Annotated in this window: 55 protein-coding genes and 1 pseudogene (1 of these 56 running past the window's edge); 35 read left to right on the forward strand and 21 right to left on the reverse strand. The window is 51.0% G+C overall.

Features of this window, described 5'->3' with window-relative positions; genetic code table 11:
• A pseudogene (glyA, locus tag MWU63_RS18280) lies at positions 1–158 on the forward strand (serine hydroxymethyltransferase); the annotation flags it as partial.
• A gap of 162 nt (positions 159–320) precedes the next feature.
• On the opposite strand, the gene MWU63_RS18285 reads toward glyA, so the two are convergent.
• The 3 genes from MWU63_RS18285 to MWU63_RS18295 are packed head-to-tail and all read right to left on the reverse strand — an operon-like array spanning position 321 to position 3882.
• Positions 321–2573, reverse strand: coding sequence for a type IV secretory system conjugative DNA transfer family protein (locus tag MWU63_RS18285; protein ID WP_247079261.1), 2253 nt, complete (start codon positions 2571–2573; stop codon positions 321–323).
• Between the two features lie 2 nt (positions 2574–2575).
• A complete protein-coding gene (locus MWU63_RS18290) occupies positions 2576–2959 on the reverse strand; it encodes a hypothetical protein (RefSeq protein WP_247079263.1) in 384 nt (127 codons plus the stop codon).
• A 20-nt stretch (positions 2960–2979) separates the two neighbouring features.
• On the reverse strand, positions 2980–3882 hold the full coding sequence (locus MWU63_RS18295; protein ID WP_247079265.1) for a replication-relaxation family protein: 903 nt from the start codon (positions 3880–3882) through the stop codon (positions 2980–2982).
• A gap of 834 nt (positions 3883–4716) precedes the next feature.
• Between MWU63_RS18295 and MWU63_RS18300 the strand changes: the two genes are divergently transcribed.
• A complete protein-coding gene (locus MWU63_RS18300; RefSeq protein WP_247079267.1) occupies positions 4717–5010 on the forward strand; it encodes a type II toxin-antitoxin system Phd/YefM family antitoxin in 294 nt (97 codons plus the stop codon).
• Between the two features lie 11 nt (positions 5011–5021).
• Complete coding sequence (locus MWU63_RS18305; protein WP_247079269.1) at positions 5022–5342, forward strand: type II toxin-antitoxin system RelE/ParE family toxin; 321 nt, start codon at positions 5022–5024, stop codon at positions 5340–5342.
• A 48-nt stretch (positions 5343–5390) separates the two neighbouring features.
• On the opposite strand, the gene MWU63_RS18310 is transcribed toward MWU63_RS18305, so the two are convergent.
• Positions 5391–6578: a type IV secretion system DNA-binding domain-containing protein gene (locus MWU63_RS18310; protein WP_247079271.1), complete on the reverse strand. Its 1188-nt coding sequence runs from the start codon at positions 6576–6578 to the stop codon at positions 5391–5393.
• Positions 6579–6679: 101 nt separating this feature from the next.
• On the opposite strand from MWU63_RS18310, the gene MWU63_RS18315 reads away from it, so the two are divergent.
• Both MWU63_RS18315 and MWU63_RS18320 read left to right on the forward strand, forming a co-directional pair.
• Positions 6680–7318 (forward strand): DUF3768 domain-containing protein, encoded by a 639-nt coding sequence (locus MWU63_RS18315; RefSeq protein WP_247079273.1) that lies wholly within the window; start codon positions 6680–6682, stop codon positions 7316–7318.
• A 103-nt stretch (positions 7319–7421) separates the two neighbouring features.
• Positions 7422–7661 (forward strand): hypothetical protein, encoded by a 240-nt coding sequence (locus MWU63_RS18320; protein WP_247079275.1) that lies wholly within the window; start codon positions 7422–7424, stop codon positions 7659–7661.
• Between the two features lie 163 nt (positions 7662–7824).
• Here MWU63_RS18320 and MWU63_RS18325 read toward each other — a convergent pair whose 3' ends face one another.
• Positions 7825–9336, reverse strand: coding sequence for a recombinase family protein (locus MWU63_RS18325; protein WP_247079277.1), 1512 nt, complete (start codon positions 9334–9336; stop codon positions 7825–7827).
• Between the two features lie 610 nt (positions 9337–9946).
• On the opposite strand from MWU63_RS18325, the gene MWU63_RS18330 reads away from it, so the two are divergent.
• The 3 genes from MWU63_RS18330 to MWU63_RS18340 all read left to right on the forward strand — a co-directional run bounded on the left by MWU63_RS18330 (position 9947) and on the right by MWU63_RS18340 (position 11771).
• On the forward strand, positions 9947–10306 hold the full coding sequence (locus MWU63_RS18330; protein ID WP_247079279.1) for a helix-turn-helix transcriptional regulator: 360 nt from the start codon (positions 9947–9949) through the stop codon (positions 10304–10306).
• Positions 10296–10754, forward strand: a complete 459-nt coding sequence (locus tag MWU63_RS18335; protein ID WP_247079281.1) for a hypothetical protein — start codon at positions 10296–10298, stop codon at positions 10752–10754. Before MWU63_RS18330 ends, MWU63_RS18335 begins: the two co-directional genes overlap by 11 nt.
• Positions 10755–10964: 210 nt before the next feature.
• Positions 10965–11771 (forward strand): metallophosphoesterase, encoded by an 807-nt coding sequence (locus tag MWU63_RS18340; RefSeq protein ID WP_247079283.1) that lies wholly within the window; start codon positions 10965–10967, stop codon positions 11769–11771.
• A 6-nt stretch (positions 11772–11777) separates the two neighbouring features.
• Here MWU63_RS18340 and MWU63_RS18345 read toward each other — a convergent pair whose 3' ends face one another.
• The 9 genes from MWU63_RS18345 to MWU63_RS18380 all read right to left on the reverse strand — a co-directional run bounded on the left by MWU63_RS18345 (position 11778) and on the right by MWU63_RS18380 (position 19877).
• Positions 11778–12335 (reverse strand): sugar transferase, encoded by a 558-nt coding sequence (locus tag MWU63_RS18345; RefSeq protein WP_348646253.1) that lies wholly within the window; start codon positions 12333–12335, stop codon positions 11778–11780.
• Between the two features lie 270 nt (positions 12336–12605).
• Entirely contained in the window at positions 12606–12734 is a 129-nt protein-coding gene (locus tag MWU63_RS20415; RefSeq protein ID WP_281496601.1) for a hypothetical protein, read from the reverse strand.
• Between the two features lie 23 nt (positions 12735–12757).
• Positions 12758–13972 (reverse strand): formate dehydrogenase subunit gamma, encoded by a 1215-nt coding sequence (locus MWU63_RS18350; RefSeq protein ID WP_247079287.1) that lies wholly within the window; start codon positions 13970–13972, stop codon positions 12758–12760.
• Positions 13973–14062: 90 nt separating this feature from the next.
• Entirely contained in the window at positions 14063–14680 is a 618-nt protein-coding gene (gene fdh3B, locus MWU63_RS18355) for a formate dehydrogenase FDH3 subunit beta (protein WP_247079289.1), read from the reverse strand.
• A gap of 14 nt (positions 14681–14694) precedes the next feature.
• Positions 14695–17583, reverse strand: coding sequence for a formate dehydrogenase subunit alpha (locus tag MWU63_RS18360; protein ID WP_247079291.1), 2889 nt, complete (start codon positions 17581–17583; stop codon positions 14695–14697).
• Between the two features lie 110 nt (positions 17584–17693).
• Positions 17694–17879 (reverse strand): twin-arginine translocation signal domain-containing protein, encoded by a 186-nt coding sequence (locus MWU63_RS18365; protein WP_247079299.1) that lies wholly within the window; start codon positions 17877–17879, stop codon positions 17694–17696.
• 37 nt (positions 17880–17916) lie between these two features.
• On the reverse strand, positions 17917–18552 hold the full coding sequence (locus MWU63_RS18370) for a molecular chaperone TorD family protein (protein WP_247079301.1): 636 nt from the start codon (positions 18550–18552) through the stop codon (positions 17917–17919).
• Positions 18553–18639: 87 nt separating this feature from the next.
• Complete coding sequence (locus tag MWU63_RS18375; protein ID WP_247079303.1) at positions 18640–19299, reverse strand: DUF3306 domain-containing protein; 660 nt, start codon at positions 19297–19299, stop codon at positions 18640–18642.
• Positions 19299–19877, reverse strand: a complete 579-nt coding sequence (locus MWU63_RS18380; RefSeq protein ID WP_247079305.1) for a DUF3305 domain-containing protein — start codon at positions 19875–19877, stop codon at positions 19299–19301. The genes MWU63_RS18375 and MWU63_RS18380 overlap by 1 nt, the downstream gene beginning before the upstream one ends.
• Before the next feature lie 177 nt (positions 19878–20054).
• Here MWU63_RS18380 and MWU63_RS18385 point away from each other — a divergent pair, with 177 nt between their 5' ends.
• The gene (locus tag MWU63_RS18385) at positions 20055–22019 is read left to right on the forward strand and encodes a 4Fe-4S dicluster domain-containing protein (RefSeq protein ID WP_247079401.1); all 1965 of its coding nucleotides are present in this window, start codon (positions 20055–20057) and stop codon (positions 22017–22019) included.
• Between the two features lie 36 nt (positions 22020–22055).
• On the opposite strand, the gene MWU63_RS18390 is transcribed toward MWU63_RS18385, so the two are convergent.
• Together MWU63_RS18390 and MWU63_RS18395 are read right to left on the reverse strand one after the other, a co-directional pair.
• The gene (locus MWU63_RS18390; RefSeq protein WP_247079307.1) at positions 22056–22685 is read right to left on the reverse strand and encodes a hypothetical protein; all 630 of its coding nucleotides are present in this window, start codon (positions 22683–22685) and stop codon (positions 22056–22058) included.
• A gap of 219 nt (positions 22686–22904) precedes the next feature.
• The gene (locus MWU63_RS18395; protein ID WP_247079309.1) at positions 22905–23201 is read right to left on the reverse strand and encodes a hypothetical protein; all 297 of its coding nucleotides are present in this window, start codon (positions 23199–23201) and stop codon (positions 22905–22907) included.
• A 228-nt stretch (positions 23202–23429) separates the two neighbouring features.
• Between MWU63_RS18395 and MWU63_RS18400 the strand changes: the two genes are divergently transcribed.
• The 6 genes from MWU63_RS18400 (at position 23430) to MWU63_RS18425 (ending at position 27365) form a co-directional block, all read left to right on the forward strand.
• Positions 23430–24182, forward strand: coding sequence for an SDR family oxidoreductase (locus tag MWU63_RS18400; RefSeq protein ID WP_247079311.1), 753 nt, complete (start codon positions 23430–23432; stop codon positions 24180–24182).
• Between the two features lie 198 nt (positions 24183–24380).
• The gene (locus MWU63_RS18405) at positions 24381–24593 is read left to right on the forward strand and encodes a DUF6494 family protein (RefSeq protein ID WP_247079313.1); all 213 of its coding nucleotides are present in this window, start codon (positions 24381–24383) and stop codon (positions 24591–24593) included.
• Positions 24590–25705: an Mrp/NBP35 family ATP-binding protein gene (locus MWU63_RS18410; RefSeq protein ID WP_247079314.1), complete on the forward strand. Its 1116-nt coding sequence runs from the start codon at positions 24590–24592 to the stop codon at positions 25703–25705. Before MWU63_RS18405 ends, MWU63_RS18410 begins: the two co-directional genes overlap by 4 nt.
• Positions 25702–26418, forward strand: a complete 717-nt coding sequence (locus tag MWU63_RS18415; protein ID WP_247079317.1) for a biotin/lipoate--protein ligase family protein — start codon at positions 25702–25704, stop codon at positions 26416–26418. Before MWU63_RS18410 ends, MWU63_RS18415 begins: the two co-directional genes overlap by 4 nt.
• Positions 26418–26894, forward strand: a complete 477-nt coding sequence (locus MWU63_RS18420) for a DUF6505 family protein (RefSeq protein ID WP_247079319.1) — start codon at positions 26418–26420, stop codon at positions 26892–26894. The genes MWU63_RS18415 and MWU63_RS18420 overlap by 1 nt, the downstream gene beginning before the upstream one ends.
• A gap of 117 nt (positions 26895–27011) precedes the next feature.
• A complete protein-coding gene (locus MWU63_RS18425; RefSeq protein ID WP_247079321.1) occupies positions 27012–27365 on the forward strand; it encodes a phasin family protein in 354 nt (117 codons plus the stop codon).
• A gap of 131 nt (positions 27366–27496) precedes the next feature.
• Here the strand turns inward: MWU63_RS18425 and MWU63_RS18430 are convergent, their stop codons facing one another.
• Positions 27497–27979 carry a MarR family winged helix-turn-helix transcriptional regulator gene (locus MWU63_RS18430; RefSeq protein WP_247079323.1) on the reverse strand — a complete coding sequence of 161 codons (483 nt, stop codon included), beginning with the start codon at positions 27977–27979 and terminating at the stop codon, positions 27497–27499.
• Between the two features lie 56 nt (positions 27980–28035).
• Here MWU63_RS18430 and MWU63_RS18435 point away from each other — a divergent pair, with 56 nt between their 5' ends.
• Together MWU63_RS18435 and MWU63_RS18440 are read left to right on the forward strand one after the other, a co-directional pair.
• Positions 28036–28437: a hypothetical protein gene (locus MWU63_RS18435; RefSeq protein ID WP_247079325.1), complete on the forward strand. Its 402-nt coding sequence runs from the start codon at positions 28036–28038 to the stop codon at positions 28435–28437.
• A 12-nt stretch (positions 28438–28449) separates the two neighbouring features.
• On the forward strand, positions 28450–29622 hold the full coding sequence (locus tag MWU63_RS18440; RefSeq protein ID WP_348646252.1) for an alcohol dehydrogenase family protein: 1173 nt from the start codon (positions 28450–28452) through the stop codon (positions 29620–29622).
• 73 nt (positions 29623–29695) lie between these two features.
• On the opposite strand, the gene MWU63_RS18445 is transcribed toward MWU63_RS18440, so the two are convergent.
• A complete protein-coding gene (locus MWU63_RS18445; RefSeq protein WP_247079327.1) occupies positions 29696–31534 on the reverse strand; it encodes a BCCT family transporter in 1839 nt (612 codons plus the stop codon).
• Positions 31535–32168: 634 nt separating this feature from the next.
• Between MWU63_RS18445 and ftsH the strand changes: the two genes are divergently transcribed.
• Positions 32169–34061, forward strand: coding sequence for an ATP-dependent zinc metalloprotease FtsH (gene ftsH, locus MWU63_RS18450; protein WP_247079336.1), 1893 nt, complete (start codon positions 32169–32171; stop codon positions 34059–34061).
• Positions 34062–34068: 7 nt separating this feature from the next.
• On the opposite strand, the gene MWU63_RS18455 is transcribed toward ftsH, so the two are convergent.
• The gene (locus MWU63_RS18455) at positions 34069–35094 is read right to left on the reverse strand and encodes a C-terminal binding protein (RefSeq protein ID WP_247079337.1); all 1026 of its coding nucleotides are present in this window, start codon (positions 35092–35094) and stop codon (positions 34069–34071) included.
• A gap of 216 nt (positions 35095–35310) precedes the next feature.
• On the opposite strand from MWU63_RS18455, the gene MWU63_RS18460 reads away from it, so the two are divergent.
• Positions 35311–36018 (forward strand): SDR family oxidoreductase, encoded by a 708-nt coding sequence (locus MWU63_RS18460; RefSeq protein ID WP_247079339.1) that lies wholly within the window; start codon positions 35311–35313, stop codon positions 36016–36018.
• A gap of 79 nt (positions 36019–36097) precedes the next feature.
• Here MWU63_RS18460 and MWU63_RS18465 read toward each other — a convergent pair whose 3' ends face one another.
• Positions 36098–37036 carry a UDP-glucuronic acid decarboxylase family protein gene (locus MWU63_RS18465; RefSeq protein ID WP_247079341.1) on the reverse strand — a complete coding sequence of 313 codons (939 nt, stop codon included), beginning with the start codon at positions 37034–37036 and terminating at the stop codon, positions 36098–36100.
• A gap of 310 nt (positions 37037–37346) precedes the next feature.
• On the opposite strand from MWU63_RS18465, the gene MWU63_RS18470 reads away from it, so the two are divergent.
• From MWU63_RS18470 to MWU63_RS18495, 6 genes are all read left to right on the forward strand, one after another.
• Complete coding sequence (locus MWU63_RS18470) at positions 37347–38819, forward strand: NAD(P)/FAD-dependent oxidoreductase (RefSeq protein WP_247079343.1); 1473 nt, start codon at positions 37347–37349, stop codon at positions 38817–38819.
• A gap of 56 nt (positions 38820–38875) precedes the next feature.
• Entirely contained in the window at positions 38876–40477 is a 1602-nt protein-coding gene (locus MWU63_RS18475; RefSeq protein WP_247079344.1) for an oligosaccharide flippase family protein, read from the forward strand.
• Positions 40478–40525: 48 nt separating this feature from the next.
• On the forward strand, positions 40526–41236 hold the full coding sequence (locus MWU63_RS18480) for a methyltransferase domain-containing protein (protein ID WP_247079346.1): 711 nt from the start codon (positions 40526–40528) through the stop codon (positions 41234–41236).
• A gap of 28 nt (positions 41237–41264) precedes the next feature.
• Entirely contained in the window at positions 41265–42473 is a 1209-nt protein-coding gene (locus MWU63_RS18485) for a PepSY-associated TM helix domain-containing protein (protein WP_247079348.1), read from the forward strand.
• A gap of 94 nt (positions 42474–42567) precedes the next feature.
• Positions 42568–44058, forward strand: a complete 1491-nt coding sequence (locus tag MWU63_RS18490; protein WP_247079350.1) for a hypothetical protein — start codon at positions 42568–42570, stop codon at positions 44056–44058.
• A complete protein-coding gene (locus MWU63_RS18495) occupies positions 44055–45077 on the forward strand; it encodes a glycosyltransferase family 2 protein (protein WP_247079352.1) in 1023 nt (340 codons plus the stop codon). The genes MWU63_RS18490 and MWU63_RS18495 overlap by 4 nt, the downstream gene beginning before the upstream one ends.
• 22 nt (positions 45078–45099) lie before the next feature.
• Here MWU63_RS18495 and MWU63_RS18500 read toward each other — a convergent pair whose 3' ends face one another.
• Positions 45100–46377 carry a carboxypeptidase-like regulatory domain-containing protein gene (locus MWU63_RS18500; protein WP_247079355.1) on the reverse strand — a complete coding sequence of 426 codons (1278 nt, stop codon included), beginning with the start codon at positions 46375–46377 and terminating at the stop codon, positions 45100–45102.
• A gap of 259 nt (positions 46378–46636) precedes the next feature.
• Here MWU63_RS18500 and MWU63_RS18505 point away from each other — a divergent pair, with 259 nt between their 5' ends.
• From MWU63_RS18505 to MWU63_RS18550, 10 genes are all read left to right on the forward strand, one after another.
• A complete protein-coding gene (locus MWU63_RS18505) occupies positions 46637–47602 on the forward strand; it encodes an NAD-dependent epimerase/dehydratase family protein (RefSeq protein ID WP_247079357.1) in 966 nt (321 codons plus the stop codon).
• A 29-nt stretch (positions 47603–47631) separates the two neighbouring features.
• Positions 47632–48543: a glycosyltransferase family 2 protein gene (locus MWU63_RS18510; RefSeq protein ID WP_247079359.1), complete on the forward strand. Its 912-nt coding sequence runs from the start codon at positions 47632–47634 to the stop codon at positions 48541–48543.
• A 1-nt stretch (position 48544) separates the two neighbouring features.
• Entirely contained in the window at positions 48545–49522 is a 978-nt protein-coding gene (locus tag MWU63_RS18515) for a lysylphosphatidylglycerol synthase transmembrane domain-containing protein (protein ID WP_247079361.1), read from the forward strand.
• Positions 49519–50982: an FAD-dependent oxidoreductase gene (locus MWU63_RS18520; RefSeq protein ID WP_247079363.1), complete on the forward strand. Its 1464-nt coding sequence runs from the start codon at positions 49519–49521 to the stop codon at positions 50980–50982. The genes MWU63_RS18515 and MWU63_RS18520 overlap by 4 nt, the downstream gene beginning before the upstream one ends.
• A 5-nt stretch (positions 50983–50987) precedes the next feature.
• Complete coding sequence (locus tag MWU63_RS18525; RefSeq protein WP_247079365.1) at positions 50988–51755, forward strand: polysaccharide deacetylase family protein; 768 nt, start codon at positions 50988–50990, stop codon at positions 51753–51755.
• Positions 51752–53353, forward strand: a complete 1602-nt coding sequence (locus MWU63_RS18530) for a GMC family oxidoreductase (RefSeq protein ID WP_247079367.1) — start codon at positions 51752–51754, stop codon at positions 53351–53353. The genes MWU63_RS18525 and MWU63_RS18530 overlap by 4 nt, the downstream gene beginning before the upstream one ends.
• 3 nt (positions 53354–53356) lie before the next feature.
• Positions 53357–54115: a methyltransferase domain-containing protein gene (locus MWU63_RS18535; protein WP_247079369.1), complete on the forward strand. Its 759-nt coding sequence runs from the start codon at positions 53357–53359 to the stop codon at positions 54113–54115.
• Complete coding sequence (locus tag MWU63_RS18540) at positions 54112–55065, forward strand: polysaccharide pyruvyl transferase family protein (protein ID WP_247079371.1); 954 nt, start codon at positions 54112–54114, stop codon at positions 55063–55065. Before MWU63_RS18535 ends, MWU63_RS18540 begins: the two co-directional genes overlap by 4 nt.
• A complete protein-coding gene (locus tag MWU63_RS18545) occupies positions 55062–56531 on the forward strand; it encodes a glycosyltransferase family 39 protein (protein ID WP_247079373.1) in 1470 nt (489 codons plus the stop codon). Before MWU63_RS18540 ends, MWU63_RS18545 begins: the two co-directional genes overlap by 4 nt.
• Positions 56532–56700: 169 nt before the next feature.
• Positions 56701–57671 carry the 5' portion of a Rieske 2Fe-2S domain-containing protein gene (locus MWU63_RS18550; RefSeq protein ID WP_247079383.1) on the forward strand. 439 nt of this gene lie beyond the right edge of the window, so the window shows 971 of its 1410 coding nt (coding positions 1–971); the start codon lies at positions 56701–56703; the stop codon falls past the right edge of the window.

Consider the following 57671-nt stretch of genomic DNA (forward strand, 5'->3'; position numbering starts at 1 on the left):
TTGGCGAGGCCGAGTTCCGCCTGATCGCTGACTGGATTGTCGAGGTGGTCGACGGCCTTGCCGCCAACGGCGAAGACAACAACACAGCCGTTGAGGACGCCGTTAAAACAAAAGTCGTAGAACTTTGTGCGAAGTTTCCGATTTATCCTACGCTCTAGGGCCAAACAACGAGCAAGGATAAGAGAAAGGCGCCAGCTCCGGGCGCCTTTCTTCTTTTGAAGGTAGGGCGAGTTTCCCGCGGTTGCTAGTTTGGCAAATCGATCAGCTCGCTTTTGAAACAAAGCATTCCAAAAGGTCAACAAATAGTGTGCCGTTTCATCCTAAATATCTTCATAGTCACCAAGCTCAAACATCCCGGAACTGTTTTCACTCTGCGATGGTGTTTGTGCTTGCTTCGGAGAATCATTGCAACGCGATCGGCAATAGCGCTCTCGGACGCGATCTTTCAGGTCTTCGAATTGAGATCTGCCCATCTCATCCATCCGTTCAAGTGCGCCAAAACCCACATTTAAAGTTAGGGCTTCATCCAGATGGTTCCTCACGTAAGTGACAAACTCTGTGCCACCTTTATATTTTTTTGCAGCAAGAATTGTTGCGGCATCAGAACGAAGCTCGCCTGCATACCCACGAGCGTCGTCTTCGCTCACGCCACCCACCATTTTGATAGCGGTTGATGAAGCCAGTGTCGCGCGTGCCGCTGGAGACAGTTGTTGCCGGTTTTGGTGCGCCAGAGTTAACCCAATCCGATATTTTCGGGCCTGATTCAGGATTTCTTCAACTTTGTCGTCAATCACTTCGTGGGCTTCATCAATGTAAACATGGGTGTCGACGCGCTCTCGCGGCGAGAGTGCTGCCCGTCTTAACGCTGCTTGTGCCAGCATTGCCACCCAAAACCGGCCAAAGATCCGAGACCCGTCCGTCTTAAGATAATCTTTGGCTGTGTTGATCAGTATTACAGATCCGCGCTGCATCTCTTCAAAAAGATCGATCTTGTTAACAGGCGAGTTAAACATATTTGCAAGCGTTGTATTTGACAGCACACCCCAGAGGCGGCGTAGAAGTTGTTTCTTGGTGTCCTCAAATTCTTTGCTGAAATATTGCGTTCGATAGAACTCTTTCGCTGAGTAGTCGAGTTGATCAATGTAAGGCTGATACATTTCGCCATTCTCGATAACATTCCGCAGGGTCTCCAGCGTCGCTTCAGGAATTGCCAGCATGAGCCTCGCAATATAGCGAAACAGAACATCTTGTTTTTGTGTGAGCTCAGCATCAAGCAGCGCGCCGAAGAGATAGACATAAAGTTCGATCGTGCCGTTATAGACCATTTCCCGATCCGCTGGTCGCATACGGTTAAGTTCATCTGCCTTGAGATCAAACATATTGAGGGCGAGTGGGAAATCTATATCGGTTGGATCGATCAGGATGACACGATCCCGAAGCGGCCCGTCCGGAGCGCAAAACGCCCGACGCGCCACATTTCGGATTAGGTCCCCCTGCCCGTCCATCACGACAAGTGATTTAGGTATCGGTCCTTGTTTCGACCCAGCGGCCTGGTATTTTGCACCGAAGTAAATGTCACTCAGATCTTCCCGAATAAATCGCTGCAGAAGTTGAGTTTTACCATGTCCGGTGCCTCCCAGAACATGCATATGCTCAAATCGAACTTCCGCAGGTATACGATATGCAACACGACGCTGCAGGAGTTGCATAAACGGCCAACCTGCTAAATAAGCCTTGATTACATCTCTGCCGCTTCGCTTATCGTCAATCGGTTTTGGTGCTTTTTGTGGATTCGCAAGAATTTCATCAACGCGCTTTCCACTGACACGCGACAAACTGCTGAGCGATCTGTCTTGAAGCTTGGCAAGTGTTGGTGTCTCTTCATCCCTGAAGGGAAGGTAAAGTACGAGATCAACCAGCGCCTTTGGATCTTTGACGATATTTATGAGCTCTACAGTAAAATCATAGTCATTGGGTTCCTCGGCAAGCCCCTCAGGTAGTCGCTCAACTACATATCCGATGGAATTACAGACATACCAAAACACTTCATCAATGCCACGATCACCCGCTTTGTAGTTTTCCTGCAGCGCGAAAAGCTGAGCGCGCACCTTGTTTCGCTCGTCAATGCTGCGGGACAGGGCCTTAATATCGAGCTTAGGAATGGCCTCAAGCCCTGCAAGCTGCAGAACTTCTTCGCAGCCTTTTTCAATTGCGCCATACATGTACCCGGGAACTTCACCCGCCTCGTCTTCCAGAGTTTCGTTCACACGATCGATCGCAAGCTCTGCCAGTCGTTCTGCAGTTGGAATCTTAGTGACATTTTCGGCAAGATAACGCGTCGCTGAATGTAGCTCCCGCAACTCGGCCACATCGCGTTTTGCAATCGCCGCTGGAGAATTTTTAACGGCTTTAACCCAAGCCCACAGCCCCATCCCCAAAGCTATGATCGGAATTGCAAAAACTGCCGCAACAAACAATGCTGTAACTGCGCCCAATCCCAATAGAGCGATGACTATTAAGTTTATGACATCATCTTCTTGGGTTGAGACCAGCAGATACTTCTTCTTTGCCATCGTTAGAGCTCGATAACTTCGCGCCCGCCAAATGTCGCCGCGGTATCAAGTATGGCCTTTAGGTTTTGAGCTGCTTGAGTCACTTGTCCTTCGATGCTTTTCATCTCAACGATGTTGGTGCAGGCGATGGTTTTGCCATTTACGAGCTCTCGCACGTTTAATGTCTTGATCTGGTTCTTCATCGCAAGGCGTGAAGCAAGTCCCAACAGGCCCGAACCTGGGTCCAGAATTTCATGACTTTCGTAAAGCACATCATCAGCAAGCTTGTATTTATCGATCGCCCCACGTTCGGCCTCGCTGACCTCAGCGCGGAACGTTACCTGGAAAACCTGCTTTGAACTCAATATGCCCGCTGATTTTTGATTTCGTTCTAAGATCAATTTCATTTCGACCCTCGTTAATGTTTTCAATTAGATTTAATCAATGTGCTCCTTTCCTGGTTGCGCGCATCGCGACTAACCCAAATTGGATCAAAGAAACTATGCGCGGCCCTGTGTTGCGTGGCCAGCTTAAAGTAGGGGTGCAAACTGGAGTCGAGCCGCTCCGCCGTCCGGCGGGTATTTTCAATTCGTTCGTCTGATGTGGTCACAAACAACATCGTGAAGAATTTAAAATCGCCAAACGTCTGGTAAGCATCTGCAAACCTGCCACCGTGCAAATATCTCTCGTAGAGTGCAAATTTGTCGACAATACTGTAGCTTCCCTCCGCACCACTTGTAAGGCGTTCCGTCCCTCTGTCTGTTTCGACAAAAAACAGCGCACGACCACCGCTGATCTGGTTTTCGAGAATAAAGGCCGCATCGGGAACAATTCGAGTGCTGGAATTAAAGGGTTCTGCCACAAAATCGGATGTCTCTGGTTGCTGTGATGTCCCGCGGAACACGCGCCGATATTCATGAAAGGTCTTTACTACCCGGTATTTGGGAAACGCATTCAGTCCGGTTTCGACTGCCAAGAGCAAATCGATAGTCGCCATTCGGTGCGCCATAACAGGTGTCCAGCCAGTGCCGGTATGCGGACGCACATATCCACCAACATCGTCACCATTGAGACCACCAGCATCAATCATTACCTCGAACCCACCGCGTGTCAGATAGTAAAGCTTGGGTGCCTTCGCTCCGCCCCGTAATCCAACATTTCCGATTGAACCCAACAGTTTTTTTCGCTCGAACGTTCTCAACACGTCGCGGACATGCGATGACTTCAATCCACTCGCGCGTGCAAACTGATCAACAGACAAGAGTCTGTATCGCTGTATTGCTAACAGTCCGTTAAGAGTTGCCGGTGTAATAGTTGTCGTTTGAGACATCACCTAATTGCACCTCATTTCGACCCGTATTTCGAACATACCCTATAAGGTAAGAAAACACTTTAAGTAGCAATAGGTTATACCAACTTGATACGCGCGACATATTTTGCATTTATGCAAAATACTACGCCACCATGCGTGCAGCGCGGTTTTCCTCTTTTTCAATCGATAAAAGTGGCGTCATTTTACCATTATTTGTTCGCTCATGGGTTTGCTTTATTTCCAGCTATTTACGTTAAAATTATAATTTTTCGAATTTCCTTGAGAAACGCAGACACTTCGTATCGAGTGGGGGATAGAAACATCTCGATATAGGAGGGGCACAATGGGAGAGGGAGCTCGACTAATTCTCATCGCTTTCGTGATTGGTTTTTTTAGCATGTTTCTTCCAATCATCAGCATATCCGGTCTGATCATCGGAACGCCATTCATAGTCTGGGGGTTTTTTCCGTTTTGGTTTGGCGCAGGACAAGGTGCTGTTAAGGTGGCTGGTCGGGCCGCTGGAGTAAAAACTGACACAGGTAGATTTTGATGCACAAAGGGTTGCTTTTCATTCTTCTTGGTCTTTTTGGTGCACCAGTTGTTGTCACGGTTCTGGTTGGATTTTTAGGAGTCCCCAATCAGGGGTTCGTCAAAATTATTCCGTTTATTGGAGCGCTTTTGATATTTCTGGGGATTCTGATGTTGGTTCTTAGGATTGGAAAACCAAAACGTGGCCCAGGATCTGGCAAGTTGTAGTTGACGCGTTCGCCGGAAGTCGCTTGATGAGCTAGCGATTTGATTACGAAGTGGAGGACGATCCTGAGTTTGCACAATTTCCGGAGATTGTGTATAATGAGGGTTATTCGCTTTTTCGAGGAAACCATTCAAATGAAAACCATGACAGCTTCAGCAGCGAGCAAAGAGTTTGGCCATTACATTGACACAGTGCAGCGGGAACCCGTAATCATCACAAGACAAAATCGTCCTGTGGCTGTGACATTATCGATGCAAGACGCGAAGGAACTTTTCCAGTTCAGAGTTGAGGCTGGCATTGCAAAGGGACTCGTAGATGTTGAGGAAGAACGAGTTAACCGTTTAACCGTAGCATTCAGCAGCGATCTCAAAGCCCAGTTTCGCTCTCGCTGATTGCCTTATACATGCAGACCTACGTTACAAAAACGGCTCAGGAAAATCTTGGGGAGCTTTATGACTGGCATCGAGAATATAGTGAAAGCTACGCCGAGCAGTTCCATGATGAGATTGTGATGTATCTGCTGCGTACTCTGCCAGACAATCCAAAGATCGGCCATGTCTACAATGCAGCAAAGCGTCTTTATAGGTTGATCTACAAACGTCGTTACAATGTCTACTACACGATCAAAGGGGATTCGATTTACATCCTCTTCATCATTGATGGTCGGATGCTATTCAACTCTGAATTGGCGGGCCCAGACATCGAGCTACCAGATGAACCCTGAATTGGAAGGTATCTGGAACGCCGAAAACGCAAGGCGAAACCGAAATTGTCATTTGTATCCGCAATTAAACGGAAAATGCCCCCACGCGGTAAACGCCTTCGTGCGCTCCCCATCAACCATCAAGCGCACCACCATTCGGTAGTTTGGCATTGCGATCAGATCTCGTGGCTCAACCCCATCGAGATGCCGAGAGAGAATTGGCGCATCTTTTGGGCTGGTTCGAAACGCGATCAGCGAGCCGACATTACCAAGGATTGAGTCTAGCACAGCGCCTTCAATCTGGCCGAAGTACTGATTTGCGAGGGTAAGGGAGAGACCATACTTGCGCAGCTCGGATAGCATTTCGGCCATCGCGTCCGTGGTAAAGGAATGGAACTCATCCACGTAGAGAAAGAACGGGCGACGCTCAGCCTCAGAAAGAGTGTGCCGGCTGTAGGCTGCATGGGCCAGACCAGAGGCAATCATGCCGCCAAGCACGTTGGAGGTGTCACTCCCAAGTTGCCCTTTGGCGAGATTGATGATCAGGATTTGACCCTCATCCATGATCTTGCGCAGGCGCAATGGGACTTCTGGCTCACAAAGCGCGCGCCTGATTACCGGATGGGCTAAAAATGCCCCGAGCTTGTTGGCGATCGGTGCCACACCGTCGGCTGCGTTCTTGTAGTTCATGGCTGGAAACTCTTTTTGCCAAAACAGACATACCTGCTCATCTGTGACCTGCGTGAGAACCTCCCTGCGAAAACTGCTCTCCAGGAACATTCGCATGATGTCGCGTACATCTGTTTTTGGCTGCTCCAGAAGCGCGAGGATCGAATAGCGCAGAAGATGCTCCATTCGGGCGCCCCAGGCGTCGGCCCATTGTTTTTTCAGCGTGTCGATCAGCCCTGAGGCAAGCAACGGCCGGAACTTCTTGGAAACCCGTGTCATCGGATTGTAGCCATAGGGACAGGCAGGATCTGCTGTATTCCAGATGATGGTGTCTCGCGTGGGATAAGCATCGCTCTGCTCCGTGATCTGTTTTGCTAAATCACCATGTGGATCAATCAGGCAGAACCCATGGCCATGCTGCAAATCCTGTCGCATCAGGTTCGACAACAAGGTGGATTTTCCGGTTCCGGTCTGCCCCAGGATGTAGATATGCTGCGAACGATCTTTGAGGCGGATGCCAAAGCTGCGATTGCCATCGCGACTATAGGCAGTACCGATTGTAGCGACGCTGTTTTGATCCCAAGTCATGCCACAAGTCTGCGTGACGCTACGTACAAGTAATACACCACCCACCACCCCAATCTGACAGTTGCCGTTTCTGAACCTCAGGGGGACTATGGGGATAACCCGTGTCTGATACTCTGAGAGCAGATCAGATCTTTCGTCCCGGTATCGCCTTTCGAGGGGTGCGCCTGAAATCGGTTCAGGCGGCCACCCAACGAAAGGAGATATCTTTGGGACATATTGCAGATATTGAGATAGCAGATCTGGTAGGCGCCTATCCCACCTGCGGGCAATGCGGCACCGCAAACGTTGTGCGCGATGCCTGGGCCAGTTGGAGCCTGTTGACGCGGGACTGGAGCCTTAAGGCGGTGTTTGACAGCTTTGCGTGTGATGCATGCGGAGAGGAAACCACGCCTGTCTGGAAGATAGACAAAGCGTTCCGCCTCAAGCGCATTCAGCGCCTTAATGATGCCCTGAGACAGGGGCAAGGCGAGCATGCCAGTGTTGTGGTTACAGCAGGCCTGCAACACAGAGGTGAAGACTTCCTGGCCAAAACCCACCAAGCCGTCGCGGCGTTTGACTGCTTTAGTGGAGACAAGGATCCGCACGGGGAACATGATTTTGGCGCGCTCACCATCGAGGGCGAGAAGCTGTTCTGGAAGATCGACTATTTTGATCGCATGCTAACCGCGCATTCGCCGGACAAGGCCAATCCGCAGCTCACGCACCGGGTTCTGACCATCATGCTGGCGAGCGAGTACTAGTGGCGCGGCAAAAGCGCCCTCTCACGCAAGCCGACAAAGAGGATGTGTTTCGTATTGCAACACGGGCCCTGCCCAATGGTATGGTGAAGCACTCTCAAAGGGTATGACGGATGCCGAACTCACAGCGGCCCTTGAGCAGGTTCTCGGGATATTTGGTGGCAGCTGTGGGCCGGGACGCATGGATGTTGCGCATCAGGCTGCAGGTCTTAAGATCTGGGGTGGATGGCACTTTGTGAACCATCACATCGAGACCCCGCTCTTTCAAGAGGGCAAGACGATTGCTATGGCGCGGCACATCTATAGCATTGCAGATTCTGATGACGGGCAGATGGCGCTGCTCTAAGACGCTGGCTCGTCCCTTTGGGGCGGGCCTTTTTGTTCTTCTGAAGGCAGATCAGCCTCACCACCAACGTAGCGATCAAACATATCCATCAAAGCTCTGGCTTGGGTGTCTTTCCTTCGATCAGGCGGTCAAACATATCCATCATATTTCCTAGTTCGTTTGACTACTTTGGCGATATAATGAGCTCGTATAACCTATCTAGTTGCCGTTCCAGGGTCTCCGTACCGGTTCGATTTATGGGCTGACAATGTGCACCATTGGGGGCAGGCAGGCCGGATTGCATTGTTTCAAACCAAATCGACGGCTTAAGCGTTATGCTTTTGCCTGCGATGGTCCGGTTCGAGGTTGCGAGTTCCAGCATCAAACGTTTTTCGGATGGATTGAGCTGTTCGTAAAGCGCCACAAAGCTTTTTGCGAGTTCGAGGAATTTCCTGAGGTACCGCAAATTATCGCCAAAGGTGTTGGTTTGGTTTCTGTTTTGAGAGATGCTTTCCTGCACCAAAAGAAGCTCTTTTCTTTTTTTAAGGTAGATGTCTTTGTCAACCAGCCCATCAAGCAAGGCATCCGTCAAGCTCTCAAGTCTTGCTGCGATCTTACCACTTTGAAGCCGGAAGGATCGGTTCAAGTCAGATTGCGTTGGTTGCTTTCCTTGCCAATTCAGAAGTGCTTTGGAAAACCATTTATATTGCTCCGCACTCAGTTGCGCGTGCGCCAATTCCACACAAATTTCTTCGGTGATTGTCTCTTCACGCACGCCTTTGGTTGGGCAGTCACGGGTATGGCATCTATAGTAGACATTTCCTTTCTGACGCTCGGCAATCATGGCAAACCCGCAAGATCCACATTTGAACAACCCGCGATACAAGTGTTGGTGCCGGGTAAGTTTCTTTCCAAACTTTCCAGTTTTTAAATCCTGAACGGAGGCAAACAATGAGGTGGAAATGATTGGTTCGTGTTTGCCTGCATATGTCTCGCCTGACCGCTTTATGCGTATCACACCGCAATAAAAGGGGTTGGCGAGGATGGTTTCGATGCCGTGGCGCGACAAAGGATTGCCTGCGCGATTACGAAGCCCGAGCGCGTGCATCTTTTTGTGCAGCGTTCTGATGCTGTAAGTGCCCGTGTTATAAAGTTCAAAGGCCGCGCGAATGAGGGGTGCCCTGGCCGGGTCAAGTGTTTTGAGTTTGCCGCCACCCTGGTTCAGGTATCCAAGGGGCGCCATATAGGGGTAGAAGCCTTGCTTCAGGCGCCCTTTAAGGCCCTTGATCGCTTCTTCACGTAAATTGCGGATGTAGTCAGAGGCGATTACCGCCTGAATGTCTGCGGTAAGACGCCCGCCACGGGATTGGAAATCCAGACTCTCGGTGGCAAAGTGGATGGACACCCCCTTATCTGCCAACTCACCGATTTGCGCCCAATCCCGAAAGTTACGAGCGGAGCGATCGATCTTATGAACGATTAGCCCCTCCGCTTTGTGATTGAGCAGATCGCGGACAATCGCGTTGAAGATGGGTCGGCCGGATTTTGCCGCGGTTTCCTTCTCCTCAAACCAACGCGATATCGTCAGCCCGTGTTTGTCTGCATATCGAATAATCTCATCTCTTTGGGCTTCAAGCGAAACCCCCTCGCCCTGCTTGACGGTGGAGACGCGGGTGTATCCAAAACATGTGGTCATAGGGTATTTGTTTAAGTGTTGATAATAGTGCCATCGCAATTATCGTCGCCAGGATCACGTTCACCCTTGCTCTTCTCCTCAGGCCATGGCCAGGAGCCGTCGCGCTCCATACGCTCAAAGATGCGTTTGCAGAGCTCTATGAATTGTTCAAAGCGTTGTTCATCTGTCATGACCCAAGGCTAGCAGGACAGCGCACGACGCAAACACCGCCTCAGGTGCATTTACGGCAACCGCGATGGCTCGAAGGTCGCGATGTGGAGCGCATTGTCTGTGGCAACGGGCTCCGCTCGTTATTCTACCGAGTCTTTGCCAAAGAGTCATTTTTCTGGGGCGGCCCAAACATGCTTTGGGTGCGGTATGTGCGCCGCGTGACCTGTAGCATTCAGGTCGCCATCGACTAGGATTTCCCCTGTACCTCTTAACGCTCCAGATACACCACCCGCTCCGATCTCACGGTGTTCGGAATGGTTCCACCATTCCGAGACAAATCGAACACCACGGGAGATCGGAGCTGGGGAGGGGGATGTGAGCGGGTTGCCAAATCTGAATCTCAGCAGGGCTTTGCCGATTTTACGCGCTCCTGTAAACTGGGGATATATCAGCTTCACAAATGTTCTTTTCTATGATTCAGGAATTTACCCTCGACCTGAGGGCTGCCCGGAGAAACTCGGGCCTCAGACAGGTCGACTGTGCGCATCTCATGGGCGTACATAAAACCAAAATCTCAAACTTTGAGAACGGCCGGCAACGGCCAAGCATCAAAGATATCTGCCTTCTTTCGATGATCTATGGCCGCAGCTTTGAAAGCCTGTTTGCCGGGATCTTTGAGGAGGTACGTCAGGACCTCGCAGATAATCTCCCTAGCCTGCCGGAACCCACACCGCATTACGGGCGACGCCTAAATCGGGAGCGCACCCTCAGGAGCCTTGAGGGGCGATTAAAGGATAATCCCGAGGGCTATGACAGTTAAGCGACAAAGGCTGCTGGTAGTTGCAGTGGCTTATGGCAAGATTGCCTCTGTGTTTCTGATTGGTGGCGCGTTGAAGGACTGGCACTGCTCAAGAGCCGCAAGCCTGTCGCCCACCAAGGGGCGGTCCTTTATGCGCCTCTCAGCTGCCCGCTTTGAGCCAGATCTTGTGGTCACTGAAGATCCTTACGGGCCGACGAGAAAGGCCGGAAGATCGAAATCTGTTCTCTATGCGTTGGCGCAAGAGTTGGTTGATAGTGCGACACCTCATCTTCTTATCCAACGCGATCAGGGTTTTGCAAATAAATACGTCGAAGCGCAAGCGCTCGCCAAACGCTTTCCAACCATTGCACCCTGGCTGCCAAAAACGCCAAAGATTTGGGATTCAGAACCTGTGAACACGATCTACTTTGAAGCGCTCTCGATGGCGGTGAAGGTGCTGGATGAATAAATTTAGAGCATTCTTTCTACGGATAAATGTTCCAAACGCGGTTTCTTAGCATCAGATTAGAAGCTTCTCATCCGTAATATGTGATACGCCAAATCGACTGGCTTATTATGAGATTGCCGAAGAATTTATGCAGCGAATTTTGCGCCAGGGAAATCACTTCTGAAACTATTGTTAGAGCCTCAGATTTATCGTTTAGCTCTCATGTTTTAAGTGACAGCGTATCTTTCTTTCTACTATACCCAAAACATGTCTCTGCTTCGTCGCCTGTTTTCTACGCAAGCCAATGCTGCACCCGAAGCTTTCACAGCTCCTCTTGCTCCTGAGGAGCCGTTTTATGTTGTCGGGGACATACACGGTGGCGAGTATCTGTTGGCGCGCCTGCTGTCTAAGATCGAGCAGGACGAGCCAGACACAGCGCAAACGATTGTTTGCGTTGGCGATTACGTTGATCGCGGTGAAGCAAGCGCTGCTGTTTTACGCTGGTTGTTCACGCTGAGTACCGACCCTGAACTGACCTTGATCTGTCTCATGGGAAACCATGAAGACATGATGATCAAATTTATTGATGAGCCAGCGAAACGCGGGCCACGATGGCTGCGTTATGGTGGCTTGCAGACATTGGCAAGCATTGGCATTGGAGGTGTTTCCGAGAGCAGTAATGCAAATGCGCTTACGAAAGCGCGCGATGAACTGGTAGCAGCGTTGGGTGATGATTTGATTGACTGGTTGAAAAACTTGCCTTCGGTCTGGCAGAGCGGAAATGTTGCCGTTGTTCATGCCGGCGCTGACCCATCTGTTCCGATCGACAAGCAGGAAAGGCGGGATTTGATTTGGGGCCATCGTGATTTTCGCCATCTGATCCGGCGCGATGGGGTTTGGGTGGTGCATGGGCATACGATTGTTGAACATGCGAACGCTACAGATGGGCGAATTGCTGTAGATACTGGCGCATATGCCACCGGGCGTTTAACAGCGGCCCATATTAGTAGCCAAGGGGTGCGGTTCATCGAAACGTGACATAAATCAGCGACCCGTACACCGTAATACAACTGCTATCGTGCGCCACAGGATCAGCAAATCCAGAGATAGATTTTGGCGTCTCGAGTAAGCGACACCCAACTGAACCCGCTGAGTATAGTCCAACATGTTTCGTCCGGATACCTGCCACAGGCCTGTTAACCCCGGCTTACAGGACAGATAGGCCCAGGCATCACCGCGATACTCAGCCCGAAGTTCGTCACCTGGAACCGGGCGTGGTCCAACGAGGCTCATCTCTCCGCAGAAAACGGTCCAAAGCTGGGGTAGCTCATCAAGGCTTGTCCTGCGAAGGAAACCGCCCAACCGGGTAACGCGTGGGTCACTTTGCAACTTTCTTTTTGTTGTCCACTCATGCGCGGCTACCGGATTTTTCGATAGAAGATCAATTAGCGCTTCATCTGCGTTCATGTGCATCGTTCGAAACTTCCAAATTCGGAATAGCTTGCCGTTTTTTCCGACCCGATCCTGCCCGAAAAACAATGAGCCCTCCTGAAAGCTAGCTAACGTTGCGGTAAAAAAACTAAGACAAGCAGAGGCGAGAATACCAGAATCAGCACAATATCCAGCACACGCTTAAGCTTGGGCCAGAATAATGTTCCGTCAGATACGAAGTGATTTGCAACTGTTTGGCTTGGGCTACGCAACAAGAGATTCCCTTTCTCAGACATCAGAAAACTCTGATGGATAAAGGTTAATCTCGCGCTACTTCGGCCCCGTGAGAGTGACATTCCCAACGCGGTTCATCACGAAATTTTCATAAAATTTTTCTTCACAACCCATAACGCGGCTGAGTTGTACCGGTACTGCTATCCTTTAGTCAGCTAACCTTACCGAATTTGAACTTGTCGTATCCGCCGCGGAAAAGGGCAACATTCCAAGCCCAAAACTTGCACCGACTGCAATCACGACGATTGCGAAAAAAGCGATGAACATAGGTTTCATTGCGGCCTCCTTTTTCGCATAACTCACCCGCCCTCTGTTGTTGGTTTTGCGCTTTCCGGGGATTTTGCCAGCACCTCGTCGACCCATAGGTCATGGTGTTGGCGAGCCCATTCCAGGTCAACTTCGCCGCTGCCCATGGCGTCATATGCGCCTTCCATTCCGACAGAACCGATGTAGATATGCGCGAAGATGATAGCCATCATCATAAAGGCAAGAATCGAATGCCACAACTGCGACAACTGCATTTCTTCCTGCGGTGTCATCTCTGTCGGAAGTGCATCATAGCCGAATAGCCCTGGCAGTCCTGTTGCATTGATCCAGGAAAACGTCTTGGCAAACAGCGGAATTTCGAATGGGAACAACAGCGCCAGCCCAGAGATCGATATAGAGCTACCCAACAAAATTACTGACCAGAAAATGATCTTTTGACCCGCGTTGAATTTTTTTGACGAAGGGTGCGCGTGTTTGGAAAAGAGCCCCCCACCTTTTGCCAGCCACAAAAGATCAAGCCGGTTTGGGATATTATGTGCAACCCACATGATCAAAACCAAGACCAAGCCAAGCATAAAAGCCCAGGAGACATTGTTATGTATCCATTTGCTTGCCAGCGCGACGGTTGCAAACGTATCTTTGCCGAACAATGGGATGAAGGCCACACGCCCAAATAAAGAGACCAAGCCTGTTAGCCCGAGCAGAATAAATGATCCGGCAATCAACCAATGGCCAAACCGTTCAACCGGCTTGAACCGTTCGATCGTGACGCCGGATGGACCATCATCAATTCGAATTCGACCGCGCAGCACGTAAAACAGCGCCAAAAAACCAAGAATGCCAAGTAAGAGGTATCCGCCATAGGTTCGCATAGGACCGTCGCGAAAAGCGAGCCAGCGCATCCCGCCGTCCTGAATGAAAACGCCCGCTGCGGGTCCGTCATTTGAAGCGCGAACACTGGCTGAATTATATCGAATAGCACGATAGATATCAGGGTCCGAAGGTCCCCCGCGTGTCCCCAATGCGCTATTGATGTCAGGTATTGGGTTTTCTGTCCCGGTCGCATCACGGCGAAAAGCGTCGTCGATGGCTAAACCACGCTGGCGCTCCAGAATGTCTTGAAGGGTTTGCGCGCCGCCTGTCGTTTCCCGTTCTTGCGGAACAGCCCCAGTGTCATCCTGAGCAAAGGAAGGCGGGGCCACTAACAGGAGCAGCGTTACAAGAAGGAAAGGAATGGGTTTGAACATCACAGTCGACACTCCCGCAATTGCGTTAAGAATGGGTCCGGAAATCCACGACGGGCAGTAAACCGCCCGCCGTTCTCTGTTTTGCGGGTCTTATTCAGCTGCTTTTCGGTTGTAGGCCGTACCCCAACCCCATGCGCCTGACCCAAAACCACGGGCGACAACGCGTTCGCGATAGATATCGGAAACGTCGTCACCGTCGCCGGCGAGCAGAGCTTTGGTTGAACACATCTCAGCGCAGATCGGCAGTTTGCCTTCCGCAATACGGTTACGTCCATATTTTTGGAACTCAGCGGAAGAGTTGTCCTCCTCCGGTCCCCCTGCGCAGAAGGTGCATTTATCCATCTTGCCCCGAGATCCGAAGTTCCCGGCTTGTGGATATTGCGGTGCGCCAAACGGACAGGCGTAGAAACAGTAACCGCAGCCGATGCACAGATCTTTTGAGTGCAACACGATTCCGTCGTCGGTTTGATAAAAACAGTCAACCGGACAGACCGCCATGCAAGGCGCATCCGAGCAATGCATACAAGCGACAGAGATTGATCTCTCGCCGGGCTTGCCGTCACCAATGGTAATCACCCGTCGTCTGTTGATTCCCCAGGGCACCTCATGCTCGTTCTTGCAGGCCGTAACGCAGGCGTTGCATTCGATGCAACGTTCGGCATCACAAAGGAACTTTGCACGGGCTTGTCCTCCTAATGTAGTTGCCATGATCTATCCCTCCCTCATGCCGGCATGATTTTGCATAGCGTTGCCTTGGTCTCTTGCATCTGCGTGACCGAGTCGTAGCCATAGGTTTGAGCGGTATTGCTGGATTCCCCCAGAACGTAAGGATCTGCTCCTTCCGGGTATTTCGCCCTTCGATCTTCACCCTGGAAATGCCCACCAAAGTGGAACGGCATAAAGGCAACGCCTGCCCCGACACGTTCGGTGATCATCGCCTTGACGCGGACTTTGCCGCCCTCAGGTCCTTCGACCCAGACATCCTTTCCATCCCTGACACCAAGGTTGTTGGCGTCGCGCGGATTGATCTCGACAAACATGTCCTGCTGTAGTTCTGCAAGCCATGGGTTTGACCGGGATTCGTCACCGCCGCCCTCGTATTCGACCAGACGGCCAGAGGTAAGGATGATCGGGTAGTCCTTGGAAAAGTCGTTCTTTTGGATCGACGCGTATAGCGTTGGCAGCCGCCAGAATTTCTTGTCCTCATACGTTGGGTAATCGGCCACCAGATCGCGGCGCGGCGAATAAAGCGGCTCGCGGTGAGTTGGCACCGGATCGGGGAAGTTCCACACAACGGCGCGGGCCTTCGCATTCCCAAATGGTGCGCATTCATGGCTGATCGCCACCCGTTGGATGCCGCCCGAAAGGTCGGTTTTCCAATTGGTTTTTTCAGCAGCCACAGCATCAATTGCGGCACGTTCCTCATCGGTCAGATCACCATCCCAACCCAGATCCATCAGCATCTGCATGGTGAACTCAGGATAACCGTCCTGAATTTCGGATCCTTCAGAATAGACACCTTCTGCCAGGAGGTTCTGACCGTCTCGTTCCACGCCGAACCGGGCACGGAATGTCAGGCCACCTTTGGACACTGGTTTGGACATATCATAAAGGTTCGGTGTGCCGGGGTGGTTCATCTCTGCGGTGCCCCAACTTGGCCAGGGCAATCCGTAGTAGTCGCCATCCGCAGGGCCACCAACCGCCTGAAGCGTGGTTCTGTCGAACGTATGCTGATTGGCCATATGCATCTTCAGACGCTCTGGCGATTGACCTGTATAGCCAATTGTCCACATGCCACGGTTCAATTCGCGGAGGATATCCTCGACATTGGGCTCATCCCCATCCATCGCGATGTTGCGGAAAATCCGGTCGTCAAACCCGAATTTCTTGGCGAACATTGCAATAATGATGTGGTCTGGTTTGCTTTCGAACAACGGTGCAAACACCTGATCGCGCCATTGCAAAGACCTGTTAGATGCAGTGACAGAACCGCGCGTTTCAAACTGTGTGGACGCCGGAAGCAGGTAAACACCGTCCGTCCGGTCATGAAGAATGGCCGATACGGTTGGATAAGGATCAACAACAACCAGAAGGTCGAGTTTTTCCATCGCCTCTTTCATATCAGGACCGCGGGTTTGACTGTTTGGTGCGTGACCCCAAAGAACCATCGCGCGGGTATTGTCGGGCTGGTCGATGTTTTCCTTGGCTTCCAGAACACCATCAATCCAGCGACTGACCGGGATGCCTTTTTCGTTCATCAACGGTTTGTCTTTGCCTTCGCTGTCCTTCATCGTGGCAAAGCGGCCTTTCAGCCAGTCCAGGTCTTCTTCCCAGACGCGGGCCCAATGTGCCCATGATCCTGCTGACAGGCCATAGTAACCTGGCAGAGTGTCAGCAAGAACACCAAGGTCCGTTGCGCCCTGCACGTTGTCGTGACCACGGAAGATGTTTGTTCCGCCGCCCGATGTACCCATGTTGCCAAGGGCGAGCTGCAGAATACAATACGCACGGGTGTTGTTGTTACCGTTGGTATGTTGCGTTCCACCCATACACCAGATCACGGTGCCGGGGCGATTGTTGGCCAAAGTTCGTGCCACACGTTCTAGCTGTGAGCCGGGAACGCCGGTCACGCGTTCTGTTTCTTCGGGTGTCCAGTTTTTCACCTCATTACGAATTTCGTCCATGCCCCATGTGCGGGTGCGCATGAATTCACGATCTTCCCATTCGTTTTCAAAGATGTGCCACAGGAGACCCCAGATCAACGCAACATCCGTGCCGGGGCGCAACCGCACATATTCATCTGCGTGAGCAGCTGTGCGGGTGAAACGCGGGTCACACACGATGAGCGGCGCGTTGTTTTCCTCTTTCGCTTTCAGGATATGCAACAGGGACACCGGATGTGCCTCTGCCGGGTTGCCGCCGATCACGAAGATCGCACGCGAATTGTGGATGTCGTTGTAGCTGTTGGTCATGGCGCCGTAGCCCCATGTATTTGCAACACCAGCAACCGTCGTTGAGTGGCAGATACGCGCCTGATGGTCGACGTTATTCGTGCCCCAGTATCCGGCGAATTTGCGGAACAGATAAGCTTGCTCGTTTGAGTGTTTAGCCGATCCCAGCCAATAAACACTGTCCGGCCCACTTTCTTCGCGGATCGACAACATCTGATCGCCGATCTCGTTGATCGCCTCTTCCCAGCTGACGCGGGTCCATTCCCCACCAACCAGCTTCATAGGGTACTTCAGGCGGCGCTCACCATGGGCGTGCTCACGAACTGACGCCCCTTTGGCGCAATGCGCCCCAAGGTTAAACGGGCTATCCCAGCCGGGTTCTTGCCCGACCCAAACACCGTCGCTGACTTCGGCCAAAACCGTACAGCCAACGGAACAGTGCGTGCAGACACTTTTGATGACTTCTGTGTTGCTCATCGTTTCTTGCGCTTCCGCGCGGCGGACTGTTCCGCCTGTCGCGGTCAGCGCTGCAAGGCCACCAATTGCCAGGCCGGAACCACGCAGAAACCCGCGGCGGTCCACTTTGTGCGATGCAACATTAGAAAGAACAGACGATGACCGGGAGCCTTTCGCAATCCCTTGTGTCTTCTTTCTCAGCATTTTGCTTCCTCCCTAAGAGCCTTGAGGCTCATTCTAATTCGCCGACGCGGGGTTTGGGGTCAGGGCCGAACGCAACCGTCGTCCAAACAAAAATGCGCCGAACGGCGCATTCAAAACCTTGCGGTCTCCAGATATTTTTTGACGTGCTCAGTCTTGCGTAGTCCGCTGCCAGCTTCGACCTCTTCCGCTTCGGCATCGGTGCCTGAAATCGCCAATGCAGCCGCTGCCGCTGGCGCTCCGGTCCCGGCCAGCTTTAGAAAATCCCGCCGGCTTGGGGCTGTTTTTTCTTTTTTCATAACGTCTTTCCTCCTCCATCACGCGAATGAAATTCGCTTATTCATCAAGTCTGAATGCCTCGCTTTCGATCTGCATAAAGGCTCGCCCGATTGTCCCAACCGGAGCATAGAACACAGAGTTCTTTGCTGCCTCGAGGTCGCTGAAAAAATGACCCGCCCAAGGGCCGATATGTATACGGAAAAAATCGCGCTGCTCTTGCAGGCTGACAGGGCGCAGGAAGCTGCCCTGGATCAATCCAGCCATCATTTCACAAAGCGATGCAATGTTGTCTTCTGGCTCAAAGACATCTTCAGCGCGTGATATTCCAAAGGCACGCATATCCTGCCGCAACCGGGCAAGCGGTTTTTCGTTCAGAAAACCGGTCATGTAAAAACTGGCGTATGGTAAAAGTTCGCCACGGCCAAGCCCAATGAACAGTGCGTTGAATTCTTTTTCGCACGCTTTTGGAGAAATTTTTCCAGCCAATTTTGCAAGCGTCTTTACACCAGAACCAATATCCGTGCTTTCGCCGGTGAATTCTTGCAGCTTGGTCAGCACGTCCGGTCCAGGTGGCTTGGCTAAAAGTAGAGCCAGTAAACTATAAAGATCAGCGCGAAGACGATCTTCTGTTTCGATACTTATTGCGCCCCCAGAATCGGCCGATGCCGAGTCTATTTGGTCTTGCGGTTCCATATGCCGAGTACCCTAGCGCGCAAACATGGGTTTTGGCAAAACAATTTTTAAGATATCCACAGGCTAAAAATCAACGATTACAGGATATTAAGAATCACCGATGGTAAACTGCATACGGCGGCGTACAAATGTCTGTGATATTTCGGTATTTTCGTCCGGTATTGTGACTTCATCTTCGGACAAGTCTGGTGTCGAATAACTGGGTTCCTCTCGGCCAGGGTCAGTCTGTGGATACGCATCAGTTTTTTCTGCCATTGTCATTTCGGTATCCGGATTGCCTTGAACCTCAATCTCACCGTCGTGTGTTTCTTCTTGAACAGCGCTTTCTTCGTCTTCAGCTTCCGAAGGTTTCACACGCGGGACGAAGCCTTCACCAACCACGTAGCTTGTTACCAGATTGACTGCATCTGTCGCAGCGTTGGTGAAATCTTCTTCATAGTCATTCAGCCCGTCGAGATTGGCCAGAACCGGGTTGCTTGTCCAAAGGCGCCGCATTGCGCGGCGTTTAATTTTTTGTGGAACCGATTTGTCTAGAAACTGTTTGAAATCGTCCCCAAGCGACAATGTATCAGGGTCTGGCAATCCTAGCTTCTGAAGCGCTTCGGCTTCTGGCATCGCTTCAAGATTTTCGAGTGCCTCAACCTTTGTTTGGTCAGGCTCCTTGATGGGCTCTGGGGTTTCGTTTCGTGCTGCTTCTTTGCGACGGGCCCAGCGACCAACAAACCCGTCTTCACTATCTTTGCCCATCAGTTTGTCCAGCGTTTCTTGAGCGAAGCTGGTGCGCGGTAGACATCCGCCTCTTGCGCGACACGCGGATCGCCTACGCCGTCTTCCTTCAGGTCGATCCTCTTTTTGTCACGGCGACGTTTGACAAAGGCCTCTTCCTCGTAGTGTTCCCTGATAAATTCGTCGATCCATGCAGCTAGCACGGGTGGCATTGGGACGCTCTCGACCAAAGATTCACCGCTATCCAGAAAATCCTGTGCTTCGTATGCAGAGGCGGTAACTTTGGTTACCCTGTAACCTCCGCCAATTTCATTCTCGTCGTCCCTGTCCAAAATTACAAAAACAGAAGATGGCGTCATGTTCAGGCTTACAAGATACGCCTCGACCTCGGCACGGTGCAATTCCACGGGCACGGTCGCGGCGTGATACTCAACCGCCTCACCTTCGCGCCGAAGCTCTTTCCAGTCTGCGGGTTCTGCGCCTGGCAGGACAGCGACCGGCACCGTATGCCATTTCACCCATTTGGTGACACCAGGTGTACGTCGGATCACGACGCCAACTGACATCGAGGCTGTCCAGTTTTTTGTGCGCTCCGTCATCTTTTTAATTTCCCAGCGTTGGCAGGCATATTTGTATAAAATTTGCTCATAGGTAAAATCCTAACCCGAAAACACTGAAAGAGAACAATCAAATTTGAAAATGGGGCAGCTTGACAGGCGCGCGCCAATTTGCGCCTCTGTAGGTCACTTCATCTGGGGGACCGCACATTGGCCAAAGTGAAACACTTGCTGGTTTGCAGCTGCGAGGCGACGATGCATCTGGATCCCGAGACGTTGAAAAACGCGATTGGTGCGGAAACCGTCAAGCAAACCACTGCTCTTTGCATGGGTGATTTGGACGTTGCGGTTAAGGCGTTATCCGGAAATGAACCGGTTCTTATTGCCTGCGCCCAGCAGGCGCACCTCTTTGCCGAAATTGCAGATGAGATCGCGGAACAATCCGAAGGTGGCGCCGAACTACTGACAGTCGATATTCGCGACCGTGCGGGGTGGACAGCCGATGAATCGGCAACTCCTAAGCAAGCGGCGCTTCTGGCAGAAGGATTACTGGATCACCCGGCAACTCCGGTTAAAGACGTTGTTTCGAACGGAACTTGCCTGATTATCGGTGATAGCGCTGTTGCTTTGCCCGCAGCACGGCGACTGTCGGAGGACCTGGCCGTCACCTGCCTGCTGGGTGATCACCCGGGTGATGTTGTGCCGGACAGTCAGTTTGACGTTGCGCTCGGCCGCCTTCGGGAGGTGCGTGGCACCCTTGGAAATTTCAATGTAATCGTAGATGGTTATGCGCCCCTGTCTCCTGTTGGTCGGGGGGGGTTGGAATTTGCAAAGCCTAAGGATGGGGCAAAATCGACCTGCGATATTTTGCTTGATTTGACGGGTCAGCCAGCACTGTTTTCAGCCCCCGATAAGCGAGATGGCTACCTGCGTGCAGCCCCTTCAGACACTATTGCGCTTGAGCGGGTGATATTTGATGCAGCGCAAATGACCGGCACTTTTGAGAAGCCGCTTTTTGTGCGGTATGACGCCAACCTGTGCGCCCATTCGCGTGCGTCACAAACTGGGTGCAACAAATGCCTGGACGTCTGCCCGACGGGGGCCATTGTTTCAAACGGTGATACCGTTGAAATTGATGCAGATATCTGCGCGGGTTGTGGGGCATGTGCTGCGGTTTGCCCTTCTGGCGCGGCATCTTACGACGCCCCGCCTGTGGCGTTTTTGTTTTCCCGGCTAAGAACGCTGGCCAGTACATTTAAATCAGCTGGCGGCGAAGCGCCTCGTGCCTTGTTCCATGATCTGGAATTTGGGTCTGAGCTGATTGCGCTTTCGGCACGTTTCGGGAAAGGACTACCAAGTGATGTCATCCCCGTTGAAGTTGCAAATGTGGAAGGGATTGGCCACGCGGAATGTGTGGCTTCCCTGGGTGCCGGATTTTCAGAAGTCCTTATTTTGTCAGGTCCTAAAACGGATCTAAGCGCGCTGGCCCCGCAAACAGAATTGGCGGACGCAATTGTTATTGGCACCGGCCATGAACAAAACCGGATACGCATCATTGAACCACGCGATCCGGACACGTTAGAAGAAGCGCTTTATGGTGCAGTCCTGCCCGCGCTGGAAATTACCCCCATTCTTCCAATAGGTGGTCGGCGTGATGTGACCCGGCTTGCCGCTGGCGCACTAAGCAATGGCGAACGTCCGCCTTTCCCGCTGCCGGAAGGGGCGCCTTATGGTGCAATCGCAATAAATACTGACGCCTGCACCTTGTGCCTTGCCTGTGTCTCCCTGTGTCCCGTCGGCGCACTTGGAGATAACCCGGACCGCCCGGAAGTGAACTTTCGCGAAACGGCATGCCTTCAGTGTGGCATCTGTGAAAACACCTGTCCCGAAAACGTGATCACGCTGCAACCCCAACTTGATCTATCAAAAGAGGCACTTTCAGCACGTGTTTTGCATAGCGAAGACCCGTTTGAATGTATCGAGTGCGGCAAACCGTTCGGCGTGCGCTCGACCATCGAGGCAATCGTTGAAAAGCTGTCTGGCAAGCACTGGATGTTTACCAATTCGGACAACACCAAACTGGTTCAGATGTGCGATGATTGTCGTATTCGCGCACAGTATCATTCTGCCACCTCACCGTTTAAATTAGGCGAGGTGCCAAAGACCCGGACCAGCGACGACTAATCCTGAGTATTGCTTTTTTAACGACGGCTAACGCACTCAGTCGATCGCAAAGCAATAGAGCAAACCAGCGCCGCCTGAGCTTTGCAGGTTCTCTTGCGAACAGCCCCTTGATCCGTGGGCCGCATTCCAGGATGTGTTTCCGCCTCCGTGGCGATCATGGTGGCCGACGTTTGCGCTGCCTTCGCCCGAACTTGTCCAGTTGCTGCATGTGTGATCATCAGTATCCCACGGAAAATAGGCCATTCCATCGGCCATCGAACCTGTCAGGATATCGTGCTCATTAGGCTGGTCACCTACGCCTTTCACGCGATTTCCATTTTCATCGACCGCAGTACGCTTGATGATGTTCGGGTTCAGGTGCAATTCATCAAGGTCACTTGCAATCAGTTCTCCAAGCGCATTGTACCAAGGCCCCTGCCCTATGCGGTACCGCGCAGAAACGCCGCGCTTACCTTCCTCTTGCGTGCTGAGGTAGGCATGCCAGATGCGCCCGGTCGATCCCGCCGCAGTAGCGAGCGTGTCACAATGTGCATCGGCGCCTTCCAGCCCACCCAGATTTGCGCCATCACCCATTCCGACACTGGTCACGAAAAAGCCCATAGAGTGATCTGCAGCCATCGACGCTGACATGCTTGCCAGAAATACAATTCCAGCGGATAAGGTCATTCTGCAATTTATCATTTCTAATCCCTTGTCTTTGTTAGTGTGAGACGAAGATGCCTGTTTGCAACCAACAATTGGTTTTGGCAGCGAGGCCGCCAGCTTACCGCATGCATAGGTACTTCACGAAGATATTTCGTCTGATTGTGCTTTCACAATTCCTTGACAGCAATCTTACCCGGGCCTTGCCAGCCGTCTTTTTCCTGGTGACTTACGGCGCGCCGCTCACCCTTCAACGAGATCGTAGTGCTTGATCGTACGAGACAGCACGAGCTTTGCTTCGTCGGGGTGAATGTGTGGGTTTTCATAGTCTTCACCGACAAACGCCTTTAGCGATTCAATATCCTTCCACACCATGACAAAGCAAAACTCGTTCGGGCTGTTTTCGCGTGGTGCACCGGGTAAGACAGAAACGATCCCCTTGGTGCTTGTCATTAGCGGAATCGCGGTTTCATGGAAAAACGTACTGAATTCAGCCTCTTTAGCCGGGTGCGTTGTAACCTGGAAAATACGCATGATCATTGTTTCATCCTCCTGTCGTTAACCCAAGTTTGCCAGATCAATTTGATAGAACTCTTGATACTACTGCCAAGATTGTATCACGATTTAAGGGGTTAGCTGGACGCACAGCCCGATGACGCTTTCAAACCGGTCGACTTCGTCGTTACAGTTGCTCGGTATCAAGTCAGGTTTTCAGCTTTGAAATTTCTAGAAAAAGTGACCAAATGAAACCGACCAAGGGAGAGGCAAATGATCACTTTTGATTTTTCAAATCGCGTCGCTGTGGTGACCGGTGCTGGTGGCGGTATGGGTTTGGAGATCGCGAACCTGATCCTTAAAGCTGGCGGGTCTGTCATCATGATCGACGTAAAACCCGAACCAGACAATCTTGCTGGAAATCCCGAACAACGGTTCTACGCGCAAGGCGACCTGACAGAGCCAGAGTTTGTAACCGCAACAATTGATGAAGGTGCTAAACGGTTCGGGCGGATCGATTATCTTGCGAATGTGGCGGGGGTGCTGTGGTTCGACCGCGATGCGTCATTGCTCGATATAGATATGGATGTTTGGGATCAGGTATTTGATATCAATCTGAAATCCATGGTCAATACCGCGCGCGCTGTTGTTCCGCATATGCGAAAAGGAAAAGGCGGCGCGATGGTGCATTTCTCTTCGACACAATGCTTGCGTGGTGATCCGCTTCCACAGGATGCTTATTCTACGGCCAAGGCTGGCGTGGGCGCGCTTTCCCGATCATTGGCGATGCAGCTTGCGGCAGACAGCATTCGTTCAAACGCAATCTATCCCGGCTTGACACAAACCCCATTGCAAGCGCGTTGGGATACGCCTGAAAAAATCTCAGATGTGGGAAAGTTTGTTCCCCTTGGCCGTATTGGTGCGCCACAAGAGCTCGCAACTGCTGCGGTGTTTCTACTTTCTGACGGCGCGTCCTATATCACCGGTATCGATTTGGTTGTTGATGGTGGCTTGTTGCTAAAATAACGAGCACCGCTCAAACGAACGTTTTCAAACAGCAGAGAAATAAAAGCTGCGTTTGCTGTGGTCGATCGCTTGACTTCCATTTTGCCCTCCTACCTGATGTACAAAAGATCGCTGCACGGTCCGATCAAAATGTGTTGCATGACAATTCAGCACAAGTATGCGCAAGGACCGGGGATTAGGATAATTGGGGAGAATAAAATGAACGACGAGAGCTTTAATTTGTCGATGCGGAAGTTTCTGAAAACAGTTGGCGTGACCTCTCAGCAAAAGATCGAAGAGGCTGTGCGCGCCGCGGTGGCGAATGGAACGCTGAAATCGGATTCGCTCGCCGTGAAGGTTACCCTCACGATTGATGAAGTTGGTCTGACGCATAAAGTTGACGGCACAATCCAGTTGAAAGGCGATGCATGAGCGTTATCACAGAGGCAGATGTTCTGGTGGTTCTGTCGGGGGTGATCGACCCTTCCAAGGGACAGGACATCGTAAAATCAGATCAGATAAAAAACCTATCAGTGAACGCGGGGAAGGTTTCCTTCATACTTGAAGTTGACCCCGCCCGTGGTAGCGCGATGGAGCCGCTGCGTGCTGCAGCACAGAAGGCTGTAGAGGCGATGGACAGTGTGGAAACGGTGAAGGTCATCATGACCGCGCATGCCGCTGAAGGCAGTGCTGCCCCCGGCCCCAGTGCGCCGCCAATTCCAAATTTGCGGGCTGCAGCGCCACATCAGCAGGAATCAACTGAACCTCCTGCGGCTAAACTACCCGATGGTGTTAAAAAGATCATTGCAATTGCTTCGGGCAAAGGAGGTGTGGGTAAATCCACCGTCGCGTCAAACCTTGCTGTGGCCATGGCGGCCAAGGGCAGACGGGTCGGCCTGCTTGACGCCGACGTTTACGGGCCAAGCCAACCGCGCATGTTGGGGGTGTCAGGACGTCCTTCCAGCCCTGATGGCACAACCATTTTGCCGCTGCGCAATCATGGGGTAACGCTGATGTCACTGGGCTTGATGACGGCTGAGGACGAAGCAATCGTCTGGCGCGGACCTATGCTGATGGGTGCGTTGCAACAAATGCTGGGTCAGGTGCAATGGGGCAAGCTCGATGTTTTGATCGTTGATCTGCCTCCCGGAACGGGTGATGTGCAGATGACCCTTAGCCAAAAGGTTGATGTGGCTGGGGCAATTGTCGTGTCCACCCCGCAGGACATCGCGCTTTTGGACGCGCGCAAAGGCATAGACATGTTTAAGCGCATGAACGTTCCGATCTATGGGCTGATCGAAAACATGGCATCTTTTGTCTGTGATGAATGCGGAAAGGTTCACCATCCCTTTGGCCATGGCGGCGCACGCGCCGAGGCGGAAAAGCTTGGCCTGCCTTTTCTGGGCGAAATCCCACTTGATCTGGATATCCGTATCGCGAGCGACGGCGGCGCCCCGCTGGTTGTGACCAAACCCGACAGCCCGCAGGCTAAAGCCTTCTTTGATCTGGTCGATGTGCTGGACGCGGCCGGGTTGTTTGAATGAGCGGCATTCTTGATACCCAACCCACCTTTCCGCCACTTTTGCGTGGGGAAAGTGTTCCGGCCCACACAGACCCTTTTCTGAAGGCAACGGCCAGTGCGATGCAGGGGGTCGACCCGGGCCTTGTGTTCTGGTCGGAAGATGTTGCAAATTTTCGTGTTGCTTTGGTACTTGCCCCGGAAATGCCACTACAAAAGGCGATGGGGGCAGTCTATGCGGTGCAGCTTGGCTTTGCCGATAGTCTCGGGGCCCTCGCCCCCCCCGAAGTCGCTGTACATTTTATCTGGCCTGACCGCATCAAGGTGAACGGCGCAAAATGCGGGCATCTGCGCTATGCCGCCCCGACCCGCACTGCCGATGAAGAACCGGATTGGCTGGTCATGGCTGTTGACGTACCAATTGTTCCGGTCGCGGCACTTGAGCCCGGTGTGACCCCGGATGAAACCACGCTTTATGATGAGGGCTGCACCAACATCACGGCACCTCGGCTGATCGAAAGCTGGTCGCGACATATGCTTGTCTGGCTGCATCAATTTATGGAAGAAGGTTTGGAACCACTTCACCGCGGCTGGAGCGGGAAATGCGACACCCTTGGTCAGCAGATTGAATCGCCAGCAAAGGGAACCTTTATGGGCCTCGACGAATTTGGCAATATGCTGCTTCGGGATGAAAATGGAACACGGATCATCCCGCTTTATGAATGTCAGGAAGAGTGATGAAACTTGCGAGAACAATTCGCCTGGACGATTCAGACGGCAATGTCTTTGAACACGCCGCAGAGATGGGTGAATGGGCCATTTCTGGCGCATTTGAGTTTTCGAATTGGACAGAGGAAGAATTGAAAGGCAAAGCACGACAGGCCTTTTCAAACGGCTGGCTCAGTCTTGAAAGCTGGGGGCGCGCAACCTTTGTTGCCGTGACGCCCATTACGGAACATGAACTGACCGTATTGACAGAGATGCTTGCAGAAAAATTTGTTGCAGATTACGGCGCTCCCGACGTTGAAGCGGCCCGTCCGGTGGTAGAAGAAGAGCTCCGTCATATGCGGGACATGTGCGAGGACCAGGCTGACAACACGCTTCTTGTGGTTTCGCGGAGTCTGACTGAAGTCGGTGTTCACGAACAGTTTCGCTATATTGAGGCGCAATCGGCGGCGCTTGAAAGCTTTGCGGTTCACGGTTCGGTTGACTAAGCTATAACATCTAGTTTTGTCAGAATGGATTGTACCTTTTGACAGGAATCAAGGAAACTTCTGCTCTTTTGTGATATTTTGCATTTGTATGCAGATATCTTACCAAAGGAATTTCTTATGGCCGACAAACCCAAATCCAAAGTAACTTCTGATGACCCCACAGCAGCCTTCATGAAGGCCATGGCGAGTTTTCAGCCTCAAGGCTTCGGCTCTAACCCCTGGATGGGGACAGAAATGTTAGAAACGATGGGCGAGATTGGCAGCGAACTATTTCAGTTTCTGGCTGACCGCATCAAGGAAGATGTGAAAACTCAGCAAGAAATCTTGTCTTGCAAAGAACCGGCAAAATTGCAGGAGATTCAGACGGGGTTTATGAAAAAGGCGATTGAGCAATACACCGCTGAAACCGGCAAGATCGTGAAAATGAGCAACGAACGTATTGCAGCGATGATGGGTGGAAAATCCGAATAACAAATTGTTCAGGTTGAAGATATCTGAACCGCTGTCGAAAAAGATTCCCCCCTGCAAAGGTTTTGCAGGGGTCCTTTATTAGGCAGAAATTTAGTTGCCGATCTAGTAGCATTGCAGTTCGGGCATGGAACCTATTCTGCTACTATGTCTTCTATCGCGGGCGAAGTTAAAATCTCTTCAAGTGTGTCGAGCGCGGCTTCCCCAAATCGATTGCACAGGATGGTGTCAATCGTTGCAAAGTGTGCGCGAGCGCGTGACATCATGCGCTCACCTTCAATAGTAAACTCGATAACTTTTTGATTGCCGTATTCTGGATGAGGCACAACATCCAGCCAACCTAAACGCTGCAATTCCTGAACGGTTTTGTGAACTGCTTGTCGGGTAATTCCCAAGCGCCGGGCAAGTTCGGACGCATGATTTGCCCCGCAATCCAGCTCTCCCATAAAGACAAGCTGCTTAGGCGTCAGCCCTTCAAATTTTTCTTTGTGCAACTGTGTGGTTAGCGAACGAACGATCTTTTCCTTAAAAAGATCCATCTGGCGGACCAATTTTAGCGTGCGGCTATCGATAAGCGAATAGCCTCCTCGCGGCGATGTTGTCAAATAGGTTGACAATATATTTCCCCCTCCTTAGTTGTCAAATAGGTTAACAAGATTAAAGGAAGACAACAATGTTGAAAGCAGCCCTGCTCGCAAATGCCTTATCCTGCGTTATCTTTGGAATGATATTCGTTTTTACCGGCCCGGCAACGGCCATGTTCCTCGGTGATCCCCCTGTGTGGCTTGTTCGTGTCTTAGGTATGGGACTGTTCCTGAATTCGGTTCATTTGGTCTTCGTTGCGCGTCAGGCAGAGCCAAAAAAAGCAGTTGTGATGTATTTCGTGATGGGGGATGCACTTTGGGTGATCGCCACGGTTACTCTTTCACTCTGTGGAATTTTTATAACAACCACCGCCGGTTCTTGGGTCACAATGGCAGTTGCGATATTCGTTGCAGCATGTGGTATTATTCAACTCAGATCAGCATTATTGCCCCAGGCTTCGGCAAATGGCACAGCTTTTTCAGCAAGGTGAAAAAGGTTGTTTGTGACAGGTCAGATCGATAACCATCTAAATCTGGAAAAAGCGAAAGATCTGACTGTGAACATACCGATCAAAGACCGATTTGACACAACCCATTGCTCTTCGACAATGTTGGCCGTCGTCACGACGGGGAATGGTGGGTATGACAAACTTGTTTACGGTGAGGTGCCGGTTCCTTCGCTTGAACCGGGTGAGGTTTTGCTCAAGGTGCTCGCTGCAGGTGTTAACAACACCGAAATCAACACCCGCCTTGGCTGGTACTCTTCCTCTGTTGCAACCGGAACAGAAGACGCAGCCAGATCAGCCGAAGAAGACCCTGCAGAAAAGGTAGACGGCGGCTGGAATGAGGCGACCCCCTTCCCCTTCATCCAAGGTACAGACTGTTGTGGCCGGATTGTTGCTGTTGCGCCCGGGGGCGACGAAAGCAGTATTGGATCGCGTGTTTTGGTGCGCGCTTGTATTAGGCCGCAGGGTTTCAGTTCGATGGAAAATATCTGGATGGCATCAGATTTTGACGGTGCATTCGCGCAATACGTCAAGGTCCCTGCGGCCGAGGTTTTTGCTGTTGATTGCGATTGGACAGACGCAGAACTTGCGACCATACCCTGCGCTTACGGTACTGCTGAAAACATGTTGCACCGTGCGGGCGTTGCCAAAGGAATGCGGGTATTGATTGCCGGTGCATCAGGCGGCGTGGGTTCAGCAGCGGTTCAGCTTGCCAAACGCCGTGGCGCGCGCGTGATTGGCATTGCGGGTAAATCCAAGATTGATCAGGTTCGCTCAATAGGTGCTGATCAGGTTCTGGAACGGGGTTCCGATATTGTATCGGAGCTCGGTAAAGACAGCATTGATGTCGTTGTTGACAACGTTGCAGGATCTGGTTTTGGGGTGATGCTGGACGTTCTTAAACGCGGAGGGATCTATGTCTCTTCCGGCGCAATCGGTGGCCCGCTGGTCGAGCTTGATATGCGCACCTTTTACCTGAAAGATTTAACCCTGATTGGCTGTACCGCCTGGGACGAGCCGGTATTTCCCAATCTCATTTCCTACATCGAACGCGGTGAAATCCGCCCTCTTGTTGCAAAGACATTCCCGCTTGATCAGATTGCCAAAGCGCAGGCTGAATTCCTTGAAAAGAAACATGTAGGAAACTTTGTCCTGATCCCACCCGTCTGAGTAGCCGACTGGTTGACGTGGGGACTAGATGGAAGTGGCGCCAATCTCTGGCGCCACTCGTTTTTGGTTTTGGCTACTCGGCAGCGGCCGCCGCCACTGAACGACTATGCGCATCCCGTATGCCATCGCGATAGAGCGCTTTGACAAGGGACACACACATCAGACCCATAACCATTGTAAATGGAAGCGCGCCGATGATCATCGCGCTTTTCAAAGCTTCCATCGGGTCCGCGCCCCCGTTGGTTTTACCCGCAACCAGAAGCGTTCCTATAACCAGAGTAAGCAGAATACCCCAAACGATACGGTGCTTGATCCCGGTTTGCTGTTCGCCGCCAGACATGATGGTGTTGATAACAAGAATGCCAGAGTCTGCCGACGTTACCAAGAAGGTCATAATCAGAATAACGCACATAATGGTTATACCTGACAGGAACCCGCCCGAGATCATTTCGCCCAGTGTTACGAACAGCTTCGCGGTGTTTGATGCGCCAACGATAGCGCCTTCAGCCCCGCCTGTAAGTTCCAGGTCAATCGCCGTGCCGCCAAGAATAGTCATCCAGGCAAAACAAACCATCGCAGGCGCAAAGACACAACCGATGATGAACTCACGCACGCTGCGCCCCTTGGAAATACGTGCAAGGAACAAGCCAACAAAAGGCGAAAACGCAATCCACCACGCCCAGTAGAAGGTTGTCCAACCAGCTTGCCAGCCAAACTGACGCCCGGCATTTCCAGCTTCATAAACCGCTGCAAGCGTTTCTTCAGGCAGTTCTGCGGCTGCGCCTTCCAAACCGGATTTGAAGCCATCGAAACTACCCCAAGCGTTCGTTGCACCACCCATCAGATCGCCAGCCAGTGGCTTGGCGGCTTCAGGCAAAGCAGCCGCAAACACGTCTGCAGATTGTGGACCGTATGCGCCAAAACTTAGCGAGAAGAAGTGGATGATATAGTCAACAAATGCAGTGGCGTAAGTGGTCATTGCAAAAAGGAACGACCCGAAGATCACAAAGGTAAGCAGAAGAATGATGGACAGAACCAGATTGAGGTTCGAAAGGTATTTAACACCTCGTCCAACGCCCGAGACTGCTGAAATAATCGAAAGGCCCATAATAACGACCAAGCCCGAGATCAGGCCAACAGTGCCGGGTTTCGGTGCGTCGCCTGTCATATCCATCATCCAGTCCATACCTGTGATGGCGTACATGCCGTCGATAAACTGGCTGACCCCAAAACCGATCGTTACGGACACGCCTAAGATTGTTGCAACAACACCCAAGACATCAACAACATGTCCGAATACTCCATTCACATACTTTCCGAAAAGTGGCGTCAGAGCGGAACGAATGGTCAGTGGCATATTGCGTGTATAGGCGTAGTAAGCCAGCGAAAGGCCAGTGACGACATAGATTGCCCAGGCATGAAAACCATAGTGAAGGAACGTATACCGATATCCGGATTGCAACGCCTCTTCTGTATTCCCGACAATCTGACCAGACACGGTCAGTGGGTTGGAACCCCAAAGCCCCAAAGGCTCAGCCGTTGCAAAGACCATTAGGCCGACACCAAGGCCGGCGCCAAACATCATCGAAAACCATGAGAAATTTGAAAACTCTGGCGCCTCTCCCGGCGTTCCCATAATCCTTTTTCCGGTTTGCGGCAGGATTGCTACCACTAAAAGGAAGAAGGCAAAGAAGCCCACGATAATTATGTAGAACGTGTTAAAATCTTCGAGCAGTCGCCAGTTCAGGCTTCCGAGAACTCCGTTTGCGTTTGCTGGCCAGACAAGTGCCCAGATTACAAGCGCAACCATGATGCCCTTGCTGAGGAGGGCAATTTCGAGACTGTGACCTTCGTAAAATCCGGAGGCCGACTTTCGGATGTCTAGCTCCGTGAAAGGTGGTTTTATAGGCATTTAAATTCTCCCTGTTCGCGTTATTTTGGTTTTTTAATTACTCTAATCAAAACTATGGACCGCGCCTCCACCATTCTGAATACGACACATGCGGCGAGCCATACGCCACGGTTTGGTATTAGTGATGTCATTTCACATTATCGACATTCATTCACTCTCTTTTCGAGCTGAGAAGACTTTATTTGTTAGTTGGTCGACTTTTGTTCGGTGTATTGGGAATTACTGCGGATCAGATTTGTGCGAATTACTTTCACCCCGTTAGCAGGCAATGTGGTCAAGTTTTTTCATGATGGGTGGCATAATTATGTACTACTTCGATCCCATCTTTAACTTTACTTCGAAGAAACCACGAAACGACCATTTCATTCAATCGCAAATAAGTTGAATTTAATTCAGAAAAACTGAAATAGATAGGCAGGTAGGAGTTTTAGATCTGATCACGGCTGCCAGGGCGATAGCCGATGGCCAAAAGCCGATACAGCAGTAACTGCCGGTTCCATGCATCTGCACCAAATTCCGCGAAGAAAGCAGGTAGTGTTAAAATACAACCAAGAGAATGTTGATTCGTATCAACGTAAAGGCATTTGTTCCCTGTCAGTATCGGCTGCGCAGGACGAATCTGGAAAGAATCCAAATGGGAAACCATAGCGAACCACCACAAAAGCCTTCTGACCCTAATCCGCTAACACGTTTGTTGTTGCCTATGGCGATTGCTTTTATGCTGCTGGTCTTACTGGCGCCTATGGCAGAGAATTTTGCCCCGACAACGGTGCGGTCGGTTTCTTACAGCGAAATCAAAACGCTCATCCGAAGCCAAAGCGTCAAGGAAGTGATCCTTGAGGAAAACGCCATTACGGCTGTCCTAACGTCTGACATCTCTGGCGAACCAGAGCGGGTGCGGGCTATCACGCCAGCTCAGTCAGACCCGGACCTAATTCCCCTGCTCGAAGAATTTGGTGTTGAAATTACAGCAAACCCGCCAAAGTCAGAACCAGTTCTCTTGTACTTTTTACCGTGGATACTGATCATCGGTTTTTACATCTGGATAAGTCGGCGCATGATGGGCGGCACGGGTGGTATGCCAGGTGGTTTGGGAAACCTGATGGGCGGTCGTTTTTCCAAACCAAGTAAGCAAACCCGCAAAGTTACCTTTGCTGATGTTGCCGGGCAGGACGAAGCCAAGCGCGAAGTTTCTGAGTTGGTCGAGTTTCTACGCGACCCGGACCGGTTCCAGACCGTCGGGGCAGAGGTGCCACATGGCGTATTACTTGTGGGGCCGCCGGGAACAGGTAAAACCCTGCTTGCACGCGCTTTGGCGGGCGAAGCGGATGTTCCTTTTTTCTCCACATCCGGGTCCGAATTCATCGAGGTTTTTGTAGGTGTTGGTGCGGGCCGTGTTCGCAAGATGTTTGAAGAGGCGCGCAAACAGGCCCCGGCGATCATATTCATCGATGAACTCGACAGCATCGGGCGCACCCGTGGTACAGGGTTGGGGGGCGGTCACGACGAGCGCGAACAGACCTTGAACCAGATACTTGCTGAAATGGATGGGTTTGCCGGAAAGGAAGCAGTGGTTGTTCTGGCGGCAACCAACAGGCCGGATGTGCTTGATTCCGCCCTGCTCCGCCCGGGTCGCTTTGACCGGCATGTGACCCTGTCGCTGCCTGACAAAGACGCGCGCCGGGCAATCCTTGATGTTCACTCAAAGAACCTGCCGATCGCGAACAAGGCAGATCTGGATAATGTCGCGGCAGGTACGCCGGGCTTTTCTGGCGCCGATCTTAAGAACCTGCTGAACGAAGCCGCTATTGCCGCTGCGCGTAAATCGGCAAAATCCATTACCTCAAACGACCTTGATGAAGCGCGTGATCGGGTGATGATGGGCACGGTCCGTACGCTTGCTATTCAACCCGATGAAAAACATCGTCTTGCAGTGCATGAGGCTGGCCATACTGCGGCAGCTTTTTACACGCCAGGGGCAGACCCGCTTTACAAAGTTACGATCATCCCCCGCGGCCGCAGCCTTGGCGGAACTCATATGCTACCCGAAAACGAACGCCACACCCTGCCCGAAGATTACCTGAAAACGCAACTCACAACCCTGCTCGCCGGGCGCGCCGCAGAGAAGCTATTGCTCGGTACTGTGAGTTCCGGGGCGGATGATGACATCCGACGCGCGACGTCGCTCGCGCGCTCCATGGTTGCCCGTTGGGGCATGGACGAAACGATTGGTCCAATTGATCTGCGTGAAAGCGAGGATCATCCGTTTTTGGGCCAGCAAATTGCACAGCCCCGTAATTTCGCGGACGAAACGGCGTCGCGTGTAGACGAAGCGGTGATGAAGCTGTTGCACACTGCGGAAGATCAGGCGACCAGTATTATTAAGAAGCACAGACCAAAAATCGAAATACTGATTGCGCAACTCGAAGAAGATGAATCGCTGGATGCTGACGCGATCAAAACCTGCCTGGACCCAGACGACAAGGTCACACCCTTCAAGCCAAACAAGAAGACGAAGGACACGTGAGACTTAACTAGTCCCTAAAAATCACACCACTTTCCTGCGCTCTGAGCCGTGGGTCCTTGGACTTTACAGTAACGGGTTGTCCTTCAAGCAACTCAAGACATCTTTCCAATGTCTCCTCTTCTAATCTTTGCATTGCTTCCCGGGTGTAAAAGGTAAGATGAGGGGACAAGATAACGTTGTCCATTTCATAGAGCGCACGCATTGGATGATCCTCACGGTTCAGCGGTTCCTTGCTGTAAACGTCCAAACCAGCCCCAGCGATCATGCTGTCCTGCAACGCCAAAACTAATGCGCTTTCATCAATGAGCGCCCCGCGCGATACGTTGATCAACATGGCCGTCGGTTTCATCGCGCGCAGCTCTTTTTCGCCGATCAAATGCTGAGTGTCATTGTTCAATACGCAATGGACAGACACGAAATCAGATTCTTGCAGTAGTTCAACAAGGTTCTCGCGTTTCTCTACACCTGCAGAATGCATGTCCTCAGCAGAAACATATGGGTCATACCCAAGAATTTTGGCACCAAACCCCAAGCCAGCCATTCGCGCCATGCTCTTGCCAATTTTACCAACCCCGACCAGGCCAACGGTCTTGCCGGAAATGTCGGATCCAATCCAACGATTTGTTGGCCAAACCCATCCTTCAGTTTGCATCGCGGCCTGCATTGGAAGCAATTTCTTTGCCAGCGCAATCATCAATGCGAATGCGCCTTCGGCGACGGTTTCCTCTGCGTACTCGGGTATGTTGACGACCGGAATGTTGTGTGCTTTCGCAGCGTCGATGTCGATTGCGTCGATGCCCACACCGTATTTGACAATGCCCTTAAGCCGTTTTGCCGAAGCGATCACCTTTGCGGTGATTGGCGTATAACACATCAATATCAGGTCGGCGTCACGCGTCTGGTTGAGAAGCTCCTCCTCTGAAACGCCATCAGGCAGCAAAACCAGATTAGCCCCGAGCACGCGTATGGCTTGATCAAGGTGAGGGCATTCCAGTTCAAGATCGGTTCGCACAATCTTAGTTCGTGAATCCATTTTAAGGCTTTCCGTAAATTCGCCTGTAACTACTTCTGCCAATATTCAGTGGCTGCGCAATGAAGTAAAATCGGTTCGGCGTATGAACATTTAAGATTTTGAGGTAAACAATATCAGTCAGCTTTCCGGCGTGACTACGCAGTCCGCTGAAAATAAACATTTTTTCTGCTAAAGCTTAGAAAATCCATTCACGCGCCAAACCCTTTGGAGAACAATATGTCAGACCAAAAAGTAGCAATCATCACTGCAGGCGGAAGCGGCATGGGCGCCGATTCCGCACGGAAACTTGCACAAGACGGATTTCACGTCGCAATTCTGTCGTCCTCCGGCAAAGGCGAAGCATTGGCGAAAGAGCTGGGCGGTATTGGTGTGACAGGATCAAACCAGTCGAACGATGACCTCAAGCGCCTTGTCGATGCGGCAATGGAAAAATGGGGACGTATCGACGTGCTGGTAAACAGCGCAGGTCACGGCCCACGCGCACCGGTGTTGGAACTTACTGACGAAGACTGGCACACCGGCATGGATGTTTACTTTTTGAACGTCGTGCGCCCGACCCGTCTGGTGACACCCATCATGCAAGCGCAAAAGTCTGGTACAATCATTAACATCTCGACTTTCGCGGCCTTCGAACCTGATCCAGTTTTCCCCACTTCTGGCGTTCTTCGCGCAGGCCTTGCTGCGTTTTCCAAGCTGTTTTCAGACAAATACGCCGCTGAAAACATAAGGATGAATAATGTGCTGCCCGGGTTCATCGATAGTCTGCCCGAGAAAGAAGAGTTCCGCTCACGCATCCCGATGCAGCGTTATGGTAATTCGCTGAATGAAATCGCATCGGTTGTTGCGTTTCTTGCGTCAGCGGGGGGCGGTTACATCACCGGACAGAACATCCGGGTTGATGGTGGGATAACGCGCTCGGTGTAAGCCTTGCTATGTCGTCAAAAGCAGTGCTGCGACAGGGCAGGCTAAAACCTGTCCTAACTTTTCAAAGACACCGCAACTGTTAAAGGAGTGTTTTGAAATAAGCGATGGTTTCTTTCAAACCCTCTCGGAGCGGCACCTTGGGCTCCCAGTCCAAACCATCACGCGCCTTATCAATGTTTGGGCGGCGCTGTTTAGGATCGTCCTGAGGAAGGGGCATGAAAACAAGTTTTGATTTTGAACCGGTAAGCTTCAGAATGTTTTCGGCTAACTCAATCATCGTGATTTCAACGGGATTACCCAGATTGAAAGGCCCCGTCACATCGACGTTTGTAGACATCAGTCGAACAAAACCATCTATCAGATCCGAAACGTAGCAGAAACACCGTGTCTGATTTCCATTTCCATAAATGGTAATCTGTTCGCCACGAAGCGCCTGAACGATAAAATTTGAAACAACCCGTCCGTCATCCGGATGCATATGCGGCCCGTATGTATTGAAAATTCGGGCAACCTTAATTTTAACCTGATGCTGTCTGTAATAGTCGAAAAACAAAGTTTCAGCGCACCGCTTGCCTTCATCATAACAGGCACGAAGCCCAATCGGGTTAACATTGCCCAAATAGGTTTCTGTTTGCGGATGAACCAGCGGGTCCCCGTAAATTTCAGATGTTGAGGCTTGCATGATCTTTGCTTCGGTCCGCTTCGCGAGGCCAAGCATATTCATTGCGCCAATAACGGTTGTTTTGATGGTTTGCACCGGATCTGTTTGATAATGTATTGGACTTGCTGGACATGCGAGATTGTAAATCTCGTCAACCTCGACATGCAGCGGAAACGAAACATCGTGACGTACAAATTCAAAATTAGGTGAATCCTGAAACGGCACAAGATGGGCACGACGGCCGGTTGAAAAATTATCAACGCACAGGACTTCGTCGCCAGCATCAAGAATTTTCTTGCACAGATGTGACCCCAGAAAGCCAGCGCCTCCGGTGATTAATACGCGTTTTGAACTCAATTTTCTATTCTGCACAATAACTACTTAATCTGCTGGCTTATTGGGATGATATCATTAGAAAAACATTTTTTCTTAAGGTTAGCGAGGCTTAATTAACAAAAGTAGTCTGAATATAAACGCATTGGAAACAAAATTTTTAACCATACCCGATTGTTTCGTTTAAATAGGTATTCAAGGCGATTATTATGCCAAAACACGGCTGCAAGTAGAAAATGGAAAGTGTTTGCTATATCGTCGTTTGAAACTGCAGATGTGTTTCTAAGTAATTTTGAAAATAACGATTATTCGCGCGAAAAGGGTATGCTCAACCATGAATAGTAATGAACAAAAACTTGCGGTGGTCATCGGAGCAGGGCCTGCTGGGCTGACAGGCGCATATGAGTTACAACGACTTGGTGACGAATTTAAACCTGTCGTTTTAGAAGCCAGCAACCTTGTTGGGGGTATTGCAAGAACGGAAAGCCACAATGGGTTTCGGTTCGACATAGGCGGCCATCGTTTTTTCACCAAAATTAAAGAGGTGGAACAGGTCTGGTATGACATTTGTGGTGATGAATTTATTACTGTTCCACGCCAAAGCCGTATATATTATCAAGGTAAATTTTACGATTATCCCCTTAAAATATTTAACGCCCTTTCCAATCTTGGGATTTATGAATCCGTGAGAGTAATGGCAAGTTTTGCCCGCTGGAAACTGTTCCCCAACAAAGAAGAAAAGACCTTCGAACAATGGGTAACAAACCGTTTTGGCGCGCGTCTTTTCCATCACTTTTTCCGCTCTTACACCGAAAAAGTCTGGGGTGTTCCCTGCGCTGAGATTACGGCAGATTGGGCCGCTCAGCGGATCAAGGACCTGTCTCTTATGAAAGTTGTCTGGAATGCCATTTCAGGAGCAAATGATTCTTCAAGCCTGATCGAAGAATTCCAGTACCCGCGTCTTGGCCCTGGTCAGATGTGGGAGAAAATGACCGACCGAGTTCAGGAGAATGGCGGCGAGGTTCGCATGCATTCCTATGTTAAGCGTGTCATCCGCGAAAAAATGCGGGTCACCGGTGTCGAGGTCGAAGAAAAGAACCCAGAGACGGGCGAAACACGCAGCTACATTCAGGAAGGCGATACCTTTCTGAACTCAATGAATCTGCGCAAATTGGTGCGCAGCATGGACCCGCCACCTCCACAGCATGTGATCGATGCAGCGAACCTTCTGAAATACCGGGATTTTATGATTATAACTCTGGTTCTCGATCATGCCGATCCGTTCCCTGATAACTGGATCTATGTTCACGGTCAGGAAGTGCGCGTTGGCCGTATTCAGAATTTCCGGGCTTGGTCGCAGGATATGATGGCGGATAAATCGAAAGCCTCGATCGGGATGGAGTACTTCCTTAACGACGACGAAGAGATGTGGGCCATGGACGACGATGTTTTGATCAAAATGGCTGCGAAGGAGCTTGAAACGATAGGTCTGGCACCCGCCAAATCCGTAATCGATGGCGCAATTATCAGACAACCCAAAGCATACCCGGTTTATGACTCCGTTTATATGGAAGCGCTGGATACCGTGCGTGACTGGCTTCAGAAGCTGGAAAACTTCGAAACCGCAGGCAGAAATGGATTGCACCGCTACAACAATCAGGACCATTCGATGCTGTCAGCCATGTATGCAGCCCGGAATATAATGGGAGCTGACTATGACATATGGGATGTCAATGTAGAACGGTCGTACCACGAGGAATTTCAAACCAAACCATATGAAAGGCGCGGCGCGGCGAGCGTGGCGTAACGCTGGCACGCCATTCATTGCCAAGCTTATGTGTGTTTAAATGAGTTTTTACCAGTATGAGTGCTGACCCCATCATTAAGTCACTCAGAACGGCGCTAAGGATAGGTATCGAAAGATACCTCCCGTTCGCAGAGATGAAAGCAAATGCGGGCGCATGTATTTCCCTGCGCGCCTTAGGTGAACTAATCAGGCACCCCTTTCGTTTTATGGCATTTCATAGCGTAGGTGTCGTCAAGAACCCTGGGGTCAAATTTATTCGTGATCTTGCCTACCTCGCGTTTAGTCAGGTCGCGATCAAAGTTATCGGATTTGTTGTTTTTGCCTACATGGCGCGCACACTGCAACCGGCTGGTTACGGGCTGGTTGAGTACTTGTTTTCACTCACGGCATTTGCCGCTCTGGTCGTGGATTTTGGTCTTGGTCCTGTTGCAGTGCGCGCCCGAACCAAAGGTGACGATTCAGTCGTAAATGCCGTTCCAACATTAAGAGCACTGATTGCAATCATCGCCGTACCAACAGTTATTCTGGTGGTTTTTCTAACAACCGATGACCCAGTTGCGCATGCACTGGGGTGTTTGTTTGGCGCATCTCTTTTGCTTCATGCATGGAAACAGGAATGGCTGTTGCAAAGCATCGAACAGATTGATCGTGTCGCAATAGCACAGATGTTTCGCGTTGTAACTTTCTCCGGAATCATCCTGCTGATGGTCTCTGGAGTGCAAAGCATCCTCTGGGTTGGTGTCGCCGAAGTGCTGTCTGTCATTGTATGGATCGGCTTTTACCTAAAATGTCAGTTGCAGGCGGGTTTCAATCTGTCCCTGAACTTCGATAAAGCCGTTCTCGCTAACTTGCTACGCGAAGGCGCACCGCTTGGTATGACGAGCATTATTTGGGGATTTGTCCAGTATGTGCCACCTATTTTGGTGGCTAATATCGTTGGTCTAGAAGAAGCAGCTTACCTTGCCGCAGCACAACGGCTAGTGGTATCACTTCAATCCTTTTCCTACATTTATCATTTCAACCTCTATGCCGCTCTGACACGGCGGTTCGAGATTGGTCGATCTTTTCTCGAACAACTATCGCTTGCGTCTTTCCGCATTGTTGCTTGGGCCGTGATAGGACCAACTGTCCTTGTATCATTTCACGCAACCAGCGTAGTTACGACGATTTTTGGATCAAACTATCAAACATCCGGGCTTGTTCTATCGATCCTGATTTTTGTCCTCCCAATCCAATTTCTAAGCGGCCATCATCGTTGGGCTTTGACTGCTATGGGGCAATCACGGGCGGTTCTTTTTTCAGGGGTGAGCGGCGCAATTCTCTCGCTGATCCTCGCACCGCTTTTAATCCTGCAGTGGGGAGCTGTTGGCGGCGGTATTGCAATTCTGCTATCCAGCCTTACCGTATGGTTTGTCGCTGTTACATTTTGCAGACGAAACGAGCTTGATCTTCCTGTCCTGCCACGGCTGATACGCCCGCTGCTGACAGGAGCTGCGGCCATATTCCTAACCGAAATTGCATTGTCCGGGAACTGGGCTGCACGTGCTATCCTTGCTGTGGTACTCTACGTAGTATTCGCGCTGTTCGTAGACCGCAAGATATTCGGTGATCTCAGGCACTTAGCCTATGCTAAAAAAGACGTTGTAACAAAGACCTAACAGCAAATCAGTGGCTAAGCCACGTTTGTGAAACAAAGGAGAAAAGTAATGGGAGTTGGTCAGAACATATCCGCTAGCAACGCGGACTGGACGTTCGGCGAAGATGTACCCGATACCTTTGTCGAGCATATCAAAGTTTCCGTTCCGCTTTATGAAACCGGTCATGACCTGATTTGTCAGCTGTCCGATTTTTTCGTCAAACCTGATAGTGTCGTGTACGAAATCGGCACCTCAACGGGCGAATTGATAAAAAAGCTTGCCGATCACAGCCCAAACAAACCCAACGTAAAATGGGTCGGTTTGGATGTGGAACAAGCCATGGTCGACGCCGCAAAAAAGCACTGCGCTGACGTACCATCGATTGAAATTCTGAATGAAGACGCACGGCTGTTTGATATGGACAAAGCCGACCTGATTATTAGCTACTATACCATGCAGTTTATCTCGCCACGTCACAGGCAAGAATTGTTCGATAAGATCTACGAAAGATTGAATTGGGGTGGTGCATTCATCTTGTTCGAAAAAGTTCGAGGTCCGGACGCGCGTTTTCAGGATATTGTGAGCCAGCTTTACAACGACTTTAAGTTGCGAAACGGCTTCACACCCGAAGAGATGATGGAAAAGACGCGCAGCCTGAAAGGGATACTGGAGCCCTTTTCAACGCAAGGAAACCTTGATCTTATGAACAGAGCCGGATTCGAAGATGTAATGAGCGTCCAGAAATACATCTGTTTCGAAGGCTTCATGGCAATCAAGTAGTGTTAGATCGGTAAAGGCTTCTGGCGCGATGACGCATGCATCAACAACAAATCCACCAGTCGGGCGTCGCATTCGGCAATACGTTCTCCATCTTCACACTTGGGTTGGCCGGGCTGTTGCTTTTTACTTTGTATTTTTGTTTTTAACAGGAACACTCGCTATTTTTGGTTCTGAGATCGAATCTGTTTTTTCGCCGCAAATGCGCGGATTCACCACGTATGAGCCTGCTGACTTTGGAGCAATACTGGACAACGCACGGCATTCTTTTCCCGATTCAAGACCCATTACGATTTCGCGCCCGCCCTCTCCATGGATAGCTGCCCCGATTAAAATGCGCGGGCCAGACGGCGATTTTATGCTTTGGGCAAACCCGGCCAATGGGGAACTGCAAGGAACAACATCGGTCTTAGGGTTCAAAGAACTGATGCGCCGTCTGCACGTTTCATTAATGGTAGATAGAAAACTGTTTTTAGCAGCCGTTACGTCGCTATCCCTTTTGCTTTGTTGGCAAATTTTAAGCGGGCTCTATTCTCATCGCAAATTCTGGCGTGAGTACACCCGACTTCCAAAAATAAGGGGTGGCAGTCGAAGTAACTGGGGTGGGCTTCACCGCTGGCTCGGGGTTTGGTGCTTACCCGTTGTGGTTGTTTCCGCGCTCACCGGTGTTTTCTACTTCGCCGAAGCGATTGGTTTTAATCCGGCCCTTCCGCGTTCCCAGAACCCCATTGAGCGTGCCGAGATTTTACCTTCAAATTTCGATGGTGATGCCCTCAACGACGCTTTAAGAATTGCTCGAAGTGAATTGTCTGGGCTGGACGTTGCTGAAATTTATCTCCCAAAAAGTCCGACCGAAGGGCTGGCGATTAGGGGAGACCTGACTGCCAATTTAGTGCGTCCAAGAGCGAACACAGTCACAATTGATCTTGGCAATTCTACCGTTCTCGGCGTTTACAAAGGCGAAGATCTTTCGCTCCAGCGTCGGCTCACGGAAGCCGCCGATCCATTGCATTTCGGAACGTGGGGAGGGCAAGTCACCCGGTTTATTTGGTTTTTGGGCGGTACATTCGCCCTGTTTGTCGCTTTGTCCGGCCTTAAAGTCGCTGCTTGGCGTATAGCCGGCGCAGATAGAACAAGCAGAATTTATGACGTCTGGCGCTCTGTTCTTTTGCCCATAAAAATATTGATTGTTGCCGCCTTCAGTATAGCGGCAGGTGCCATTTTATTCCAATTTTTTTGAAGAGTGAATCTATGTATTCAGTAGTGAACAAAGAAAACAGGCAAGGTCTAAATCCAATTCGAGGGGTTTCTTTGTGAAGGCCGGGACAAACATATTGCGCTCGAAGGAAAATCGAGTTTTTCGATTAAAAGAGCTGCTGTGGCTGCTTGCGGCATGTGTTGCGTGCTTCACGGTGTTGATCATAAATGGAAGTATTCTTTTTTATTTCGATTCAGGAGGCTACGTTGTTCAAGGAATTTCCGGGCTGTCTCAACTTGGTGTTGATTTATCAACAGGTACTGATGCTGCGAGTAACGCCGGCAGCAACGCACAAGCACCCCTGAATGATGGGAACAACACGGTGCATGGGTCGAGGTCTCTGATCTATGCTTTTCTCCTCGCGTTGCTAACAATATTCGCGCATATGGACTGGTTAGTTTTGTTCAATACTCTATGCGTTTTCCTGGCGGTTTTACTGCCAATGCGCGTATGTTTGAGGCGTTACAATAGCTCCATCACCCTGACCCGCTCAGTTTCTCTCCCAATTCTGCTATCTTCGCTTGGGGCCCTTCCATTTTACACTGCCTATGCGATGCCGGATGTTTTTGCAGCGATACTGTTGATCGTAACGGCGACTCTGACGGTTTTTATACGCAAGATGCAATATTGGGAAATCCTTCTCGGTCTCGCTCTAGCCGGGTTTGCCGTGATTTCGCATCCATCACATTTTTTAATGGCGGTCTTACTCGTACCACTTTCAGCGATTGGATCAGCGCTGACCGAAGGCCGCGGCTGGTGGCTTACACCCTTGTTGATGCTATTTTTGGTCATAGTTGGGTCAGCCGAACGCTTTGCGTTTAAACTCGCTGTCGAAAAAGTGGCAAATTCAGAAGTCTTCTATAACCCGTATCTAACCGCCAGGCTAATTGCCGACGGCCCGGGGTTAACATATCTTAAAGACACATGTCCGAACCCTGAAGTTGCCACCTGCGCCCTTTATGATGCTCTCCAACTTTCAGATGACCCAATGCGATTAACCGCGTCTCACATTACGTTCGCAAAAAACCCTTCATTAGGGTCATTCAAGCTTATGACGGAGGAAGACCAACGTCTTGTAGGGCAAGAGCAGATGGAGTTTTTTGTCAACGTTATTAAGCATTCACCAACTTCTATTGGCCTAGCAATCTTTGAAAATACTTTAACGCAAGTAATGCGTTACAAGGTGGATATGACCATTCCCAGTGAAAGTATTATCCGAATAGCGCTGCAAAATCCTAGAATTCCCGATAATACCTTTTCTGCTGGAAGGCTTGCTCGCACACAAAGCTGGACAGTGTGGTTCTACTACGGTCACACAGTGCTTTACGCTGTATCATTGCTAGTAATTGCCGTATTGCTGGTTTTGCCCAGTGGCTTGCCGGGCCGCCTTCGGGTTATGGCGTTGATGATTTTTTTCGGAATGCTTGTGAATGCGCTTATTTGCGGTGGCCTCTCTCAACCGGCGGATCGATACGGGGGCCGCGTGATCTGGCTTCTCCCATATATGGCCACAATTATGGTTTTATTCAGAGGTGTTGTAAGTAGAGATACGGAGGCCCAGTCATGAAAAGCCCGTTGCGCCAAACAATTAGTGTTATCATGCCTGCGTACAACGCCGCGCACCTTTTGCCACGCGTTCTTGCCCCATTGATTGAAATGCGGGACAGAGATGAAGTTCAGGAAATTATTGTTGTTGATGATGTTTCAACAGACAATTCAGTTGAGGTTGCAGAAAACCTGGGCGTTACCGTCATCACTATGCCAGAGAATTCTGGACCGGGCGCAGCCCGAAATTTTGCCGCTAAACATGCCAAAAGCGATATACTCTGGTTTGTCGACTCTGATGTTATCGCGTGGCCAGATGGTGCGAGGCGTGTTCGAGACGCCTTTGCAAAAGGAGATATTGCAGCAGTCTTTGGCTCTTATGATGAACTGCCAGACGGTACGCCGTGGTTCTCTCGCTACAAGAACCTGACTCACAGGTTCTATCATCAGAAAGCCCGAAGAGATGCTGAAACATGGTGGGCTGGTTGCGGCGCAATTGCAGCAGACATGTTTGAAAAAGTTGGAGGCTTTGATGTTGAAACCTACAGGGTTCCTTCGATCGAGGATATTGAGCTTGGCTATCGTATTAACAAAGCTGGTGGAAAGATTCTTCTCGAGCCAGAACTTCAAGCCAAGCACCTGAAAGTCTGGACAGTTCGGAATTCGATTTATACCGATATCTTTTGTCGCGCTTTGCCCTGGTCACGCTTGATGATCGCTCGGGAAAACGTCACCAATGATCTGAACACCAGCCCGATGGAACGCGTGCGTGCCGCGTTTGCCGGCCTGTTTCTACTAACAATAATCCTGAGTTTGGTGATGATGCCAACAATCTGGCCTCTTACGCTGGCATTTTTGATCATCGTTTTTGCGCTAAATATCCGTCTTTTCAGGTTTTTCATAAGCACAGGCGGGGTGTTTTTTGCGATTGCCTGTGTGCTTTACCATCAACTTTACTATGTGTACTCCGCGGTCGCTTTTACCTGGTGTCTTTTCGAGTACCACATTCTGGGTCGTAGGACGCGATTTCATGTGTCCTGAGACACTCAGCCTTTCCTGTTCATCAAAGCAAGCTGCGAACCGTAACTACGCCGGAATCGTGGGCTTCAAGATCGAGCGGAACCTTCCCCGCCACTTCGACCTCAATCACTGTGGGGCGTTCTTGGTTCGCAAGCGTGGCTTCAACACGATAACGCCCTTCGGGCAGGCCGGAAACGCTGAACCTTCCGCCCCTGCTAAGCCGCATCGCCAATGCCAGACTGTCATCAGTGTTTCGAACCGCAACCGAACGTATCCAGGTCACATCACTTGTCGATCTGACACGTACCCCACCCATACGGAATACGCGAAACACCGGTGCCAAAAACCGCGCTCTGCGAGAAAGCGCAACCTGAGCCTGTTCGCCGTCGACAGTCACTTCCAGAAAGTAACTGTTGGTAGCACTTGGAACTCCGTCGACAATTTTCCGAGCGACCCCATATTGCTGCCAAGCAGACACTTCGCCGATCAGCAAATCGTCAAACAAATGGTCAACAGAACCGCGGGTGTATTCAAGCATCGCAGTTTCCAAACCATTAACCCGTGCCGCCTCGGTGATAGCGGACAAAACCTGCGAAGCGTTTTTATCGTACCGGTGGTACGACAAGGTATCAAACAATCCGCGAATGTTAGAGGTACCTTGCATCTCGTCAAAGAACCTCATCGTCCGACGCGCTTGCGCGGTGGAAGGCCCAATCAGGCGCGGATAAAACCCCTCTGCCGCAAGCCGGGGCTTCACAGCCAATGCCGCCTGCGCGATCTGCCTGCCACGCCAATGGTCAGTGTTGTCCGGCTCAAGAATAATTTCCAACGCATCCGGAACCACGCCATATTTGTTTTGAAGATGTTGGAAAGATTCGACAATCAACTCAGAATATTCGGCCGGGTGCAAAGCGAGGGCAATGTCACCCCTAAGCTGCGTCCACTTGAAATCAACAAAGGTCAAAGTCACAAAAAGCTTTTCTCCCCTCGCTTCCAAACGTTGTTTCATGGGAAGCAGAACCGTCTCGACCTGATCATTAAGCGAGGTAAAGTGAACCCCATCCTGGTTCATACTGAACGGGTCATCATTGTCATTGAAGGTCTCATAGAAATGGGCCTTGAACGCCTCATATCCAATTGCACCGGTTACAAACTGCTGCCAATAGTCAATTGGGTTTTCAATGCCCGACTGAACTTGAATGCGAACCCGGTTGATGCCGCCGTCGTCGACCAACGCGTCCATAATCTTATCAATGTGCGGTGCCCAACTGCCATCATAGCGATCGGCAGATTTGTCAAACTCCCAAAGCCGCGCAGTCACTTCCCAACCCCTCATGGTCTGATGTTCAATGGATTGGTCAATTGTAATTGTCTGTGCATGAACTGGTTTCAGAAACAAAAAGTGCGAAACCAAAAATATGAACGTGAGAAACTTAAAACCAAATCTCAAACCTCTGATACTAAAACAAATACCAATTCTTTGTTGCATACTCCAACCTCTCTGAAATTCTCGAGCTGTTCGAAACAGCACGCATACGATCTTCAGTATAGGCGCAGGCTCAAAACAGGAACAAGAGTTCATGGCTAACTACTTGATCACTGGAGGCGCAGGTTTCATCGGTTCGCACCTTGCGTGCTCTCTAAGAGAGGCCGGGCATGCCATTTCGGTTCTTGATAATTTTTCGACCGGCCAGACCAGCAATATAGGGCCAGATACAAAAATCATCGAAGGTAATATTACGAACAGGCCTCTACTGCAAAAACTTGTGAAACAGGTGGATGGCGTGTTCCATCTTGCAGCTATTTCGTCAGTTCAGCGTTACGTAACCGATTGGTCACACTCGACAGAAACAAACCTAGGTGGAACCCTGACTGTTTTTGAGGCTGCGGCTGCCGCGCAAATTCCGGTTGTCTACGCGAGTTCTGCTGCTGTTTACGGTGCAGCGGATAATCTGCCACTCAGCGAAAACATACCGCCTCAACCCATTTCCGGGTATGGTATCGACAAATACGCCTGCGAGCTTCATGCTTCTGCAATGGCAGAAGCTCTTGGCTTAATATCCGTGGGGCTAAGGTTTTTCAACGTCTACGGTCCGGGGCAATTGCGCGAATCTTCCTATTCGGGCGTGATCACCATCTTCCTTGATAAATGGGTCAAGGGAGAGCCGTTAACCGTGTTTGGTGATGGAACGCAGTCAAGGGATTTTGTCTATGTCGGGGACGTCGCCGATGCCCTTGTCCGCGCGATGTCATATGCTGAAACGGGCGGTTCGGACGTCATAAACATCTGCTCAGGACATGCCACCTCGATCAATGAGTTGATAGACAGCTTGGCCCGCAGTGCTAAAACAAAATTCACAAAACAATCCGCCCCTACACGCCCTGGTGAAATACATGCGTCAAAGGGTTGCCCAGAAAAGGCCGCAAAAGTTTTAAATTTTAGAACAAATACCGGGTTAGACGCGGGGCTGAAGCATTTAATTGAATGGTTTAGTAGAGAAGAAGAACGACGGGCAGCAGGAACATTGGTCCCGCCAAAGACCTAACCGCGACATTGCGGAAATTGGAGTGAGAGATGGAAGATATGACACTAAGCCCAACGGAAATGGCGCAAGCCATTGAAAATGTTGAAGGCATGTCGCTAAGCGTTGTGATCCCTGCCTACAACGAAGAAAACGCTGTCCGTTCAACGGTAGAAGAGGTCCGCGAGGCGCTGGAACCCCTCAACATTCCCTATGAAATCATCGTAGTGGACGATGGATCCGAGGATAAAACGCTTGAAGAAGCGCGTGTTTCCGGTGCAACCGTTGACTTTAATCAGGTCAATTCTGGGTATGGGGCCACTCTGAAACGTGGCGTTCGTCGTGCGCAGCATGACTATATCGCGATACTAGACGCTGACGGAACATATCCTGCACATTACTTGCCAGATATGCTGGCGCAATGCCGCGAACAGGACATGGTTGTAGGTGATCGGGGCGCAGCAATGAAAAATGTGCCGCTAATTCGCCGCCCAGCAAAATATGTTCTAAATTCACTCGCTTCATTTTTGGCCGAGCGTAAGTTGAATGATCTTAATTCCGGCCTACGGGTTTTCCGTAAAACAGAATTGATTCCGTTCTTGCCGCTTTTGCCGCAGAATTTTTCGTTCACAACAACCATAACGCTTTGCATGACCTGTAATGGTAAACGCATGGTCTATACCCCGATCGAGTACCGAAAACGCGTTGGTAAATCGAAAATCCGCGCGGTTGATTTTGTGAATTTCGTAATTCTCGTTTTGCGCATCATCGCGCTGTTTAATCCTTTACGCATCTTCATCCCGTTAGGGCTTGGTTTTTTCGTACTTGGTTTCCTGAAGTTTTTGTATGACCTCACCCAGTTCAACCTTAGCGAAACAGCGATCTTCTCATTCCTTGCGGCAATCATGATATGGTCGCTCGGGCTAATTGCAGACATGATTTCCCGCCTGCATCTAAGGCCCTGATATGGCTGAAACGGCTAAGCGTTCCCCCAACCTCAAGAAGTGGCTGATCAGGGCTGCCGGATCATCGCTGATCCTTGGTATCCTTTTTTGGATTCTACCGACGGACGAGGTACTGGCCGGGTTTGCACGCTTGCCTCTTGCGACTTTTGCGCTGGTTCTGCTCGCCTTTTTGTTTGGCCACGTCATGACCGCAGCCAAGTGGTGGTTTCTGCTAGGTCGGACAGTGACATTCCCGCTTGCGCTGCGCGCTCATCTTGCAGGGCTTGCGGCAAACCTTTGCCTACCCGGTGTTGCGGGCGGCGACGCGGTGCGTGCTGCTCTGGTGCACAGCACAATGCAGGATGGCGCACGCCTGACCGCAGGGGCTGTCGCCGACCGTTTGATTGACATGCTGGCCTTGGCTTGCCTCGCTTTTGCGGGGTTTATGATGCTGAACACGGACACTATCGGTGTGGAGGTGGTCATAGCTATGCTCTTAATCCTTCTCGTTCTGGTCGGCGGTGCTGTTTACGTTCTGCCGCGCGCGATAACATGGCTTTGGACGAAAAGGCCAAACCTACCAGCGCGTGGCTTTATGTTGCGGGTCGCCGAGGCATTTGGTCTGCTGGGCCGCAGTCCGGGGCTGCTTTTCATGGCTTTTGTAGCGTCTTTTTGCATTCAGTTATTTTTCATATTTCTCACCATTCAACTCGCGACAGCGATAGGCCTAGATGTCGGCGTGGTCGTATGGGTTTTCGCTTGGCCGTTAGCAAAGCTTCTGGCAGTCGCACCAATCTCGCTTGGTGGGCTTGGCGTGCGCGAGGCGACGCTGGCAGCACTTATGGCACCGTTCGGCGCCGAAGCTGCCGGCGTGGTCACAACCGGGCTTATCTGGCAGGCGGTTTTGTTTTCCGCAGGTGCGATTGGTGGATTGATTTGGGTATTTTCATCGGGCCGCCAAAGCGCCCCACTTTCTGAGAACGGATCTTCAAAATTATGACGGCAAATAAGAAAAAACCCACCCCGGGCAGCACCAAAAAGGTAATGCCAGGGATCACGGTTTTGGGCGCGGGTCCGGCCGGTATTGCTGCTGCTTTTGCGCTGTCGCGGAAGACTGGTGACAAAATTGACGTTCTTGACCGCGCGCCTCGGGTTGGGGGTAATGCTGCCTCTTTTCAGATTGACAATATCTGGTGTGACTACGGCTCGCACAGATTTCACCCCTCTGTCGCACCTGACATTCTGGCAGATGTGAAAAATTTATTGGGCGAGGATCTGTTGCTCCGCCCACGCCATGGGCGCATTCGGCTTGGCGGGCGTTGGATACATTTTCCTCTTAAGATCGCAAATGCACTACGCTATCTGCCCAAGCCATTTGCCGTGTCACTGCTTGCTGACATGGCATTGAAACGCTTTCGCAAAGGCAAGGCCCAAGCTCAGACCTTTTCCAGCATTCTGCTTGAGGGGCTGGGGCCAACAATTTCCAAAAACTTCTATTTTCCTTATGTTCGCAAACTCTGGGGACTTGCGCCGGATGAGCTGGCTGTAACGCTCGCCGAACGGCGTGTCTCCGGCAGTTCAGTGTCGAAAATCCTGATGAAGATGGTGCGGATGCTGCCGGGGCTCAGAGGTGAAACGACCGGCCGCTTCTACTATCCACGTCTCGGTTTTGGACAAATCTCGGAATCTATGACTGATGCTGCGCAAGAACAGGGTGCAAGTTTTCACTTAAACTCCGACATCGTTCGGATAGAGCGTGAAGACAATCACATCACCGCTGTTGTCTCAAAAGGTGAAGGCGGAGAGGTTCGGCACGAAAGCAAACAACTGTTATCTACTATTCCGCTCACCGCGCTGGTTCGCCTGATGCAGCCTGCTGCGCCAGACGATGTGGTTGAGGCAGCAAAGGAAATCCGCTTTCGCAGTATGATTCTGATTTATCTTGTGCTCGAAACCGACCAGTTCACTGAATTTGATGCACATTACTTCCCCGAAACCTCCATCCCGGTCAGCCGGATGTCGGAACCAAAGAACTATAACGCCTCGACCGAACCCAAAGGTCTGACCGTTCTTTGCGCCGAACTTCCGTGCGACCCAACCGATGAATGGTGGGATATGTCAGATGACGAACTGGGCGAACGGTTCTGCGGCTGGCTGGGGGGTGTTGACCTGCCCGTGAATGTTCCGGTGCGCAAAACTCTGACCCGCCGCCTTTCGCACGCCTACCCGGTCTACGATCTGAAGTATCAAGCCAGGTTTGAGAAAATTGACAATTGGCTAAGCGGCCTCGAAGGGCTGGTGAATTTCGGACGGCAGGGGTTGTTCGCCCATGACAATACGCACCACGCATTCGCCATGGCTTACGGGGTTGCAGATTGCGTGGGTGCAGATGGCAGTTTTGACACGAAAAAATGGGCCGATTACCGGGCCGAGTTTGCAACACACACGGTTGAGGATTGAGTTAAGTGGCGTTACCCGTTGTCAATATCCTGATGTATCACTCGGTCTCAAACGCCGAGGGGCCAACCTCTATTGCACCAGAGATTTTTGCAAAGCAAATGGCAGCGATTGCGGAGGCTGGGGTCAAGGTGATTTCGCTTGATGACCTTTTGTCGGCCAAGGCCGAAAAAACCACTCTGCCACCACAATCCATAATCATAACATTTGACGACGGTTTCAAAGATTTTGTCGAAACCGCCTGGCCTGTAATGGATAAATTTGGCTTCAGCCCAATCGTCTATGTGCCCACTGGCTGGGTCGCTAAGTCCGAAAATTGGCGAGGTGCAAACGATCCTGCCCGCCGGTTGATGAACTGGGCGGAGATACGTGAAATGTCCGATGCGGGTGTTTCCATTGGCAGCCATGCCGTTTCCCACCCCGACCTTACGACGCTTCCAGATGACGCGCTTGTGGCAGAGTTGCGCCAGTCGCGGAAAGCACTGGAAGATCGGCTTGGAAAACCTGTCCCGCATTTCGCGCCGCCCTATGGGCTGACAACCCAGGACGTCCGGAACAAAATCGCTAAGGAATACAAAACTTCCGTCGGAACACGGCTTGGCCGCGCCTCTCCCGATGACGATGTATTTGATCTTCCCCGGCTAGAAATGTTCTACTTCAAGGACCTGAACCGATGGCGAGACCACCTCGCACAAAAAGGTTCCCTGTATCTCAACCGCCGCCGACTACTGCGCCGCGTGCGCGAGACGGTTTCCAAACCGTGGGAACGGGCATGATCAGCGATATTCGAACGTATGAAGATAGAACTAAGTTCCAGGCGGACATCTGCATTATTGGGTGCGGTGCCGCCTCTATCGCGATGGCCCGTATTTTGGCCGGTTCTTCACTTAAGATTTTGATTTTAGAATCCGGGGGGGCATCGGTTGAAAGAGCGACTCAGGGTCTTTACGCCGGTACAACATCTGGGCTTTCCTACTTCGACCTTGATGAATCCCGCTACCGCATGATTGGCGGATCGACCCATCGCTGGGGCGCGCGAGCCGCCCGCTTTAAAGAGACTGATCTTGCAGAACGCAGTTGGCTCGACTTTGACGGATGGCCCATCAAGCGCGAAGACCTGAAACCATACTACGCAGAAATTCCCGAGTTTCTGAACCTCCATAAATCTTTCGAAGATGAACGCATTCCGTGGGAGCTGTTCTCTGTTTCACCACCAAAGATAAATGCTGACGATCTGGAGTTCTCCGATTTTCAGTTTGGGAAAAAACTGCTCCTCGGCAATGTCTATGCGGATATGTTGAAAACTGCACCCAATATCGAAGTGCTGACCCATGCAACAGTCACACGTATCGCTGCCAATGACGCCGGCAATCACATCAGCCAACTTGATGTACAAACGCTGAACGGTATGAAATTTACAGTCACCGCAAACACCTATGTGCTTGCTTGCGGAGGCATCGAAAACGCGCGTCTGCTGCTTTTGTCAGATGACGTTATACCAGTGGGCCTGTGCAATTCCAAAGATCACGTCGGTCGTTACTTCATGGAACATCCCACAGCATCAGCGGGGATCGTTCATGCAAGCAAACCACAAGCTTTACATGACATCTTTTCTCCGGGTCTGATCGGCGGGCGGCTCGTTGAAACCGCGCTTGCTCCCACCGCGGCAATGATGGAACGGGAAGGCATACTGAATGTCTGCGCCATCACACGGCTGAACGTTGCCGAAGACGCAACTCAAGCGCTTAGGGAAATCATCTGGAACATGCGCCACCGCAAAGTACCGCTCAGCCTGAGCTGGTACAGAAACAACCGCTGGCTCAAGGAAAGGCTGACCGCTATCGCGCGCAACCCGTTTTCCATTGTTGGAAATCTTGTGCGCCATATGATGGGACGACCAAAACGCTTCAAAATTGAATCGATGCAGCTTGAACTTCGGAGCGAGCAAGCCCCAAACCCTGACAGCCGCGTCACATTAGGAACGGAAACAGATGCATTTGGGCAGCGGCGTGCTCATCTGCATTGGGATTTGCTCGAACTTGACTGGCACACCATGGTTGTCATGGCAGAAACAGTCGACAAAGAACTTCAACGCTTAGGGCTTGGCAAACTCGAAACCGCCGATTGGTTAAAGGGCACAGAACCCAGGTGGCCCAATGATCTTGTAGGTGGCCACCATCACATGGGGACAACGCGGATGAGCGCAGACCCAGCAAAAGGCGTGGTAAATGAAAACTGCCGCACCCATGACGTAGACAACCTTTACATCGCAGGTTCTTCGGTCTTTCCCACAGTCTCTTACGTTAATCCGACCTCCACTCTGCTGGCCCTCGCAATGCGCCTTGCCGGCCATCTGAAGAAAGAGGCATCGTAAGACATGGTACACAGCCTTCGAAAAATCGCCAAATCTTTCCTGCCCGAAAGTTTTGGTCGTTGGGTCACATTTCAGCGCCAGAAACACAGGCTGCAGTGGCCGCGTGCGGGGTCGATAAAGTTTGGCGATTTCGACCGCCTGTCACCCGTTTCCTCCATCTTTGGGTTTGATCGCGGTCAGGCGATTGACCGTTACTACATCGAAGCATTTCTTAAAGAAAACAGAAGTGACATCACCGGCCGCTGTCTGGAACTTGGCGATCCTGCCTATATTGAAAAATTCGGCGAGGATGTCACACAGGCGGATGTACTTCACTATGTCGAAGGCAACCCGCAAGCCACGATTGTTGGCGATTTGACCAATGCGCCACATATTCCTGACAATACATTTGACTGCATCATTTTCACGCAAACGATCCAGATGATTTATGAGCCGCGTGCCGCGTTCGAAACGCTGCACCGGATTCTGAAACCGGGTGGGGTTGCACTTATCACCTCTGCAGGTATCGCCAAGATTGGACGGAGACTTGGCGTCGACCCCTGGGGCGAATACTGGCATTTCACAGCACAATCGATGCAGGCAATGGCCGAAGAGTTCTGGCAAGCAGATGGGGTGCGGATACAAACCTACGGCAATGTCATGACCGCCTGCTGTTTTTTACAGGGTCTTGCTGCAGAGGAATTGTTACCCGAGCATCTGGATCATCAAGACGAGGATTTCGAAGTGATCGTCACAGCGCGGCTCAGAAAGACCACCACATGACAAAGATGCAGCAAATCACCATTCTGGATACAGCCACTGCCTCGACCAACCTTGGTGATCAAATAATAATGGATGCCGTACGTCTGGAACTGAGCGAACTGTTACCGGACGCTTTTGCCCACACCGTGGCAAGCCATGAATACATGGGTGCAAAATCGCGTGGTTTGGTCAGGAAATCTGAATTTGCAATTGCTTCGGGGACTAATCTTTTATCATCGCGCATGTGGTTCCGCGCACCGTGGAAATTAAGTCTGCGTGACGGTTTACTTGTGCACAATGTCGTTCTTATGGGCTGTGGCTGGTACCAGTATCAACGCCGCCCCGACCCCTACTCCAGCTGGCTGCTGCGTTCTGTTCTATCCGGGAGCCACCTTCACGCAGTGCGTGACAGCTATTCTATGGCGAACCTTTCCAAAATCGGGATCACCAATGTTGTCAACACCTCCTGCCCTACCCTTTGGCGCCTGACGCCGGAACATTGTGCAGCCTTGCCAAAAACAAAGGCCAAAGAGGTTGTTACGACGGTCAATACCTACATCAAGGATCGCGATGCAGACCGCCGGATGCTGGAACTACTGTCTAAGCACTATGATAAGGTCCATCTTTGGGTGCAGACCGGAACAGACTGGGACTACGCCCAAAATCTTCACCCCGGGCTCACAATGCTCGCGCCGTCACTCAAAGCCTTTGATGATCTGCTCGAAAGCCACCCAAGCCTTGATTACATCGGAAACCGGCTTCACGGCGGAATCCGCTCTCTGCAAATGGGGCGTCGGGCTGTTATTATCGAAGTTGACAACCGTGCCGCGGAAATGGGCCGCGACTTCGATTTGCCAACTGTTGGCCGGACAGATTTTGAAAAACTGAAAAACCTGATCACAAATCCATTCTCCATTGCCGTCCACCCGCCGCTGGAACGGATCGCCAAATGGAAAGGCCAGTTTAGATGAAATCCGAGGTCCGGTTCGTCGATTGGCTCTTGCTGGTTTTGCTAACGCTTTTGGCAGCGGTTTTTAGAATTTACGAACTAAACGCCAGCCTCTGGTATGACGAAGTCCTTACCCTTGTAAGATTTGTCCGTTTGCCTTTGCAAGATATTCTGACGACCTACACCTCGCTCAACAATCACGTCTTTTTCTCACTTCAGGCCCATGAATCAATCGCCCTGTTTGGAGAAAGCGCATGGTCGCTACGTCTACCGGCCATGTTGTTTGGCGTTGCTACTATTCCCGCGGTCTGGTGGCTTATACGTTTAATTGGTGCGCCTTTGTCTTGGGCGCATGTCAGCGTTGGAATTCTCGCTCTGAACTACCACCACATCTGGTTTTCACAAAATGCACGCGGCTATACTGGTTTGGTTTTCTGGTGTGTTCTGGCCACCGTGTTTTTCGTTGTCGGGCAGCGAAAAAACCGCTTGCTTGCCTGGATCGGTTTTGGGTTGGCCTCGGCGTTGGCTATGTATACGCATCTTTCTGCGGCCTTTTACATAGCAGCACTTGGCATTCTTTACGTCCTCTCGGGAATCGCAAAACTACGCCTTCACGATCACGCCACTCCTAGTGGAATAACCTCCAGCGGGATTTTTGGTTTTTTACTCGCGGGTCTGCTTACATTGTTGGTTCACGCGCCGCTCTTGCCGCAAATGTTAGACTCCTTCGCAGCTGTCAGCGCACCAGCCACGCCAACAGGAGATGCCGTTCCTGAATGGCGCAGCCCGTTATGGACGTTGCTTGAAATTCTACGCAGCCTTCCCCTACCCCTTCCTGCAACACTCGTCGCATTCCCATTGGTCCTTGCAGTTCTGGGATTGGGTTTTGTCCGAATCTGGCGGCTTAGCCCTATTTTTGCCACGCTGTTCCCAACACATGTGATGATCACGCTCATCCTTCTTATTGCAGCGGGAATGCGCATCTGGCCGCGCTACTTTCTGCTGGATCTGGTCTTTCTCATCCTTTTCGCTGTCGCTGGCACCGCAGCTTTGGCCGGATGGGTTGCGAAGAATTTGTGCTGGGGTTCAAAGCCGCTAACATATCTTGGCTGGGCCTTTGGGATCCTCGCTTCTGCGGTTTGGGCTACCAAAAACTATTCCGCACCAAAACAGGATTTTGCTGGTGCTATTCAACTGGTCAATGCGCAAGCTGACGCAAATGATGCTCGCGTCAGTTTTGGTTTGGCTTCGCTGCCGATATCCACCTATTTTGCGCCAGATTGGAGCGTTGTTCAGACACAAGACGAACTGGAAAACCTGACAAAGACACGGACGGTCTGGCTGGTCTATGCTTTCGAAGATCACAGCTTTGCAAACCACCCCGAAATCGGTCATTTCATCGATGCTAGTTTTACGACAATTGAGCGGTTACCGGGCACGCTCGGTGGTGGCACTGTGATTGTTTTGAAATCGGGAAAACCCCAATAATAGGCGCTCATGCACTGAGAAGATGCATAATTGTTCAAAGCTTTGAAACAATTGCTGCAAGAAAACCATTTTTATCAACTAGGATTGCAAACAAATGCAGAAGTCTATGATTTTTAGCAATTCATGCTATTATTTTAAAATTGTTAAGGCGTTATTTTGGAGTAGATAGATGGCTCAAGACCAGTCTCACATCGTGCATACTGCGGACCCGGAAATTGACCTTTCCAGCATAATTAATAATGCACAGCACTATCTACTGAACGATCATGCCATGAAAGAAGAAATCATGGCAAAACTTCGCGCCGAGTTTCTTATTGGTGTCGAGAAATATCATGGCCCGGAAGCACGTGCCGGAGTTGAACGTGACGGCCTCAAAATGGTGCACAAGCATTTTCCGGTTGAAAAAGTGCGCCTGCTGGAATTCCACCTGCGCGAAACACTGCGCGACGACCTTTACTACTGGTCTTATAAAGTGGGTGCAGAAACCCTTGGCATTCCCAACGAATTCTTTGTCGACCACCTGATCGTTATCCGCATTCATTATCCGCATTTGGTGGCCCGTAAGGCACGTGCTGAGGATATTGCAGCGCCCCCTTACGCCTATACGGAACGGATGCGCCTGTTACAGGCGGCGCTCCGTAACCCGAAAATGCTCGCCTATGCTGGCAGTCGCGCCATTGCCAAGAAACTGGACGAGCGCCGCAAGAAGAAATCTCACGCCTATGATGCAAAAGCCTACCACGGAAACCTCGCAACCCCGGCACGCGCGCATGGGGCGCATGTAGACACCTGGTATGGTCATTCCTATGATGGCATTAATCTCTGGTTGTCGATTGATGGCGTGAACGAGGGCAACACGGTAATCCTCTACCCCGGCATGTGGGGCCAGGAGGTACATTTTGACCCTGTATCAATGTACCTCAAGGAAGGTCAGGCAACACCAAGGCCACTGAAATATGCAATGGAGCCCGGCCAGCTTCTGGTTCTTAACCCAGAAATGTTGCACGGCACCCAAGTAAATATCTCTGATGAAACACGTGTTGCACTGACCACGCGGCTCAACCCGCACGAGCCTCGTTTCGCCAAAGAGGCGCCGTTTCATTTTGAATACTGGTATTCTTCCAAGGATCTCGCTGACAA

Source organism: Pseudohalocynthiibacter sp. F2068 (assembly GCF_023015645.1).
GTDB lineage: Bacteria > Pseudomonadota > Alphaproteobacteria > Rhodobacterales > Rhodobacteraceae > Pseudohalocynthiibacter > Pseudohalocynthiibacter aestuariivivens.

Coding starts and splice junctions, on each gene's coding strand:
- MWU63_RS18285 (WP_247079261.1), bottom strand. CDS start 2,573: ATGGCAAAGAAGAAGTATCTGCTGGTCTCAACCCAAGAAGATGATGTC.
- MWU63_RS18400 (WP_247079311.1), top strand. CDS start 23,430: ATGATCACTTTTGATTTTTCAAATCGCGTCGCTGTGGTGACCGGTGCT.
- MWU63_RS20415 (WP_281496601.1), bottom strand. CDS start 12,734: ATGAAACCTATGTTCATCGCTTTTTTCGCAATCGTCGTGATTGCAGTC.
- MWU63_RS18405 (WP_247079313.1), top strand. CDS start 24,381: ATGAACGACGAGAGCTTTAATTTGTCGATGCGGAAGTTTCTGAAAACA.
- MWU63_RS18535 (WP_247079369.1), top strand. CDS start 53,357: ATGGTACACAGCCTTCGAAAAATCGCCAAATCTTTCCTGCCCGAAAGT.
- MWU63_RS18425 (WP_247079321.1), top strand. CDS start 27,012: ATGGCCGACAAACCCAAATCCAAAGTAACTTCTGATGACCCCACAGCA.
- ftsH (WP_247079336.1), top strand. CDS start 32,169: ATGGGAAACCATAGCGAACCACCACAAAAGCCTTCTGACCCTAATCCG.
- MWU63_RS18330 (WP_247079279.1), top strand. CDS start 9,947: ATGTTCTTTTCTATGATTCAGGAATTTACCCTCGACCTGAGGGCTGCC.
- MWU63_RS18335 (WP_247079281.1), top strand. CDS start 10,296: ATGACAGTTAAGCGACAAAGGCTGCTGGTAGTTGCAGTGGCTTATGGC.
- MWU63_RS18365 (WP_247079299.1), bottom strand. CDS start 17,879: ATGAAAAAAGAAAAAACAGCCCCAAGCCGGCGGGATTTTCTAAAGCTG.
- MWU63_RS18475 (WP_247079344.1), top strand. CDS start 38,876: ATGAGTGCTGACCCCATCATTAAGTCACTCAGAACGGCGCTAAGGATA.
- MWU63_RS18435 (WP_247079325.1), top strand. CDS start 28,036: ATGTTGAAAGCAGCCCTGCTCGCAAATGCCTTATCCTGCGTTATCTTT.
- MWU63_RS18455 (WP_247079337.1), bottom strand. CDS start 35,094: ATGGATTCACGAACTAAGATTGTGCGAACCGATCTTGAACTGGAATGC.
- MWU63_RS18325 (WP_247079277.1), bottom strand. CDS start 9,336: ATGACCACATGTTTTGGATACACCCGCGTCTCCACCGTCAAGCAGGGC.
- MWU63_RS18295 (WP_247079265.1), bottom strand. CDS start 3,882: ATGTCTCAAACGACAACTATTACACCGGCAACTCTTAACGGACTGTTA.
- MWU63_RS18460 (WP_247079339.1), top strand. CDS start 35,311: ATGTCAGACCAAAAAGTAGCAATCATCACTGCAGGCGGAAGCGGCATG.
- MWU63_RS18395 (WP_247079309.1), bottom strand. CDS start 23,201: ATGATCATGCGTATTTTCCAGGTTACAACGCACCCGGCTAAAGAGGCT.
- MWU63_RS18415 (WP_247079317.1), top strand. CDS start 25,702: ATGAGCGGCATTCTTGATACCCAACCCACCTTTCCGCCACTTTTGCGT.
- MWU63_RS18420 (WP_247079319.1), top strand. CDS start 26,418: ATGAAACTTGCGAGAACAATTCGCCTGGACGATTCAGACGGCAATGTC.
- MWU63_RS18320 (WP_247079275.1), top strand. CDS start 7,422: ATGACGGATGCCGAACTCACAGCGGCCCTTGAGCAGGTTCTCGGGATA.
- MWU63_RS18300 (WP_247079267.1), top strand. CDS start 4,717: ATGAGGGTTATTCGCTTTTTCGAGGAAACCATTCAAATGAAAACCATG.
- MWU63_RS18350 (WP_247079287.1), bottom strand. CDS start 13,972: ATGTTCAAACCCATTCCTTTCCTTCTTGTAACGCTGCTCCTGTTAGTG.
- MWU63_RS18380 (WP_247079305.1), bottom strand. CDS start 19,877: ATGACGGAGCGCACAAAAAACTGGACAGCCTCGATGTCAGTTGGCGTC.
- MWU63_RS18515 (WP_247079361.1), top strand. CDS start 48,545: ATGGCTGAAACGGCTAAGCGTTCCCCCAACCTCAAGAAGTGGCTGATC.
- MWU63_RS18375 (WP_247079303.1), bottom strand. CDS start 19,299: ATGGGCAAAGATAGTGAAGACGGGTTTGTTGGTCGCTGGGCCCGTCGC.
- MWU63_RS18485 (WP_247079348.1), top strand. CDS start 41,265: ATGACGCATGCATCAACAACAAATCCACCAGTCGGGCGTCGCATTCGG.
- MWU63_RS18360 (WP_247079291.1), bottom strand. CDS start 17,583: ATGCTGAGAAAGAAGACACAAGGGATTGCGAAAGGCTCCCGGTCATCG.
- MWU63_RS18540 (WP_247079371.1), top strand. CDS start 54,112: ATGACAAAGATGCAGCAAATCACCATTCTGGATACAGCCACTGCCTCG.
- MWU63_RS18305 (WP_247079269.1), top strand. CDS start 5,022: ATGCAGACCTACGTTACAAAAACGGCTCAGGAAAATCTTGGGGAGCTT.
- MWU63_RS18495 (WP_247079352.1), top strand. CDS start 44,055: ATGAAAAGCCCGTTGCGCCAAACAATTAGTGTTATCATGCCTGCGTAC.
- MWU63_RS18530 (WP_247079367.1), top strand. CDS start 51,752: ATGATCAGCGATATTCGAACGTATGAAGATAGAACTAAGTTCCAGGCG.
- MWU63_RS18545 (WP_247079373.1), top strand. CDS start 55,062: ATGAAATCCGAGGTCCGGTTCGTCGATTGGCTCTTGCTGGTTTTGCTA.
- MWU63_RS18480 (WP_247079346.1), top strand. CDS start 40,526: ATGGGAGTTGGTCAGAACATATCCGCTAGCAACGCGGACTGGACGTTC.
- MWU63_RS18510 (WP_247079359.1), top strand. CDS start 47,632: ATGGAAGATATGACACTAAGCCCAACGGAAATGGCGCAAGCCATTGAA.
- MWU63_RS18445 (WP_247079327.1), bottom strand. CDS start 31,534: ATGCCTATAAAACCACCTTTCACGGAGCTAGACATCCGAAAGTCGGCC.
- MWU63_RS18470 (WP_247079343.1), top strand. CDS start 37,347: ATGAATAGTAATGAACAAAAACTTGCGGTGGTCATCGGAGCAGGGCCT.
- fdh3B (WP_247079289.1), bottom strand. CDS start 14,680: ATGGCAACTACATTAGGAGGACAAGCCCGTGCAAAGTTCCTTTGTGAT.
- MWU63_RS18520 (WP_247079363.1), top strand. CDS start 49,519: ATGACGGCAAATAAGAAAAAACCCACCCCGGGCAGCACCAAAAAGGTA.
- MWU63_RS18505 (WP_247079357.1), top strand. CDS start 46,637: ATGGCTAACTACTTGATCACTGGAGGCGCAGGTTTCATCGGTTCGCAC.
- MWU63_RS18370 (WP_247079301.1), bottom strand. CDS start 18,552: ATGGAACCGCAAGACCAAATAGACTCGGCATCGGCCGATTCTGGGGGC.
- MWU63_RS18410 (WP_247079314.1), top strand. CDS start 24,590: ATGAGCGTTATCACAGAGGCAGATGTTCTGGTGGTTCTGTCGGGGGTG.
- MWU63_RS18290 (WP_247079263.1), bottom strand. CDS start 2,959: ATGAAATTGATCTTAGAACGAAATCAAAAATCAGCGGGCATATTGAGT.
- MWU63_RS18390 (WP_247079307.1), bottom strand. CDS start 22,685: ATGACCTTATCCGCTGGAATTGTATTTCTGGCAAGCATGTCAGCGTCG.
- MWU63_RS18310 (WP_247079271.1), bottom strand. CDS start 6,578: ATGACTTGGGATCAAAACAGCGTCGCTACAATCGGTACTGCCTATAGT.